Annotated in this window: 46 protein-coding genes, 1 tRNA gene, 5 pseudogenes and 1 riboswitch (1 of these 53 running past the window's edge); of the genes and pseudogenes, 24 read left to right on the forward strand and 28 right to left on the reverse strand. The window is 70.6% G+C overall.

What is annotated here, in order from left to right:
* Positions 1-170 precede the first annotated feature (170 nt).
* From ABD198_RS15535 to ABD198_RS15555, 5 genes are all read right to left on the reverse strand, one after another.
* On the reverse strand, positions 171-806 hold the full coding sequence (locus ABD198_RS15535) for a sortase domain-containing protein (protein WP_344001504.1): 636 nt from the start codon (positions 804-806) through the stop codon (positions 171-173).
* Between the two features lie 2 nt (positions 807-808).
* On the reverse strand, positions 809-1,003 hold the full coding sequence (locus tag ABD198_RS15540) for a hypothetical protein (protein ID WP_344001506.1): 195 nt from the start codon (positions 1,001-1,003) through the stop codon (positions 809-811).
* A 244-nt stretch (positions 1,004-1,247) separates the two neighbouring features.
* Positions 1,248-2,027 carry an HAD-IIA family hydrolase gene (locus ABD198_RS15545; RefSeq protein ID WP_344001507.1) on the reverse strand — a complete coding sequence of 260 codons (780 nt, stop codon included), beginning with the start codon at positions 2,025-2,027 and terminating at the stop codon, positions 1,248-1,250.
* A 235-nt stretch (positions 2,028-2,262) separates the two neighbouring features.
* Complete coding sequence (locus tag ABD198_RS15550; RefSeq protein WP_344001509.1) at positions 2,263-3,249, reverse strand: hypothetical protein; 987 nt, start codon at positions 3,247-3,249, stop codon at positions 2,263-2,265.
* 299 nt (positions 3,250-3,548) lie between these two features.
* Positions 3,549-4,886 (reverse strand): ROK family transcriptional regulator, encoded by a 1,338-nt coding sequence (locus ABD198_RS15555; protein ID WP_344001510.1) that lies wholly within the window; start codon positions 4,884-4,886, stop codon positions 3,549-3,551.
* Here ABD198_RS15555 and ABD198_RS15560 point away from each other — a divergent pair.
* Together ABD198_RS15560 and ABD198_RS15565 are read left to right on the forward strand one after the other, a co-directional pair.
* The gene (locus ABD198_RS15560; protein WP_344001511.1) at positions 4,885-5,976 is read left to right on the forward strand and encodes a Gfo/Idh/MocA family protein; all 1,092 of its coding nucleotides are present in this window, start codon (positions 4,885-4,887) and stop codon (positions 5,974-5,976) included. The two genes, ABD198_RS15555 and ABD198_RS15560, sit on opposite strands and share 2 nt — an antisense overlap.
* Positions 5,973-6,479 (forward strand): heme-degrading domain-containing protein, encoded by a 507-nt coding sequence (locus tag ABD198_RS15565; protein ID WP_344001513.1) that lies wholly within the window; start codon positions 5,973-5,975, stop codon positions 6,477-6,479. The genes ABD198_RS15560 and ABD198_RS15565 overlap by 4 nt, the downstream gene beginning before the upstream one ends.
* 263 nt (positions 6,480-6,742) lie before the next feature.
* On the opposite strand, the gene ABD198_RS15570 is transcribed toward ABD198_RS15565, so the two are convergent.
* Positions 6,743-7,600 carry a fumarylacetoacetate hydrolase family protein gene (locus ABD198_RS15570; RefSeq protein ID WP_344001515.1) on the reverse strand — a complete coding sequence of 286 codons (858 nt, stop codon included), beginning with the start codon at positions 7,598-7,600 and terminating at the stop codon, positions 6,743-6,745.
* Between the two features lie 271 nt (positions 7,601-7,871).
* Between ABD198_RS15570 and ABD198_RS15575 the strand changes: the two genes are divergently transcribed.
* The 7 genes from ABD198_RS15575 (at position 7,872) to ABD198_RS15605 (ending at position 16,768) form a co-directional block, all read left to right on the forward strand.
* On the forward strand, positions 7,872-8,891 hold the full coding sequence (locus ABD198_RS15575; protein WP_167993951.1) for an SEC-C domain-containing protein: 1,020 nt from the start codon (positions 7,872-7,874) through the stop codon (positions 8,889-8,891).
* Positions 8,892-8,956: 65 nt separating this feature from the next.
* Positions 8,957-9,157: a DUF5988 family protein gene (locus ABD198_RS15580; RefSeq protein WP_167993949.1), complete on the forward strand. Its 201-nt coding sequence runs from the start codon at positions 8,957-8,959 to the stop codon at positions 9,155-9,157.
* 267 nt (positions 9,158-9,424) lie between these two features.
* A complete protein-coding gene (locus ABD198_RS15585; RefSeq protein WP_344001520.1) occupies positions 9,425-11,005 on the forward strand; it encodes an ATP-binding protein in 1,581 nt (526 codons plus the stop codon).
* 119 nt (positions 11,006-11,124) lie between these two features.
* Complete coding sequence (locus ABD198_RS15590) at positions 11,125-14,010, forward strand: Z1 domain-containing protein (RefSeq protein ID WP_167994133.1); 2,886 nt, start codon at positions 11,125-11,127, stop codon at positions 14,008-14,010.
* A 54-nt stretch (positions 14,011-14,064) separates the two neighbouring features.
* Positions 14,065-14,475, forward strand: coding sequence for a very short patch repair endonuclease (locus ABD198_RS15595; RefSeq protein WP_167994131.1), 411 nt, complete (start codon positions 14,065-14,067; stop codon positions 14,473-14,475).
* Positions 14,463-15,458, forward strand: a complete 996-nt coding sequence (locus ABD198_RS15600) for a DNA cytosine methyltransferase (protein ID WP_344001522.1) — start codon at positions 14,463-14,465, stop codon at positions 15,456-15,458. The genes ABD198_RS15595 and ABD198_RS15600 overlap by 13 nt, the downstream gene beginning before the upstream one ends.
* Positions 15,459-15,469: 11 nt before the next feature.
* Entirely contained in the window at positions 15,470-16,768 is a 1,299-nt protein-coding gene (locus ABD198_RS15605) for a DNA cytosine methyltransferase (RefSeq protein ID WP_344001524.1), read from the forward strand.
* 14 nt (positions 16,769-16,782) lie between these two features.
* On the opposite strand, the gene ABD198_RS15610 is transcribed toward ABD198_RS15605, so the two are convergent.
* Genes ABD198_RS15610 through ABD198_RS15620 form a run of 3 tightly spaced genes read right to left on the reverse strand, consistent with a single transcriptional unit; the run spans position 16,783 to position 20,799 of the window.
* A complete protein-coding gene (locus ABD198_RS15610; protein ID WP_167993941.1) occupies positions 16,783-17,661 on the reverse strand; it encodes a DUF6339 family protein in 879 nt (292 codons plus the stop codon).
* Positions 17,658-18,653: a hypothetical protein gene (locus ABD198_RS15615; protein ID WP_344001622.1), complete on the reverse strand. Its 996-nt coding sequence runs from the start codon at positions 18,651-18,653 to the stop codon at positions 17,658-17,660. The genes ABD198_RS15610 and ABD198_RS15615 overlap by 4 nt, the downstream gene beginning before the upstream one ends.
* Positions 18,654-18,657: 4 nt before the next feature.
* A complete protein-coding gene (locus tag ABD198_RS15620) occupies positions 18,658-20,799 on the reverse strand; it encodes a helix-turn-helix domain-containing protein (protein WP_167993939.1) in 2,142 nt (713 codons plus the stop codon).
* Positions 20,800-21,504: 705 nt separating this feature from the next.
* Here ABD198_RS15620 and ABD198_RS15630 point away from each other — a divergent pair.
* From ABD198_RS15630 to drmB, 4 genes are read left to right on the forward strand one after another with little or no spacing between them, the layout of a single operon-like run.
* Positions 21,505-26,268 (forward strand): DEAD/DEAH box helicase, encoded by a 4,764-nt coding sequence (locus ABD198_RS15630; protein ID WP_425580484.1) that lies wholly within the window; start codon positions 21,505-21,507, stop codon positions 26,266-26,268.
* On the forward strand, positions 26,265-28,169 hold the full coding sequence (locus tag ABD198_RS15635; protein ID WP_344001528.1) for a UvrD-helicase domain-containing protein: 1,905 nt from the start codon (positions 26,265-26,267) through the stop codon (positions 28,167-28,169). The genes ABD198_RS15630 and ABD198_RS15635 overlap by 4 nt, the downstream gene beginning before the upstream one ends.
* Positions 28,166-31,408 carry a helicase-related protein gene (locus ABD198_RS15640; RefSeq protein ID WP_344001530.1) on the forward strand — a complete coding sequence of 1,081 codons (3,243 nt, stop codon included), beginning with the start codon at positions 28,166-28,168 and terminating at the stop codon, positions 31,406-31,408. The genes ABD198_RS15635 and ABD198_RS15640 overlap by 4 nt, the downstream gene beginning before the upstream one ends.
* Positions 31,405-33,273 (forward strand): DrmB family protein, encoded by a 1,869-nt coding sequence (gene drmB, locus ABD198_RS15645; RefSeq protein WP_344001532.1) that lies wholly within the window; start codon positions 31,405-31,407, stop codon positions 33,271-33,273. The genes ABD198_RS15640 and drmB overlap by 4 nt, the downstream gene beginning before the upstream one ends.
* A 71-nt stretch (positions 33,274-33,344) precedes the next feature.
* On the opposite strand, the gene ABD198_RS15650 is transcribed toward drmB, so the two are convergent.
* Positions 33,345-33,971: an ATP-binding protein gene (locus tag ABD198_RS15650; RefSeq protein WP_344001534.1), complete on the reverse strand. Its 627-nt coding sequence runs from the start codon at positions 33,969-33,971 to the stop codon at positions 33,345-33,347.
* Between the two features lie 214 nt (positions 33,972-34,185).
* Between ABD198_RS15650 and ABD198_RS15655 the strand changes: the two genes are divergently transcribed.
* Together ABD198_RS15655 and ABD198_RS15660 are read left to right on the forward strand one after the other, a co-directional pair.
* Complete coding sequence (locus tag ABD198_RS15655) at positions 34,186-35,034, forward strand: helix-turn-helix domain-containing protein (RefSeq protein ID WP_344001536.1); 849 nt, start codon at positions 34,186-34,188, stop codon at positions 35,032-35,034.
* Positions 35,031-35,252: a DUF397 domain-containing protein gene (locus ABD198_RS15660; RefSeq protein ID WP_167993927.1), complete on the forward strand. Its 222-nt coding sequence runs from the start codon at positions 35,031-35,033 to the stop codon at positions 35,250-35,252. The genes ABD198_RS15655 and ABD198_RS15660 overlap by 4 nt, the downstream gene beginning before the upstream one ends.
* A gap of 53 nt (positions 35,253-35,305) precedes the next feature.
* On the opposite strand, the gene ABD198_RS15665 is transcribed toward ABD198_RS15660, so the two are convergent.
* Positions 35,306-36,043 (reverse strand): VOC family protein, encoded by a 738-nt coding sequence (locus ABD198_RS15665; RefSeq protein ID WP_167993925.1) that lies wholly within the window; start codon positions 36,041-36,043, stop codon positions 35,306-35,308.
* A gap of 138 nt (positions 36,044-36,181) precedes the next feature.
* Here ABD198_RS15665 and ABD198_RS15670 point away from each other — a divergent pair.
* Positions 36,182-36,469, forward strand: a pseudogene (locus ABD198_RS15670) (pyridoxamine 5'-phosphate oxidase family protein); the annotation flags it as partial.
* 61 nt (positions 36,470-36,530) lie between these two features.
* Here the strand turns inward: ABD198_RS15670 and ABD198_RS15675 are convergent.
* On the reverse strand, positions 36,531-36,908 hold the full coding sequence (locus ABD198_RS15675) for a VOC family protein (RefSeq protein ID WP_344001540.1): 378 nt from the start codon (positions 36,906-36,908) through the stop codon (positions 36,531-36,533).
* Between the two features lie 247 nt (positions 36,909-37,155).
* Between ABD198_RS15675 and ABD198_RS15680 the strand changes: the two genes are divergently transcribed.
* Complete coding sequence (locus tag ABD198_RS15680) at positions 37,156-37,458, forward strand: hypothetical protein (protein WP_167993919.1); 303 nt, start codon at positions 37,156-37,158, stop codon at positions 37,456-37,458.
* 33 nt (positions 37,459-37,491) lie between these two features.
* Here the strand turns inward: ABD198_RS15680 and ABD198_RS15685 are convergent, their stop codons facing one another.
* From ABD198_RS15685 to ABD198_RS15695, 3 genes and pseudogenes are all read right to left on the reverse strand, one after another.
* Positions 37,492-37,851 (reverse strand): VOC family protein, encoded by a 360-nt coding sequence (locus tag ABD198_RS15685; protein ID WP_344001543.1) that lies wholly within the window; start codon positions 37,849-37,851, stop codon positions 37,492-37,494.
* A 61-nt stretch (positions 37,852-37,912) separates the two neighbouring features.
* A pseudogene (locus tag ABD198_RS15690) lies at positions 37,913-38,314 on the reverse strand (MFS transporter); the annotation flags it as partial.
* A 106-nt stretch (positions 38,315-38,420) separates the two neighbouring features.
* Positions 38,421-39,791: a DUF445 domain-containing protein gene (locus tag ABD198_RS15695; RefSeq protein WP_344001545.1), complete on the reverse strand. Its 1,371-nt coding sequence runs from the start codon at positions 39,789-39,791 to the stop codon at positions 38,421-38,423.
* A gap of 195 nt (positions 39,792-39,986) precedes the next feature.
* Here ABD198_RS15695 and ABD198_RS15700 point away from each other — a divergent pair, with 195 nt between their 5' ends.
* The gene (locus tag ABD198_RS15700) at positions 39,987-41,351 is read left to right on the forward strand and encodes an SGNH/GDSL hydrolase family protein (RefSeq protein ID WP_344001547.1); all 1,365 of its coding nucleotides are present in this window, start codon (positions 39,987-39,989) and stop codon (positions 41,349-41,351) included.
* 24 nt (positions 41,352-41,375) lie between these two features.
* Here the strand turns inward: ABD198_RS15700 and ABD198_RS15705 are convergent.
* The 4 genes and pseudogenes from ABD198_RS15705 to ABD198_RS15720 form a co-directional block, all read right to left on the reverse strand.
* Positions 41,376-42,068, reverse strand: a pseudogene (locus tag ABD198_RS15705) (DUF1707 SHOCT-like domain-containing protein); the annotation flags it as partial.
* Positions 42,069-42,297: 229 nt separating this feature from the next.
* A pseudogene (locus ABD198_RS15710) lies at positions 42,298-43,278 on the reverse strand (ABC transporter ATP-binding protein); the annotation flags it as partial.
* Between the two features lie 3 nt (positions 43,279-43,281).
* Positions 43,282-44,187, reverse strand: a complete 906-nt coding sequence (locus tag ABD198_RS15715) for an ABC transporter permease (protein ID WP_425580485.1) — start codon at positions 44,185-44,187, stop codon at positions 43,282-43,284.
* A complete protein-coding gene (locus ABD198_RS15720) occupies positions 44,180-44,980 on the reverse strand; it encodes an ABC transporter permease (RefSeq protein ID WP_344001551.1) in 801 nt (266 codons plus the stop codon). Before ABD198_RS15720 ends, ABD198_RS15715 begins: the two co-directional genes overlap by 8 nt.
* A gap of 270 nt (positions 44,981-45,250) precedes the next feature.
* On the opposite strand from ABD198_RS15720, the gene ABD198_RS15725 reads away from it, so the two are divergent.
* Positions 45,251-47,599 carry a transglycosylase domain-containing protein gene (locus tag ABD198_RS15725; RefSeq protein WP_344001553.1) on the forward strand — a complete coding sequence of 783 codons (2,349 nt, stop codon included), beginning with the start codon at positions 45,251-45,253 and terminating at the stop codon, positions 47,597-47,599.
* Between the two features lie 120 nt (positions 47,600-47,719).
* Here the strand turns inward: ABD198_RS15725 and ABD198_RS15730 are convergent, their stop codons facing one another.
* The 3 genes from ABD198_RS15730 to ABD198_RS15740 all read right to left on the reverse strand — a co-directional run bounded on the left by ABD198_RS15730 (position 47,720) and on the right by ABD198_RS15740 (position 48,951).
* Positions 47,720-48,040 carry a DMT family transporter gene (locus ABD198_RS15730; protein ID WP_344001555.1) on the reverse strand — a complete coding sequence of 107 codons (321 nt, stop codon included), beginning with the start codon at positions 48,038-48,040 and terminating at the stop codon, positions 47,720-47,722.
* Positions 48,041-48,073: 33 nt separating this feature from the next.
* Positions 48,074-48,144: riboswitch (guanidine-III (ykkC-III) riboswitch) on the reverse strand.
* 76 nt (positions 48,145-48,220) lie between these two features.
* Positions 48,221-48,577: a GroES family chaperonin gene (locus ABD198_RS15735; protein ID WP_344001557.1), complete on the reverse strand. Its 357-nt coding sequence runs from the start codon at positions 48,575-48,577 to the stop codon at positions 48,221-48,223.
* A 44-nt stretch (positions 48,578-48,621) separates the two neighbouring features.
* Positions 48,622-48,951 (reverse strand): DUF3618 domain-containing protein, encoded by a 330-nt coding sequence (locus ABD198_RS15740; RefSeq protein WP_344001559.1) that lies wholly within the window; start codon positions 48,949-48,951, stop codon positions 48,622-48,624.
* A gap of 93 nt (positions 48,952-49,044) precedes the next feature.
* On the opposite strand from ABD198_RS15740, the gene bcp reads away from it, so the two are divergent.
* The 4 genes and pseudogenes from bcp to ABD198_RS15760 all read left to right on the forward strand — a co-directional run bounded on the left by bcp (position 49,045) and on the right by ABD198_RS15760 (position 50,934).
* Positions 49,045-49,512: a thioredoxin-dependent thiol peroxidase gene (gene bcp / locus ABD198_RS15745; protein ID WP_344001561.1), complete on the forward strand. Its 468-nt coding sequence runs from the start codon at positions 49,045-49,047 to the stop codon at positions 49,510-49,512.
* A gap of 146 nt (positions 49,513-49,658) precedes the next feature.
* A pseudogene (locus ABD198_RS15750) lies at positions 49,659-50,172 on the forward strand (HNH endonuclease signature motif containing protein).
* Between the two features lie 8 nt (positions 50,173-50,180).
* Positions 50,181-50,831 (forward strand): HNH endonuclease, encoded by a 651-nt coding sequence (locus ABD198_RS15755; RefSeq protein WP_344001563.1) that lies wholly within the window; start codon positions 50,181-50,183, stop codon positions 50,829-50,831.
* Between the two features lie 20 nt (positions 50,832-50,851).
* Positions 50,852-50,934 (forward strand) — tRNA-Leu (locus ABD198_RS15760).
* Between the two features lie 42 nt (positions 50,935-50,976).
* On the opposite strand, the gene rdgB is transcribed toward ABD198_RS15760, so the two are convergent.
* The 4 genes from rdgB to ABD198_RS15780 all read right to left on the reverse strand — a co-directional run bounded on the left by rdgB (position 50,977) and on the right by ABD198_RS15780 (position 53,422).
* Entirely contained in the window at positions 50,977-51,579 is a 603-nt protein-coding gene (gene rdgB, locus ABD198_RS15765) for an RdgB/HAM1 family non-canonical purine NTP pyrophosphatase (RefSeq protein WP_344001565.1), read from the reverse strand.
* Positions 51,580-51,652: 73 nt separating this feature from the next.
* Positions 51,653-52,051, reverse strand: a complete 399-nt coding sequence (locus ABD198_RS15770) for a prefoldin domain-containing protein (RefSeq protein ID WP_344001567.1) — start codon at positions 52,049-52,051, stop codon at positions 51,653-51,655.
* 192 nt (positions 52,052-52,243) lie between these two features.
* On the reverse strand, positions 52,244-52,981 hold the full coding sequence (gene rph / locus ABD198_RS15775; protein WP_344001569.1) for a ribonuclease PH: 738 nt from the start codon (positions 52,979-52,981) through the stop codon (positions 52,244-52,246).
* Positions 52,982-53,188: 207 nt separating this feature from the next.
* Entirely contained in the window at positions 53,189-53,422 is a 234-nt protein-coding gene (locus ABD198_RS15780) for a PTS sugar transporter subunit IIB (RefSeq protein WP_030868674.1), read from the reverse strand.
* Between the two features lie 517 nt (positions 53,423-53,939).
* Between ABD198_RS15780 and ABD198_RS15790 the strand changes: the two genes are divergently transcribed.
* Positions 53,940-55,190, forward strand: a complete 1,251-nt coding sequence (locus tag ABD198_RS15790) for a PTS transporter subunit EIIC (RefSeq protein WP_344001573.1) — start codon at positions 53,940-53,942, stop codon at positions 55,188-55,190.
* A 110-nt stretch (positions 55,191-55,300) separates the two neighbouring features.
* On the opposite strand, the gene ABD198_RS15795 is transcribed toward ABD198_RS15790, so the two are convergent.
* Positions 55,301-56,053 (reverse strand): MBL fold metallo-hydrolase, encoded by a 753-nt coding sequence (locus ABD198_RS15795; RefSeq protein ID WP_344001575.1) that lies wholly within the window; start codon positions 56,051-56,053, stop codon positions 55,301-55,303.
* A gap of 374 nt (positions 56,054-56,427) precedes the next feature.
* Positions 56,428-57,363, reverse strand: the 3' portion of a protein-coding gene (locus ABD198_RS15800; RefSeq protein ID WP_344001577.1) for a PLP-dependent cysteine synthase family protein. 15 nt of this gene lie beyond the right edge of the window; only the last 936 of its 951 coding nucleotides appear in the window; the start codon falls outside the window, past its right edge; it ends in the stop codon at positions 56,428-56,430.

A 57,363-nucleotide genomic window follows, 5' to 3' on the forward strand; every position in this document is an offset into this window, starting at 1 on the left:
CGCCGTGGGCCGGGCGCCGTTGTCCGGCTGAGCCGATCGCCGTGGGCCGGGCGCCGTTGTCCGGCTGAGCCGATCGCCATGGGCCGGGCGCCGTTGTCCGGCTGAGCCGATCGCCATGGGTCGGGGCGCCGTTGTCCGGCTGGGCCGATCGCCGTGGTTCCGGCGGGCTGTCAGCCGGTGGCGCCGGTCAGGTAGGCCGAGGCGATGGCGCGGGCGATGCAGCGGTCGACGGGCTCGTCGGCGGGGCCCGCACAGGTGACCAGGTGCAGACCGGCTCGCTCGCCTCCGCCCGGCGCGGACACCGGGAGGGCGTCGGCCCGGGCGCGGTCCAGGACCCGCACGGACACCACGGTGAACTCGGCGACCCTGCCGTCCGCGCGGGCCACGCGGAGCTTCTGGCCGCGTTCGAGGGTGCTCACCTCGGTCCGCCCCAGCAGCAGGGCCGTGCCGGAGGCGCCCGGCGTGGCCCCGTCCCGGTACCAGGCGATCATGCCCGGCCGGTCGGCGGCGGGGGACGGGGTGAGCGTGCCCCGGTCGTCCAGCCCGCGGGCCACGACCGGTGCCTCCACACCGAGGACGGGGATGTCCAGACGGCGCGGGGCCGCCTCGCCGAGCGGCCGGTGCGCGGGAGGCAGGTCCGTCTCGGGCGGGCGTCCGGCCGCCGCCATGTCGCCGGTGGCCGCCCCGGACAGGCCGGGCGGCAGGGCACCGGCCTCACGCCCCCACAGCCACAGCCCGAGCAGCAGTACCGTCCAGGCGACACCGGAGAGCAGACGCCCGGTGCCGCCGCGTTCTCGTCCGGACATGGTCAGCTCGTCCCCCGTCGCCGGCGCGGGTGCCGCCCGCGCACCGCCGCCGCTGCCGCGGCGCCGACCCCCATGAGGGCCAGTCCGAGCACGACCTGGGCCGTGCCGGGCCCTTCCTCGCGGGCGTCGGAGGCGGCGAGCGTGAGCGCGGCGAGGAGGAGGGCGCTGGTACAGACAGTGAGACGCTGGGAACGCATCGTGAACCTCCTGTCACGGGGAGCGTCCCCCGCGCACCCCGGCCACGCATCCTCGGTACGGGCCGATTGCTCCGTACGGGTGAGGGATCGGGCCGGGGGCGTTTGGCGGCCGGGAGGTCTCCCGAGGCGTCCGGAAAGCCCCGGAGGAGGTCCGGGAGTCCTGGAGGCTCCGGGGCAGCCGTCAGACAGGTCGACCAGGTCCGCGATGGGCGTCAGACCAGGTCGACCAGGTCCGCGATGGGCGTCAGACCAGGTCGACCAGGTCCGCGATGGAGTCGACGACCTTCGACGGCCGGTAGGGGTAGTTCTCCACCTGGTCGGGGCTGGTCAGGCCGGTGAGCACCAGGAAGGTCTGCATCCCGGCCTCCATGCCGGCCAGGACGTCGGTGTCCATGCGGTCGCCGATCATCGCGCTGCTCTCCGAGTGCGCCCCGATGACGTTGAGCCCGGTGCGCATCATCAGGGGGTTCGGCTTGCCCGCGAAGTACGGCTGCTTGCCGGTGGCCTTGGTGATCAGGGCGGCCACCGCCCCGGTCGCCGGAAGGGGGCCTTCGGCTGACGGGCCCGTCTCGTCGGGGTTGGTGCAGATGAAGCGGGCGCCGCCGTTGATGAGCCGTACGGCCTTGGTCATGGCCTCGAAGGAGTAGGTGCGGGTCTCGCCGAGGACGACGTAGTCCGGCTCGTGGTCGGTGAGGACGTACCCGATGTCGTGCAGCGCGGTGGTCAGACCCGCCTCGCCGATCACATACGCGGAGCCGTTGGGCCGCTGGTCGTCGAGGAACTGGGCGGTGGCGAGGGCGGAGGTCCAGATGTTCTCCAGCGGCACCTCAAGACCCATGCGGCGCAGCCGGGCGTGCAGGTCGCGCGGGGTGTAGATCGAGTTGTTGGTGAGCACCAGGAAGGGCTTGCCGGACTCCCGGAGCTTCTTCAGGAAGGCGTCGGCGCCCGGGATGGGCACGCCCTCGTGGATGAGGACGCCGTCCATGTCGGTGAGCCACGACTCGATGGGCTTGCGATCTGCCATGTGCTTCGTACTCCCTGGCGGCGTTGGGGACATGGGCGGGGCGCCGGAACCACGGCGTACCGACGCACCCCAGGGTAGTCAGGACCGGGTCGGACGGACCCCGTCGATCTCCCCGTACAAGTTGCCGTTTGTCGTATGACGACTCGCTGTACTTCTGCTTGCCGCCAGGTCAACGGCGGCCGCCGGTCATTGCCTCCGGGGCCCCGGGTCGGTGGAGGCCACGCCTCTCTCCTGGTCAGCGGCGGCCGGGGAGCCGGCGGGCGAGCAGCACGGCTCCGGCGCCGGCGAGGACGAGGAGCGCGGCGCCCGCCAGGGCGATGGTGGCCCTGCCGAGTCCGGTGCGGGCGAGTTCGTCGGCGAAGGGGATCCGGTCGTAGGGGGGCGGGGGCGGGGGCGTGGGGGTGGAGGCGGAGGTGGCGGCGGGGGTGGCCGCGCCGGAGGCTTGGGTGTCGGTGGGTCGTCCGGTCTCACCGGGTCCGCCGGTCTCACCGGGTCCGCCGGTCTCACCGGGTCCGCCGGTCTCGCGGGGCGTACCGGATGCGTCGGGCCCCTCGGAGGCGTCCAGCCCCTCCGACTCGCCGGAGTCCCTGCTCTCCCCGGGCGGCGGCTGCGCGGTGGCCGGCTCCCTCCCGGCGATACGGAAGCGGTAGTCGTTCGACTGGCCGACCCACTCCCCGTCCCGTCCCCTGCGCTGCACCACGGCCGCGTTGGCGGTGACCTCGTTGGCCACGGCGTCGGAGGTGATCGCGAGGCGCAGCCGCACGTCGACCGTCCGGTCGGGGCGCACGGTGAACCCGCGGAAGCCGCCGCGGTCGTCGGCGAGGGCACCGATCAGCTCGTCCTCCTCCGTCCGCACGAAGCGCACGGGGTGCGGGCGGCCCTTGTCGTCGTAGAACTCCAGCACGGTCTGCGCGGGTTCCAGGGCACGCGCCTCGTCGACGAGGACGATCACCGGGTGGATGTGCGTGCAGGTGCGGTCGGTGGTGTTGGTGAGCCTCAGCCGCCAGGTCCCGTGGCCGCCTCCGGCGGTGTAGCTGCGGGGCCCGCCGTGCAGGCGCGTGGTCAGCGGGAAGCTGCGCTCGTCGGCGGGGGCGCATGTGGGCAGCGGGGCGAGCGGTGCCGCCTGCGCCGGGGCGGAGACGGCCGGGGCGGCGGTCACGAGGGTGACGAGCAGGGCGGCGGTCGCCGCCGGACGGGAGGGCAGGGTCGTGGGCGGTCGCATGAACACATGACCATGCCGGTCGGACGGCTCCCCGCACACCGCCATCCGGTGCACCCGCCCCGAACGCCCGCACAACTCCGCCCGCTCGGAGCACACACCGGGCCCTCCGGGTGGACAGGCGGGTGGGCCAGCGGGTCAGGGCGGGCCGGCGACCGGTCCGAGGTCCTGTGCTACGACCAGTCCAGGACCCTGCGCTACGACCACTCCAGGACCCTGGGCCACGACCGGTCCAGGCTCCTGGGCCAACGACCGGGCTGCGCCCCCCGGCTACGAGGGGCCCGTGGTGCCCGTCTCCCCAGCTACGCGGGCCCTGTCTCTCCAGCGCCCCGCCCGAAAACCGGCGCGAGGACCAACTGGGCCGCGCCCTCCGCGACCCCGCGCTCCCCGCCGGGCGCGATCCGCACCGGTACGCCACCCGCACGCCCGCCTTCGCGCCGGGCGCGGGCGTCGAGGACGGCGCCGACCCCGCGCACGAACGCCTCGGGCGCCGCGGTGACCGTACGGCCGCCGAGGAGCACCAGGTCGATGTCGAGCAGCCCCACCAGGTTGGCGGCCCCCGCGCCGAGCACCCGGGCCGCCTCGTCGAGATCACCGGCCGCCACGGCGTTCAGGCACAGCGCCTCGATGCACCCGCGGTCGCCGCAGCCGCAGAGCGGTCCGTCCAGCTGGATGACCTGATGCCCGAACTCCCCGGCGCCGGTGCGCGCCCCGCGGTGCACCCGGCCGCCGATCACGAGGCCGGCGCCGAGCCCGGTGCCGAGGTGGAGGTAGGCGAAGGACCGGGGGCCGTCGCCATCGTCCTCCGGGGCGTCCGCAGGCGTGTTGAGGGCGAGGCCGAGGGCCGCCGCGTTGGTGTCCTTGTCGAGGACGACCGGTATGCCGAGGCGGCGCGCCAGCGCGTCCCGGAGCGGGAAGCCGTCCCATTCGGGGAAGCCGGTGACGCGGTGCAGTACGCCCCGGGCGTGGTCGAGGGGGCCGGGGAGCGCGACACCGGCGCCGAGCAGCGAGGGCGCGCCGGCCAGGGTGCCGTCCGCCGGCCGCAGCACGTCCGTGACCAGCGCGGTCGCGGCCCGTGCCATGCCGTTCAGCACGGGCTCCGCGCCCGCTCCCAGGTCCAGCGGGGAGCGGTACTCCCCCACCACCGTGCCCCTGAAGTCGACCAGCACGGCGCGCAGTTCGTCCCGGTCCAGGTGGATGCCGAGCGCGTGTGCCGCCTCCGGCACCAGGCGCAGCACGGTGCGCGGCTTGCCGCCCGTGGAGGCGCGGCGTCCGGCCTCGACGGCGAGGCCCTCCTGCCGCAGCCGGGCGGTGATCTTGCTGACCGCCTGCGGGGTGAGCCCGGTCCGCTCGGCGAGTTCCAGGCGGCTGATGCCCGGGGCACCGGCGGTGCGCAGCAGATCGAGCACGAGGGCGCTGTTGTGGCTGCGCAGGCCGAGCAGATTGACTCCGCCCCCGCCCGGACCACCCGAGCCCGCAGACCCTGCCGAGCCAGCCGGACCAACGCCCGTACCGCTTCTCGGAGTCCCGTCCGCTGCAACTCGGCCCACGCCCGCGTCGTCCCCGTCGATCGCCCTGTTCACGCCTCCATTCTCTCCCGCGCTTGCACTTTGGCAACAGCGTTGCGAAAGTGGTGCCATGACTGGCCCCACCACTGGCACTGGCACTCCCCTCCGCGTCGGCCTCATCGGCTACGGCCTCGCGGGCTCCGTGTTCCACGCCCCGCTGATCGCCGCCACCGAAGGCCTCGCGCTCGACGCGGTGGTCACCTCGAACCCGGAGCGGCAGCAGCAGGCCCGCGCCGAGTACCCGGACGTCCGCATCGCCGCCACCCCGGACGAGCTGTTCGCACGCGCCGACGAGCTGGACCTGCTGGTCGTCGCCTCCCCGAACAAGACCCACGTCCCGCTGGCCACCGCCGCCCTGAAGGCCGGCCTGCCGGTCGTCGTCGACAAGCCGCTGGCCGCCACGGCAGCCGAGGCCCGGGAACTGGCGAGGCTCGCCGAGGAGGGCGGCCTGCTCCTGTCGGTCTTCCAGAACCGCCGCTGGGACAACGACTTCCTCACCCTGCGCAAGCTGATCGGCGAGGGCGAGCTGGGCGACATCTACCGCTTCGAGTCCCGCTTCGAGCGGTGGCGCCCGCGGCTCAAGGGCGGCTGGCGGGAGTCCGGCGACCCGGCGGAGATCGGCGGCCTCCTCTACGACCTCGGCAGCCATGTCGTCGACCAGGCGCTGGTCCTCTTCGGCCCGGTGACCACCGTGTACGCCGAGACCGACGTCCGCCGCGAGGGCGCGGCCACCGACGACGACACCTTCATCGCGCTGACCCACGAGAACGGCGTCCGCTCGCACCTGTACGTCTCCGCGACCACGGCTCAACTCGGCCCGCGCTTCCGCGTCCTGGGCTCGAAGGCCGGCTACGTCAAGTACGGCCTGGACCCGCAGGAGGCCGCCCTGCGCGACGGGCTGCGTCCGGGCACGGACGCCCCGTGGGGCGTGGAGCCGGAGGAGCTGTGGGGCAGGGTCGGCGCCGGCGAGTCCCCGGTGACCGGCGGCGGCCGCCCCGAACCGAGCCTGCCCGGCGACTACCCCGCCTACTATGCGGCCGTGGCGAAGGCCCTCACGGCCGGCGGCCCCAACCCGGTGACCGCGCTGGAGGCGGCGGCGGCTCTCGACGTACTGGAGGCGGCCCGCCGTTCGGCACTCGAGAAGGTGACGGTGACGCTGTGACGCACAACCCGGAGCTCACCCCGAAGTTCCACCCGGAGCTGACCCCGGGCGTGGAGGAGCTGGAGGCACAGGAACGGCGCCTGGTGTTCAAGCAGTTCACCCACGACGACGCCTGGGAGCTGGGCTCCCTGCTGGTGGAGATGGCCCGCGAGCGGCAGGCCCCGGTCGCCATCGACATCCACCGCGCGGGCCAGCAGCTCTTCCACGCCGCGCTGCCGGGCTCCACGCCCGACAACGACGCCTGGATCGCGCGCAAGCGCCGGGTGGTCGAGCGCTACGGCTCCTCGTCCTACCTGGTCGGCGCCCGTCACCGGGCCAAGGGCACCACGTTCGAGGAGTCCTCCCGGCTCGACCCCGACACCTACGCGGCGCACGGCGGCTCCTTCCCGATCAACGTCGAGGGCGTGGGCGTCATCGGCGCGGTCACCGTCTCGGGCCTGCCCCAGCTCCAGGACCACCGCTTCGTGGTGGAGGCGCTGGAGCACTTCCTGACCAAGCGCTGAACTGTCGTACGTCCGGGCACATGGAGGGGCCCCTCGCCGTGGAGCGTCACACACGGCGAGGGGCCCTTCGCCGACCCGGTCCGGGTGTCCGGGGATCCGGGTGTCCGGGTGTCCGGGTGTCCGGGATTCCGGGGATCCGGGATTCCGGGGATCCGGGATTCCGGGGATCCGGGGATCCGGGGATCCGGGTGTCCTGATCAGACCCCCGCGATCGACTGGATCCAGGAGCGGTACGCGGTCACGTTGGTGTAGGCGCCGGTGCGTCAGGCGGCCTTCAGCTCCTGCCGCTGCCGCCCCAGCCCCTCGACCTCCAGCTCGACCACATCGCCGGCCCGGAGGTACGGCTTCGGCTCCGGGCGGCCCATCGCCACCCCCGCCGGCGTCCCCGTGTTGATGACGTCCCCGGGGTACAGAGTCATGAACTGGCTGACGTACCGCACGACTTCACCCACCGGGAAGATCTGCTCGGCCGTCGAGCCGTCCTGCTTCAGCTCCCCGTTGACCCACAGCCGCAGCCTCAGGTTCTGCGGGTCGGGCACCTCGTCCGCCGTCACCAGCCAGGGCCCCAGGGGGTTGAACGTCTCGCAGTTCTTCCCCTTGTCCCAGGTCCCGCCCCGCTCGATCTGGAACTCCCGCTCGGACACGTCGTGCGAGACGGCGTACCCGGCGACATGCGCGAGCCCCTGCTCCGCCGACTCCAGATAGCGCGCCGTGCGCCCGATCACGACCGCCAACTCGACCTCCCAGTCGGTCTTGACCGACCCGCGCGGCACCAGCACCGTGTCCTGCGGTCCGACGACCGTGTCCGGCGCCTTGAGGAAGATCACCGGCTCGGCGGGCGGCTCGGCCCCCGTCTCCTTGGCGTGGTCGAAGTAGTTCAGCCCGATGCACACGATCTTGCCGATCCGCGCCACCGGCGGGCCGATCCTGAGCCCCGTCCCGTCCAGCGCGGGCAGCTCACCACGGTCGGCGGCGGCCCGGATCCGGCCGAGCGCCGCCTCGTCGGCGAGCAGCGCCCCATCGATGTCCGCGACGAGACCCGACAGGTCCCGCAGGGCTCCCTCGGCGTCGAGCAGGGCGGGGCGTTCCTGTCCCGCCGTACCGACTCGCAGCAGCTTCATCCAGACGTCTCCCTCGATCGCGGGCGCCCGCCCGATGCTTGCGATCGGTGCGGCGAGGCGCAGCCATCGGAGGACTGGTGGGATCCTCCAAGAGCCCTGTCCACTCCGCAAGACCCCGTTCACGTACTGGACCGCGCCCGCGGAGACCCGCTCAGCGGTTCAGCGGTACAGCACGGCCCGCTCCGCCAGGCTCCAGGTCCGCCGGCCACCGTTCGCCCCCTGGCCAGCCGCCCTCTCACGTCACCACCCCGTCGGCAGTACGGTGTCCCCCATGCGCCCCGACATGCCTGCCGAGAACGTCGACCACACCGCCGAGGCGGCACGCCTGGAGCGGACCGCCGATCTCTACCCCGAGGACGCCGAGTCCCTGCTGCTGCGGGCCGCCGCCCACCGCGAGCTCTCCGGCGACCGCCCCGCCGCCACGGCCCTCTACGACCGCCTGCTGGCCTCCGGCACCCCGCTGGACAACCCGCACCTGGTCCGCGCCCTGAAGGCCTCCAACCTGTGGGAGTACGGGCACGAGGCGGAGGCGCGCGCCATCATCGAGGGCATCCGCACGGCCGCCCCGCGCGACCCGGCCCCCTGGGTGATCGTCGCGGAGGCCCTGGAGGCCCACGACGAGCTGGAGCAGGCCCACGAGACGTTCACCGAGGCGGTACGCCTCCTGCTGGCCGACGCCCCGGCGACTCCGCCGAGGCCCACGCACCCTCTTCTCTTCGGCAGGCACCGGGTCCGCCGGATGCTGGGCGCCGACCACGACGAGTGGGACGCCCTCGCGGACTCCGTCCACACCCTGCCGATCAGCCTGGACGAGCTCCACGACCCCAAGCGCGTATGGTCCCTCGGCTCGGAGAACCCGGCGGAGCTGGAGGCGGAGCTCATCCGCCTGCGCGCGGAACTCGGCGCCTACCGCGAGGCCCTGTCCCGCCCCTTCCCCGTGGCCGTCCTGCACTGGCCGGCACCGGAACTGGCGGAACTCCTCGAGGCGTATCCCTCCCTGGCCGAGGAGTACCCCTCCCACGAGGCGCACCTGGCGACCATAGAGTCCGCCCTGCGGGAACTGGCCTCCTCGGGCACCGGCAACCTGGGCATCGTCACCGGCACGGTCCCCTCCTACGAGGCGTTCGCCGCCGCGGAGGGCGCGTCCCCGGCGGACGCGACGCTCCTCCCCCAGTACGCGACGACCCTGGCGGCCCGGGGCCGCGCGGTCGCCTGGCCCCCGGACCCGGGCGCCCCCTGCTGGTGCGGCTCCTCAGCCCCGTACGAGACCTGCCACGGCACCCCGGCCTGACCGGGGCCTGCTCGGCTCGGGCGCTCCCGAGATGCACAGCCGCCCGGAACGGCAAAACTGAACATATGACCACCAAAGCACTCCTGGAGGGTGGCCCGGACGACCTAGCAGGCAAGGTCGTCCCGATCACTCCCCCCGGCCAGGAACTCAAGATCCCCCACCTGGGCGGCTACGAGCACTACAAGGTCACGACCCGCCACGCCCAGACCGAGGAGGGAGACGCAACGGTCTACGAGTGGTGGGAACGGACGGAGGTGGCCGAGTAGGCACCCTCGGAACCGAGACACGACGACGCCCGTTCACCGGTACGACGTGGACGGGCGTCACTCATGACCAGGTGACGGCCGCCGTCAGCCCCTGGAAAGGCCGGCGCGAGCCTCCGTGCCGGGGATCCGCGGATCCGGAACGACGGATTTCACTTCGTGCAATCCCCCTGACTCGCCACACCTACCGCACGATATCGTCACATCCGATCAGTTGGACTGGCATGCCGTGCGTCTCGTGGCATGTCCCGGCGAGCGAGGAACATCTGGATGCCGCTGCACCAGCCGTCTTCGGAATGGCAGTTCGAAGTACCCACGACCGGCAGCAAGCGGCTCCCTCCGGCGGCAAGGTCCTTCGAGTCCCTCACGCACCAGGGGTACGGCTTCGAGGCGGCCATCGCCGACCTGATCGACAACTCGATCGACGCCGGAGCCCACAACGTCGTGGTGAGCTTCCTCCGGGACACCGGTGAGCACGGCGGACGCGACCGCCTCGTCAGCCTGCTGGTCATCGACGACGGTCAGGGCATGGACGAGGCGGGCCTCGACACCGCGATGACGGTCGGGGGTCAGGAGACGTACTCGGCCGGGGCGCTGGGGCGTTTCGGCGCCGGTCTCAAAGCCGCCTCGCTCTCCCACGCGGACTCGCTCACCCTAATCAGCCGGACCAAGCGCAGCCCCTCGGCGGGCCGGCGCTGGCTCACGGCCCGCGCGCAGGCCGACTTCACCTGCGACATCGTCGATTCGGGGTACTGCCAGAATCTGGTCGACCGCTACGACGGGATCATCGGCTGGCACGGCACGATCGTGCGCTGGGACCAGGTCCGCGCGTTCGAGACCATCACCGCCGGACAGACCGACCGCTACCTCAACGACGCGATCGAACGGCTCGAGACCCACCTCGGGCTCTACCTCCACCGTTTCCTCGCCCGCGACGACTTCCACGTGGACATCGTGGTGGAGGACGTCCACACCCGTGAGGAGCTGGACCACCGGGGCGTGGAGCCCATCGACCCCTTCGGCTACCGGGTCACGGGCCGCCCCGGCTACCCGCGAGAGTACGTCGCACCGGTCGAGGGCGTCGGCGACATCACGCTCACCGCACACATATGGCCGCCCAAGTCGCCGCTGGTCGCCTTCCGGGGCATCGGCCCGCTCGCCGAACGCCAGGGCTTCTACCTCTACCGCAACGACCGGCTCGTCCAGGCCGGCGGCTGGAACGACACCCGCAGCGCGGAGGGCCACCTCGCTCTGGCCCGGATCGCCGTCGACCTGCCGCCCGAGCCCAACGACGTGTTCGCCCTGACGGTGAAGAAGGACGGCGTCCAGGTCACGCCGGCGTTCGCCCGCGGGCTGGAGAAGGCCACCGTCCCCGGCACCGGGCACACCTTCGCCGAGTACCTGCACGAGGCCGAGGCCACCTACCGCGAGGCGGCCAAGCGGCGCACCGAGGTCAGGCGTCCCTCGGCCGTCCCACCCGGCAAGGGCATCGACCCGAAGCTGAAGCGGACCCTGCGGGACGAACTGCCGCAGCTGGAGGGCGCCGACCCCATCACCTTCACCTGGGCCAGGCTCGACGTGCCGCCCGGTGTCGACTCCGCCGACCTGCTGTTCACCATCGACCACAAGGAACGCACGGTCATCCTGAACAAGGACTACCGGCACGCCTTCAACGGCGGGCGCCGCGGCGGTTCCAACGACGCCCCGGTCCTCAAGAGCATGCTCTATCTGATGCTCAACGAGATCTTCCAGAAGGAGCGGGTCTCGGCCAACCAGACCGACAAGATCGCGCTGTGGAACAGCGTGCTCGTCTCCGCGGTACGAGCCGAACTGGCCCGTACAGAGGGCTGACAGCCCCTCTCCCCCAGGCAACGTCCCGTACTTCCAGAGAGGCGCACACCGCTGTGACCGCCGAGACCCGCCCCGCGGCCGACCACCTCGCCGACCTCCACGGTGAGATTCTCGACTCGATGAGCCGGAGAGGCCCGCGGCACTTCGCCAAGCTCGCCTTCGCCCTCTCCGACTCCGACGAGCCGGCGGACACGGACCTGTCCGTCTTCCGCGACCGTCTCCTTGCCGCGGACCCCGGCGACGAGCTGCTCGTCCTGTGGCGCCGCCGGCTCACGGCCTGGGACTTCGAGGAGTCCCCTGCATGGTCGTCGACCGCCCCTCGCACCCGCGAGCGCCGCTCGGAGGTCTACGACAAGCTCGCGTTCGGCCCCGACCTGCGCAAGGCGCTGGACGCAGCTGTCCCGATCCACACCGAACCCGGCCCCGTCACCATCAGCCGCGAGTTCGAGCCCTGGTACAGCCGGGAACTGGCGGCGAACCGCTCCTTCTACTGGACCTCGTACGAGCGCCTGCTGCGCCGCAAGGGCTGGAGCGACGCGGCGGTCACCGGCCTGGACGAGGCCGCGCACGCGGTGGTGGAGCGGCTCGCCGACCCCACCCGCGAGGAGCCGTACGGCGCACGCGGTCTGGTGGTCGGCTACGTCCAGTCCGGCAAGACGGCCAACTTCACCGGCGTCATCGCGAAGGCCATCGACGCGGGCTACCGCCTGGTGATCGTCCTCGGCGGCACCCTGAACCTGCTCCGCGGCCAGACCCAGCGGCGTCTCGACATGGAACTGATCGGCCAGGAGAACATCCTGGGCGCCGCCGACCCGAACGACCCCGACGCCCTGGTCGGCATCGACTACCAGGACGACGAGGACTGGCCCGAGAAGTTCGTCTCGTTCGGTGCCCGTCCCTCCCTGCTGGGCGCCTTCGACATCGAGCGTCTGACCTCGCGCGACCGTGACTACATGGCCCTCGAACGCGGCATCAGCGCCCTGGAGTTCGAGAAGCCGGACCGCACCCGCCCGCTCCACGACCCGGCGAATCTGCACGCGGCCCGGGCCCGCATCATGGTCGTGAAGAAGAACAAGAGCGTGCTGGAGAAGCTGGTCAAGGACCTCAAGAAGATCGGTCCGATCCTCGCTGAGATCCCGACTCTGATCATCGACGACGAGTCCGACCAGGCCTCGGTGAACACCACCGACCCGAAGAAGTGGGAGGCCGGCACGGTCACCCGCACCGCCATCAACGGCCAGATAAGCAAGCTGCTGAAGCTCCTGCCCCGTGCCCAGTACGTGGGCTACACGGCAACCCCCTTCGCCAACGTCTTCATCGACCCGGGCGACGAGGAAGACCTCTTCCCGCGCGACTTCCTCATCTCCCTCCCCCGTCCCGACGGCTACATGGGCGTCCAGGACTTCCACGACCTGGACAGCGCCGACGGCGAGGGCGAGGCCGAGAAGCGGCACGTCCGGGGCATCTACGAATCGACCGGTGACCGCCTCCAGGAGGCCCTGGACGCCTTCGTCCTCACGGGCGCGCTGAAGCTGTACCGCGCCACCCACGGTGTCCCCGAGGGGCCGTTCCGCCACCACACTATGCTCGTGCACGAATCGGTGCGCATGGCCGAGCACGCCGCGCTCGCTCTGCGCATCAGCAACATGTGGCACAACGCCGCCTACACCGGCCCGGACGGCCACGCGCGCCTGTCGGCCCTCTTCGACAAGGACTTCCGGTCGTTCGCGGACAGCTCCCTGCCCACACCGACCACGTACGCCGAACTCAAGCCGCATGTCGCGCGAGCTCACCAGCTCATCAGCCGGGGCGGCAGCCCGGTCATCGTCGTCAACGGCGACAGCGAACGCGACTACGCCCAGCCCGACCTGGACTTCGACCGCACCCCGAACGTCTGGAAGATCCTGGTCGGCGGCACGAAGCTGTCGCGCGGCTTCACGGTCGAGGGCCTGACGGTCTCCTACTACCGCCGGACGACACAGCAGGCCGACACCCTGATGCAGATGGGCCGCTGGTTCGGCTTCCGCCCCGGCTACCGCGATCTGGTACGCCTCTACATCGGCCGCGAGGAACAACTCGGCCGGGGCCGCAACGCCAAGACGGTCGATCTCTACGAGGCCTTCGAGGCCATCTGCCGCGACGAGGAGCTCTTCCGCGCCGAACTCGCCCGCTACGCCCCCATGGTGGACGGCCGCCCGCAGGTCACCCCGGCCCAGATTCCGCCGCTGGTGGCCCAGCACCTGCCGTGGGTGAGACCGTCGGCCCGGAACAAGATGTTCAACGCGGAGCTGGTGGAGGTGCGGTCGCCCGGGACCTGGGTCGAGCCGACCGCCCACCCGGAGACGTCCGAGGAGTTGGCCCACAACACGGCGTCCTGGGAGCCGGTGCTCGCCGCACTGGGACGTGATCCGGTGACCCTCGCGGTCGGAGACGGCCCGGCGTACGAGGCTCGGGTGGGAACGATCTCGCACGAGACGCTGACCACGGTGCTCTGCGCACTGCGCTGGTCGGCGCCGAGCCAGTTCTCGCCCCACCTGGAATTCCTGCTGGGCGCCGCGCAAGGAGCCACGAAGATCGACGACTGGCTCGTGATCACCCCGCTGCAGACGTCCGCCCGGCGCGTGGAGGCGCGCATCCTGGGGCACGGTCCCTTCACCCCGGCGAGGCGGAACCGGCGACGGGGTCCGCTGTTCGGCGCGCTCAGCGAGCCCAAGCACCGTGACGTCGCGCTGCGCGTGGCGGGGGCTCTGGAGACGGCCGGGAACGCGGCCGTCGAGGGGTACGTCCGCTCGGGCCGTGGCGCGCTCCTGCTGTACCCGGTGGTCGAGTCCGAGCCGCGTCTCGGTCCCGACGGGACGATCGCTCCCGGTGACGTCGTGATGGCCTTCTCGTACGTGGCCCCGCGGTCATCGGTGGGTACCGGGCGCCCGCTGGTCCGGTTCCGGACGATCGACAAGAGCCGGCAGGATGCGGTGGTCATCGACCGAGCCGACGTACGCCCCTGAGGCTTGACACCATTGAACACCGTGAGGCCCTCGTCCCCCGACGTCTCCGCGCGCATGTCCCGCCAGGCCAGCAAGGACACCAGTGCCGAACTGGCCGTACGACGCCTGCTGCATGCGGCGGGCCTGCGCTATCGCGTGGAGTACCCGGTGCCGGGCATGGCGCGGCGTCGTATCGACATCGCCTTCACGCGGGCGAAGGTGGCGGTGCTGATCGACGGGTGTTTCTGGCACGGGTGTCCCCTGCACGCTACGTGGCCGAAACAGAACGCCGAGTGGTGGCGAGCCAAGTTGGATCGGAACATGGCGCGCGATCGTGAGACCACCGAGCATCTGACCGCGCAGGGGTGGACGGTGTTGCGGTTCTGGGAGCACGAGGCTCCTGAGGAGGTGGCCGTACAGGTGCGGACCGCCGTGGCACGGCGTCTGGCGGAGAAGGGGCGGGGGCACCGGAAGTGGGCGGACTGACCTTCGTGGACGTGTGCTCCGGTGCGGGTGGCCTCGCCCTGGGGCTGGAGCGGGCCGGCTTCGAGCCACGTCTGTTGTTGGACGACGACGAACTCACGGTGGAGACGCTGCGCCTCAATCGGCCGCGCTGGAACGTGCTCCACGCCGATCTCGTGGACTTCGACCCGGTCGAGCACCCCGAGAGCTATGACGTGGACCTTCTCTCGGCGGGTCTGCCACGGGTGCGGTCCAGCGCCACCGTGGGACGGGCGGACTCGCAGACCGAACTGCGCCTGTTGAGAGCCACGATCCTCCTGGTGCACGCGATCAAACCGCGGGCGGTGCTCATCGAGAACGTCCCCGAGCTCGCTCACGCCGAGGAGTACCGGCCGTTCCGGGATTACGCCCGAGCGGAGCTCGTCCATCTGGGATACGCGTTCAGCTGGTTCGTGGTGAACGCCGTCGACTTCGGCGTGCCGCAGAACCGCAAGCAGGGCGTCCTGGTGGCCGTCGAGCGGAGCCGAGCCCACGCCTTCCGGCCACCCGCTCCCACGGTGCGAGAGCCGAGGACGGTCGGTGCCGTCCTCGGGCCGTCCATGGCCGCACGCGGATGGCGGGACGCCGCCCGCTGGGCCGCTCAGGCCGACGAACCGGCTCCGACTCTGGTCGGAGGCTCGAAGAACCGCGGCGGCGCCGACCTGGGGCCGACCGGCGCCAAGCGCAAGTGGGCGACCCTCGGCGTGGACGCGCACACGGTGGCCGACACGGTCCCCGGCCCGGACTTCGTCTGGGCCCCGGAACTCGGCAGGGACAACATGGTGAAGCTCACGACCGACCAGGCGGCACTGCTGCAGGGATTCCCGGAGTCGTGGCGGATCGCCGGGCGCAAGACCGCCCGCTACCGCCAGATCGGGCACGCGACACCGCCGCCCGTCGGAGAGGCGCTGGGCCGGGCGATCGCGGAAGCCCTGGACAGCGACTCGGCACACTTCCCGGCCGGCTAGACTTCCGCCACATGACCAGCACGGCACCACACCAGTCCATCCTCGACAAGCCCTATGTCCTGGATCTCTTCGCCGGGCCCGGTGGGCTGGACGTGGCCGGACACGTGCTGGGCGTCCGCAGCCTCGGGATCGAATGGGACCGGAGCGCCTGTCTGACGCGCTACGCGGCGGGTCTCGAGACCTTGCACGCCGATGTGAGCGCGGTGCGCAGAGACTCCTTCGAATCGCTGCCGCCGGATATCAATGTGCTGGCCGGCGGTCCGCCATGTCAGACGTACTCGGTGGCCGGAAAGGGTGCGGGCCGCAGAGCTCTGGACGAGGTCAAGCGATACATCGATCGTCTGATGGCGGGCGAGGACGACGCGGAGATCGACAAGGATCTGAAGAACCTCAGCGATCCCCGCACCGCGATGGTCCTCGAACCCCTCCGGTACGCGATCCGCGCGACCAGGAGCCCGAGCCGGGATCACCGCCCGTACGACGTCATCGTTCTGGAGCAGGTCCCGGCGGTCGAGGCGCTCTGGGAGCAGTACGCGAAGGCGCTGGAGGGGAACGGCCTGCCCGACGGGACTCGGTACAAGGTCGTCGTCGACGTGCTGGACACGGAGACTTACGGGGTGCCGCAGACGCGCTCGCGAGCAGTGCTGATCGCGCGGCGCGCCGAGCTGGGCGCGCCCTCCCTGCCCGCGCCGACCCACCGCGCCTACGAGGCGAAGGCGTGGAACAGGATGAGCGCCAGGTCCTCGACCCACGCCCATCAGCCCACGCTCGACGAGAGGGACACCCCGGACCCCGACGACGATCTGCTGCCCTGGACCTCGATGGGGCAGGCTCTCGCGGAGCCGGTGGGCGGGCACCCGGGCCGCAGGGTGCCGTTCCTGGTTCGCTCGAACTACGGCAGCTCGGGCAACCCCGGTCGGCGCGGAGTACGGACCGACCGACAGCCCGCCGCCACCGTCACCGGCCGCATCTCCCGCTTCGTGGTGTTCGAGCACCTGAACGAGAAGATCGTCCGGGAGGGCGCGAGGTTCAGCATGAACGAGGCGGGGATGCTGCAGAGCTTCCCGCCCGACTATCCGTGGTCCGGTACAGCACAGGCCCAGCAGGTGGGCAATGCCGTCCCCCCGCTGTTCGGTGCGCATCTGCTGAGTGCCGCTCTGGGGCTTCCCGCACCCGATCCGCAGACCCTGAGGAAGCCGTGGCAGCGGGCCACGGAGGAGCAGCGCGCCAAGCTGCGCAGCGAGGGTTGCGGGGCCGCCGACCACTGCACCCCCCGCTGCCCGCGCCCCGACGAACAGGCGACGCGGTAACCGCCCGGTGGGGTTCAGTCGCCGTTCTTCCTGCCCCTGATCGGTGCGGTCTCGAACAGCTCCGTGAAGTAGGCGGTGAGCGCGTCGACGGATTCCTCGGGCACGGGGTCCTCGTCCGGCCCTTCGGGGAGTTCGTGCCGCCCGACCGGCGGTGCCGAGGCAGCCTCGTCGATCCACTCCCGTAGCCGGGCGGGGTTCCTGGGCTCGTCCGGTGCGAGCACGTCGTAGATCAGGGTCGCTCCGGCCGCGTTGATCGCGGCGCTCAGGCCGTTGATCTCTCGACCGGTGGTGACCGTGCCCCGCTCGAGCAGGCGGACCAGTGCCTGAGCCGTGGGTCGGTGGTCGATCAGGTCGAGGCGGAGAACCGTGTGGATGAGGTCCTGGTTCCCGCAGGCGATCTCGACCGGCCCGTAGTCGGGTCCGTTGCGGAAGAGTTCGGCCGCCCACCACAGTCTGGAGAAGCACTGCCGGTCCGCCGGGCCGCGAAAGCGCTCGGCGGCGATCCGCCGCTCCGGGTGCCTGGCCGTCGGCTCTCTCAGGTGCCGCCAGGCCACGTAGTCGGGGGCCACTGCGAGGGCCAGGTGGTTCCACAGTCGCTTGTCCGCCGCCTCTCGCCGGGTCAGACGCAGCGTCGCGTGGAGGCGTGGGGCCAGCCAGGCGTCGGCGCGAGTCCGGTCCTCCCGGAACTCGAACATGGCGTCCTCCACCAGGCTGCGGATCGGTTCGACCCACCACCTCGCGTCGTCCTCGGGCAGCTCCTCGACGACCTTGGCGAGGTCGATGCCACCGTGGACCTGCTCACCTCTCAGGAGTTCCTCGGTGAGGAACGTGTCGACGGCCGATGCGGGCAGCAGCGCCAGACGCTCCGGTACGTGGTCGGGCTGGGTGATCACGTCTCGCTCTCCCGGTTCATCTGTTGCAGGGCGCGGATGACATAGCCGAGCGCCCTGGATGCCTCGGCGCGGCGGACCGCCGCGTAGTGGATGCGGGTCTGGAGTTCCGCCCAACCCGACTCTCCCGTGCGTCGGCGGTGGACCTGCCGCAGGGCCTCCTCGACGTGCACGCCGGGAACGACGTCGGGCAGCATCTCCCGCAGCACCTCGCCCTGCCAGTCGGTCGGGAAGACCGGGCCGCTACCCGGTTCCACCTCCAGGTCGCCGATGGCGCTGTGGAACACCGCGGTCCAGACGTCCGTGGCCATCTGGGCGACCAGGAGGTCTCTCACCTTGCTGTCGACGCCGGAGCCCTTGCTGTCCAACAGCCCCATGACACCCTCGACATCGGTGTTCACGAAGACGGTGGGCACCCTGGCCGAGGTGTCGACGACCCACGGGGCGTCGGCATAGACCCGCAGCCAGTCGCGGGAGCTCCTGCTGAACGAGGCCTTCTGCACCTCGAGTCGCAGCCCCCGGACCGGTTCGTCGGAGACCGTGTCGACGACCCAGCTCCGATCGGTCTCGGCGATCGACCGGCCACGCACTCCGTCCACCGTTCCGACGGCGTACACGGCCAAGGAGGCCCGCCCCAGGTGATCGTCGCGGAGCACCTCCACGGAGCCCGACCAGTCCCGACCGTTCTCCGTGTCTCGCGTAAGTTCCGTCGAGGTACGGACGTTGGTCTCCCCGTCCGTGAGGACGGCGAGCACACGCAGATCGGACCAGGCGGCGTCGGGCGCGTCCGCCCCGGGCGGCAGCGTGGCCGAGAGACCGATCGTGGCGCTCGACCAGTCGTCGTGCCCGGCGATGCCGAGTGCCACGGCCTGCTGCTGGGTGGAGTACGCGGTGGTCTCCAGTCGGTCGCGGGTGCCGTCGGGGAGCCTGAGGGAGACCGAGGTCACCCGGAGCGTGATCGGACGGTTGAGCCGCTTGTACGGGTAGATCTTCACCGCGTCACTCACCCTTCCCGGCACGCAGTTCGAGGACGAGGCGGGTGAGCGAGGTCCTGACCGGGTGGCTGGTGATGTCGGTTGCCCCTCGGAACGTCGCGCTGCGGATTCCGGGTGCGAAGCGCAGGGTTCCGTCCTGCACCTCGCAGCCCTCGACAGCCACGAGTTCGGCCCACTCCAGTCTTGGGCGGCCTCCGGAGCGCACGTCCAGCTGGGCGATCGGCACCATCGGGACGACCTGGTCGCCCTTCGGGATGCTCACCTCCGCGGTGATCTGCCACTCTCCCCCGTCGCCGATCGTCGCCTCGAGCCCTTCGAGGACCGGTATCACCGGTCCGGAGGGTGCCTTCGCCTTCGGACGCTTCCTCACGGTCAGCGCCTTGCGCAGCGCCTCACCGCCTCCTTGGTTGCCGCGCCTGGGCCGTGCGACGAGGTCCCTGACGGCGTTGTTGACCTCGCTGGTGAGCATGCTGATCCGCCGGTAGGCGGAGGGCGACCAGCGAAGGGTCAGCTCCTCCGTCTGCCCCCAACGATCGTGCTCGGGCGGTTCCGCCGCCCGCAGGAACTCCTCGGCCTCCTGGGCGAAGGGGGCGGACTCGCCCGCCGCCTCACCCACCAGGAGCACGGCCTGGAAGGGGTTGGTCCCGACCGGCAGCCTGGGGACGCCGGCCTTCCTGACGGTCATGCGGTTGCCGCGCAGGGAGTGCACCTGGTTCTTCGTGCCGTCCCTGTCCTCGGCCTCGGTGACCAACAGGACCGCTTGGTGCGTCCCGAGGGTCCCGCGCGCTCCTCCCTGGAGCGGCAGCTTCAGCGGAACGGTCCTCGCCGCCACCTGCCCGGCCTCGGTGAGTCGGTCCACGGTGGCGCCCTCGTAGTACGCCCGCAGGGCCCGGGTGCGGGAGGGCTGCTCCACGGAAGGGTCCACCTGTTGTTCGGGCACGACCTCTTCGCCGTTGCGCAGGGCACGGACGGAGACCTCCAGGAGCGGCAGTCTGCCGCCCCCACCGGTCATCGCGGCCCAGAAGTCACGCCCCAGTGCCTCGACGAGACGCCGATGCATCCGGCGGATGTCCCGCGTGTCCTCGCTGCCCTCCTCCTCGGTGATCTCGTCATCGCCCTCGGACACGCTGCCCTCGAGGCTGGCCACGTCGTGCGCGCCCACGATGAGGAAGGAGGTACCGGGTTCGTCGCTGTCCCGGGTCAGGTGCAACCGCGCCACGGTCTCCTCGTCCGCCCACCAGGAACGAACCACCCTGGCACCCGGCGAGTCGGGATCGGGACGACCGAACCAGGCTGGGCCCGCGTACGGTTCGCCGTTCACCTCACGCCAGGGCAGTTCGAGGCGGCCGATGACCCGCCGCTCCGTCCGCCCCTCGTGGGGCACGGAGAGGGTCGAGTTGATGAGCACGAGCCCCAGGGCGCTGGTGGCCCACAACGTGGCCTTGCCCAGGCCGTAGGAGCCACCGGCGGCGGTACCGGACTTGAGGCTCTCCAGTTGCCGCCGGACCACGGCCGCGAACTTGCCGTCGGCGTAGTCGTCCCCGGTGAGGCCCGAGGCGTTGTAGTCGTCGACCCGCAGCAGGACCAGACGACCCTTCTCGTACATGTCGCGCACGCCGGCGTCGACGACCCGACCGACCTTCTGATGTCCGGCGATCTCGGAGACGGCCGAGTAGTGCGGGAAGAGCTCGTTCCAGAGAATCGCGTCGCGGAAGGCGTCCAGGGCCTCGCCGGTCAGCTCGTGCAGGGTGTAACGGACGCGGACCGGGCGTCCGTTGTCGGTGAGGCGCTCGTCGAGGCTGTTCTGGCAGGTCTCACGGGCGAGGACCTGCACGTCGGCGTCGAAGGCGAAGGCAGCGGCATTGCCCAGATCGCGACCACCGTCGGGGTATCCGGGCCGGTGGTACCAGGTGAGCGGGAGGCCGGACCGGGTGTCGGTGGTGCGGGTGTGCACCGTGCTCACATCTGTGCCGAGTGCCTTCGCGATGTCCGCCATGACAGTGGGGCGTGGCGTCGATCTCCCGGTGATCCACGCGGAGACGGCGGCCCGAGTCAGTCCCAGTTCCTCCGCCAGTTCGGCCTGCGTCTTCCCCGCGAGCTTGAGCTGACGGGCCAGCCAGGGCCCGAACTCCTCACCAGTCTCCACGCGTCACCTGTCTTCCCTCGAGGCGTACCGGGAGGCTAATTTGACAAGAGAGACCATGTCAACTGACAGTTGACCGGAGCTCGGTCGTCCGAGTCGATCACAACGACGACCAATATGCCCGATTCGACCCCACTGTCCCCACCAGGAAACAGGAAAGCGGAGTCAGTTCCGAGAACGAACGGAAGTTCGGGGGTTGCGCCGTTGAGTAGCGATCGATAACTTCCATCACGATGGAAAAGCCGTCCCGCCCACGAGACCCCAATTAGGGGGATCGAGCGGCCGGGAACACGTGTGCTCGAACAGTGTCGGCGACAGGCAGAAGAACTTTCACAGAAAGCCTGCGACGCGACGACTTCACCGCTATCGTGATCGGCCACGAAGAAGCATCTGTTCCACGGGGGGCGTGGGGGCACGAAATTAACCCCTGTGCGACAGACGCCATGCATCAGGGGGGATTCACTCCATGGAGGAGCAGAACTCAGGCGACTTCCCGAAATCGTTCCGGAAGTGGGTCGCTTTCGAGCTGAGCAGTAGTCCAGCACCCGGCATGGTCGGGGCGGCAACCGTACACTCCGCCTCGCCCTGACGTACGGCACGTCCGGCTCCGAGACGCCGTTCGACTCCCACGGGCCACCTTGTTCCTATCCGGCCGGCCCGTTCTCAGACATTCGCCCGTGCCTCGACCTGCCCAGGGGTGCATCAACCGTGCCGTCCTCTTACTCTCCGGTCATCGAAACCGTCCTGCAGCAATCGTCTCGCGTCCTGCAGACCTACGCCGTCGACCCCGGTCTCGTGGCCGAGCACGCGAACGGTGAACGTCGTATCACGCAAGGCGGATACGGTGACCGCCAGCTTTTCGAACTCGTCCAGAACGCGGCCGACGAAATGGCCGACGATCCCGGTGGACGCATCCACGTCGTTCTCACCTCGACGCATCTGTACTGTGCCAACGAGGGGAATCCGGTGACCCCGGAGGGCGCCGAGACGATTCTCCGGATGAGCATGTCGAGGAAGCGCGGAGGTCAGATCGGACGCTTCGGCGTCGGTGTCAAATCCGTCCTCGTGGTGACCGACGCTCCTCAATTCTTCAGCCGCACCGGGAGTTTCGGGTTCGACCGCGACTGGTCGTACGAACGGATCAAGTCCGTCCCCGGTGTCACGGATCGCTACGGATCGGAGTTCGACGCACCGGTCCTGCGGATGGCCCGCCCGCTCGACGCGCAGGCCGAACGCGCCACCGACCCCGTCCTGGACGAGCTCCTGACCTGGGCGATCACCGTCGTGCGCCTGCCCCTTCTCGAGAAGGCTGACGAGCGCCTGGGGCAGGACATGCATGGGGGCCGAGCCGAGCATCAAGGCGAGCAGCGCGAGGAGTTCCCCGTCGGTTTCCAGTTCTTCTCGCCTCACGTCGGCAAGGTGGTGCTGGAGGACCGGCGGCCCCAGCCCCCGGCGATCCGCATTCTGACGGCACGTCAGTCGGGCGCGCTGCGCACCGTCGTCGAGGAGCGGACCGGGAAGACGCCGGCCACCGAGCACTGGCGCGTCTTCACCACCACCCATGAGCCCGGCCCGGCCGCCCGCGCCGACGCCGGAGAGCTGCATGACCGGATCGCGCTCGACCTCGCCTGGGGCGTACCGGCCCTGGAGAAGGACCCGGACAGCGGCCTGTACGTCAGCCCCCGTTCGCGCGGCCGCGGGAGGTTCTGGTCCTTCTTCCCGACCAAGTACGAGATGTCTCTGAGCGGCATTCTCAACGGGGCGTGGAAGACCAACGAGGACCGGCAGAACCTGCTCGACTCGTCCCCCTTCAACCAGGAGATGATCCGCGTCTCCGCGAGGCTGGTCGTCGACTCCCTGCCCGACCTGGCACCCGCCGAGGACCCGGCCGCCTATCTCCCGCTGCTGCCCGGCCGTGTCAAAGAGGCGATCAGCTGGGCCGACGAGTTCCTGACCCGGGAGATCTGGGCACGCACCGCGGACCGTCCGTCGCTGCCCGACCAGGACGGAGTTCTGCGCCTTCCCAAAGAACTGCGGATCCACCCGCGGCTCGACAAGGACCCGAAGCGACTGTCCCGTTGGCTGCGCATGTGGCACGAGTGCCCCGGACGCCCGTCGAACTGGCTGCACCCGAACGTCGAGGCGGACTCACTGCGGTCCGGCAAGGTGGAGCACATCCTCGGGGCCGCCGGCCACGAACGCAGCGACGTCCGCACCTGGCTGGAGGCATTGGTCGAGAGCGGCACCGCCGAGGCCTCCGCGGTGGCTGTGCGGATCCTCGCGGACATGATCGAGGCCGGCAACCCGCACGCCGCGGAGGCGCGCCAGGCTCGCATCGTGCTCACCGAGGAGCACGGTCTGGTCGCTCCCGTGCCCGGCAAGGTGTTCCGCCGCGCCGACCAGGGCGGGTTGCGCGAGTCCCTCGTGTATGTGGTCGACGAGATCGCCCAGGACCCGTCGTCGGCACACGCCCTCGACGTGCTGGGCATCCGTGAGGCCGATGCCGAGGGCCGATTCGTGAGCGTCTTGGACCAGGGCTTCGACCACTACCGCGAGTCGGACTGGGAGCGGTTCTGGGAGCTGTTCCGTCAGGCAGGGGTACGACGTCTGGCCCACAAGGTCATGGAGCGCGTCCCCTCGCCCCGGTCGACGCTCCGCGTGCGCACCGCCGACCGACGGTTCCGGCCGATCGAGGACTGCATGCTGCCCGGCGTCGTGGTCGACCCGGAGCGCGATCCGAGCGTCGCCGTCGACATGAAGTTCCACTCCGACGACACGCCGTTCTTCACCCAGGTCGGGCTGCGGGACCGACCGACAAGCGGGGTGCAGCCCGGGGCCGATGAGGCCTGGTTCCAGGAGTACCGCGAAACCGTCCACGCCGCCTGTCTGCGCGGCCTGGACGCTCGTGCCCCACGCCCCTCGCTGACCAGGTTGAAGGTGGAGGGCGCCCCGATCGGTGGTCCTCTGCACCTCTTCCGCGCCCTGTCCGACGAGTCGCGTGCGCGGTTCCTGAAGGCGCTGCCCGACGACGCCGTGGTGGACAACTGGACGCGTCAGATCGGCGCGCAGAGCAGCACCAGGCAAGCGGTGACCTCGCCGATCCGGTGGATGCTGCGGAAGTACGGCACGGTCGCCACCTCCCAAGGCGTCAAGCCGCTGCGCGAGGCGGTCGGTCCGCAGCTCGCCGCCTACCGCGACGTGCTGCCGGTCGCCGACATCTCGCACGAGAAGGCCCGCAGGCTCCGGCTGCCCAGCACGGTCGACGAAGTGCCTGCCGACCGTTGGGACGCGCTCCTCGACGAGGTGTCCCGCAGTGAGGACGACACGTTCGTCGGCAAAACCTACGTCATGCTGACGCGCATCGGCGCAGACTTCCCCGAGGACTCCTTGACCCGTTGCCGGATCGGTGACACCTGGGGCACCCGACCCGACGACGAGATCACCGTCGCCGTCGGCCCCGCCGAGTACCGGGCGCTCCGCGCGGAGCAGCTGCCGGCACTGCTCGTACCGACCGCCGAGGACGCCGAGCTGATGATCGAGAAGTGGGGCATGCTCCGCTACGCCGACGTGATCAGCCGGGAGACCCGCGAGGTCCCCGAGGGCGGACCCGTTGCGTTGATCGAGCTGTTCCCGGCTCTGCGGCAGCGGCTGAGCAGCGGGAACCGGAACACCATGGTGCAGCGCTGCACCGAGCTGGAGGAGATCACCCGCACGCCCGACGGCATGCGCGCCGAGCCGCTGGAGGCAGTCAGTCAGAACGGCGTGGTCAAGGTGCGCGTTCCGCTGGCTCCTGAGCAGATGCTGATGCTCGTCGACCGGGAACTGGGGCTGGGACTGGGTCCGGCCGGGTGCCGGGCCGTCCTGGAGCACCAGGAGCGCATGGCCCGGGACAGAGAGCTGAAGGCGGCACGGGAGGCGGTGCGCGCGGCCGAGGACGTCGTGGACAAGATCGAGCTGCTGATCGGCGCCGACGCCCTCCGTGCCGGCCTTCCCGAGGGACTGCTGGAGGCCGAGCGGCAGGTCACAGGCGGCGCGGAGCCGTCGGGGCGCCGGATCGCGCAGATGGCGTTCCACGCTCACGGCGACGGTGTGCTCCAACAGCACGCCAGGGACATCCAGGCCCGCTTCCCCGACGCGCCCGTGGGATACACGGGTTCGTCGGCCGCCATCGCCTTCGTCTCGGGGCTGGGCCTGCCCGTCGCGTTCGCCGGCTCGAGGACCCCGCCCCCACCGCCGTTCGAGACCGTGGAGGGCCCGCGGAACTTCCCCGGCCTGCACGACTACCAGGAGGACCTGGTCCGGAACGTCTCGGACATGGTCGACCGACTGGTTCCCCAGCGCGGCATGCTGTCCCTGCCCACGGGGGCCGGCAAGACCCGGGTGACGGCGGAGGCCGTGATCCGCTGGGTCAAGCGGGTCGGTGACCTCAAGGGGCCGCTGCTGTGGGTCGCCCAGACCGAGGAGCTGTGCGAACAGGCGGTGCAGAGCTGGAAGTTCGTGTGGAGCAAGGTCGGCGCGGAGCGACCGCTCACCATCAGTCGCCTGTGGGGCAGCAACGAGGTCGGGAACGTCGTCGGGCACCCGCACCTGGTGGTCGCCACCGACGCCAAGCTGGAGCGGTGCCTGGACACCGACCGCTACGCCTGGCTTCGCGAGCCCGTTCTGGTGATCGTGGACGAGGCGCACACCGCCATCTCCAAGCGGTACACTCACGTACTCGGTCTGCTGGGGCTCACCCAGTACGAGACCTCCCGCCATCTTCTCGGACTGACCGCCACCCCTTTCCGCAATCGCAACGAGGAGCAGACGCGCCTGCTCATCCGGCGTTTCGGCAACCGGCGTCTCGACGAGGGGGTCTTCCCCTCCGGTGATCCGTACCGCGACCTGCAGGAGTGGGGCATGCTCGCGCAGGTCGAGCACCGCACCCTGGAGGGTGGCCGGATCGTGCTGGACCGGGACGAGAGGGCTCACGCGGAGCGCATGGCCGTGCTCTCCCGGTCAGCCGAACAGCGACTCGCCGACGACCATGCGCGCAGCCGGCGCATCGTCGACTCGGTGGCCGAACTACCTGATGACTGGCCCACGTTGCTGTTCGCCACGTCCGTCGATCACGCCAAGTATCTGGCGGCCATGCTCAACGACCTGGGTGTCCCGTCCGCGGCGGTGGACTCGACGACCAGCCCGCAGGATCGCCGTGCTCGCATCGAGCGCTTCCGCGAAGGAGGCATCCGGGTGCTCACCAACTACGGCGTGCTCACTCAGGGGTTCGATGCACCCGCCACTCGGGTGGTGGTGGTGGCCCGTCCGGTCTACAGCACCAACGTCTACCAGCAGATGATCGGCCGGGGCCTGCGTGGACCCAGGAACGGCGGCAAGGACACCTGCCTGATCCTCAACGTCAGCGACAACATCGCCAACTTCGACACCCAGCTCGCCTTCACCCAGTTCGAGCACCTCTGGAGCCGGAAGTGACCGACGCCTACCTCGACAGTCCCGCGCTCACCGCCGAGCAGCGGGCCGTGGTCGAGCAACCCTGGGACGCCCGGGTCCTCGTCACCGCGCAGGCCGGGGCCGGCAAGACGCACACACTGGTGCGCCGGCTCGACGCGCTGTGCGGGCACGAGGACCCCGAGGAGGCGCTGCAGGCGGCCGAGATCCTGGTGCTCACCTTCTCCCGAGCGGCCGCCCGGGAGCTGCGGGAGCGCATCGCCCGACACGGTGATCGGGCCCGTCGGGTGCGCGCTCAGACCTTCGACGCCTGGGCCTACGGGGTGCTCGCCCAGGCCTGCCCGGACGGTGAGTGGGGCTCGGTGGGTTTCGACGAGCGGATCATCGCGGCGACCGACGCCATAGAGAAGGGCGCGTTGGAGATCGGGGACGCGGTGCCTCCCGCCCACGTCATGATCGACGAGGTACAGGACCTCCTGGGGGTCCGCCGGGAACTGGTGGAGGCGGTGCTCGACCGGTACCAGGACAGCTGCGGCTTCACGATGGTCGGCGACGCCGCCCAGTCGGTCTACGGATTCCAGATCAAGGACCCGTCCGAGCGCGCCGACGAGACGGGCCGGTTCTTCGACTGGCTGCGCTGCTCGTTCCCCGACGACCTGGTGGAGCTGCAGCTCACCCGGAACTTCCGTGCGGTGACCCGCGAGGCCAGGGTCGCGTTGGCCCACGGCCCCCGACTGCAGCAGGTCACCGACGCGGAGGAGGCGGGGCGGCTCTACGAGGAACTGCGTGACCTGCTCCTGGATCCGGCCAATGCTCTGGCGGACCTCACCGATCCCCTCACCCTGAACAATCTGCGAAACCTCTCCGACACCTGTGCGCTCCTCACCCGCGACAACCGGCAGGCCCTGGTGGTCTCCGATCTGCTCCACAAGCACGGCGTCGAGCACCGGCTGCGTCGCCCCCTGGAGGAGCGACCGGTGCCGTACTGGGTGGCCGAGCTGCTGCGCCGCACCGAGGCGACCGGTCTCACCGAGGACCGGTTCCGCGCCCTCCTCGGTGAGATACCTCTGCCGTACGAGCCGAACACGGACGCTCTCTGGACGGTGTTGCGCCGGGTCGCACGAGGCGCCGGGCGCAATGTGCTCGACCTGGAACGGCTGCGCCGGGCGGCGGCCGACGGTCGGTTCCCGGACGAGGCCGCCGATCCGGAGACCACCCGGCTCGTCGTCTCCACCGTGCACCGGGCCAAGGGCCTGGAGTTCGACCAGGTGATCGCCCTGACGCCACCGACCGTCGCCGAGCTCCGCAAGCAGCACAAGGAGGAACTGGACCTCCCCGCCGAGGCCCGCGCCCTGTACGTGGCGATGACCCGGGCCCGTCACGACCTCTACCACGTGGGCTCTCCCGAGCTGCCGAAGTTCCGAAGAGCGGGGGGCAGAAGCAACGGCCGCCGGTACGTCGGCGGCTGGAAGTCCTGGGAGCGATTCGGGATCGTCGCCGAGGCGGGCGACGTGTGCCGGGACAACCCGCCCGCCCATGACACCGGAGGCGCAGAGACCCAGACCTACCTCCTGGAACAAGTGCACCCAGGGGACGAGGTGGTGCTGCGCAGGCGCCACGACATGCCGACGGGTGAGTACCAGAGCCCGCCCTACGCCCTGCTGCACCGGGGACGGGAGATCGGGGAGATGTCCGAACGGTTCCGTGAAGGGCTGTACCAGGTGCAGAAGGTCAGCCGGACGTGGGAGCCCCGGTGGCCCGACGAGATTCACGGCCTGCGGATCGACACCTTGGAGACCGTGACCGGCAGCATCGCCGCCGGCGCCAACGCCGGCCTCGGCGATCGTGGTGTGTGGATCGCCCCGCGCATCACCGGAATCGGGTGGTACCGCAGCGCCGACAGAGACAAGGAGCAGCGCGCATGACGCAGACGACAGACCCGCACGCCGAGCACTACCGGGTGCGCGACGAGGAACTGCTCGCGGGGCTCCGCCGTGAACTCTTCGGCCCCGACGAGGAGGCCGACCCCGAGGAGAGGGCGGAGGTCCTCGACCAGGACGCGCCGATCGATCGGTATCTGACCGGGGTGCTGTATCCGCGCGCCTCCAGGGAGCGGAGGATCGAGAACGCCGCCGAGCAGGACGGCCTGGACACCGCGCCCGTCTCCACGCGTGGGAACGCAGAGGAGGCCGCCGATACCGACGACATCGGTGTCTCCGGGGACAAGAGGCCCTCGTCCATGGGGCTGACCTTCGCGGTCGATCCGGCCGAGTGCGACAGGATCACGATCTCGACGTACGCGGCCGTCTACGAACCCACCGACGCCGAGGGAAAACCGATCCCGGCGCGACGGGCCGAGGCGCGCACCACGGCCGAACAGCGGGAACGGTGGCACCGCAGGGAACTCGCTCTGCCTCCCGAGACGGTCGACGTCACCACCCCGGTCGGCGACAAGCGCGTGGACCTGGACGACAGAGCCCAGCTGCGCATCATCGTCCGTCGTGCCGACCCGACCACGAACACGGTCACTGTGACGGTGACGCTGGTCAACAAGCAGCAGGTCGGTGAACGAGACCTCCAGGACGCCTTCGCCCTCTTCCAGTGCCGCCTCACGGTCCGAGCCGCCAACGGCTCCAGCGCGTTCGTCGAGCGTCCGGCTCCGGACTCCGCCCACGATCCGGAGATCGCCACCAGCCGACTGCTGCACCGTCACGCCCCGACCTTCGCGGTCGGGCACGGTTGCGCCGCGGCCTGGGACTGGGACCCTTCGCCGATAGGCGTGGACGACGCCCGCCCCGCCGCCGTCCCGGAGGTGCGCACCGAGTTCGTGCCCAGCGTGGAGGTGCTGCTCACCGACTCCAACCCGGAGATCGACAGCTCCTCGCTGTCCATGCTCGGCCTCGCCGAGAACCCCGACGCCGAGGTTCTGGCCGCCCTGGAAGCTCTGGCCAGGGGGTACGAAGACTGGATCGACCGCAAGGCGGTGGAGGCGGACGCGCTGGCAGGCGGCCCGCACGAGAAGCCCGCGCAGGAGCAGGTGAGGGCATGCCGTGAGGCGCTCGGTCGCATCCGTGCGGGTATCGACCTGCTGCGCACCAAACCGGATCTCATGAGGGCGTTCCGGCTCGCCAACCAGGCCATGGCGGACCAGCGGGCGCGGAGCGCCTGGGTCAAGGGCGGACGCACCGGTGCACCCGACCTGGCTGCCTGCCGGTGGCGTCCCTTCCAGATCGCCTTCATGATGCTCTGTCTGGCGGGCATCGACGACCCGAAGCACGACGATCGAAAAATATCCGACCTGCTCTGGTTCCCCACCGGTGGCGGCAAGACGGAGGCCTATCTCGGGCTGATCGCCCTCACGTCCTTCCTGCGCCGCATCCGCAAGGGCCCCGACGGCGGCGGTGTCACCGTGATCATGCGCTACACCCTGCGGCTGCTCACGCTGCAGCAGTTCGAACGCGCGGCGATCCTGCTCTGCGCCATGGAGAACCTGCGGCGCCGGACGCCCGAGTTGGGTCATGAGGAGTTCTCGGTCGGCATGTGGGTCGGGCGCTCGGCCACGCCGAATGAACTGTCCGTGGCCGCCGCACGGCTCGACGAGCTGCGGGCGAACCTCGACAAACGGCTCGCCACCGAGAACCCCGTCCAGCTGCATGCCTGCCCTTGGTGCGGCACGGGTCTGGACGCCAGGAACTACGAGGTCGACGAGGACGCCAGGCGGATGTACGTCCGCTGCCCCGACGCCGACTGCGACTTCAGGGACGGCCTGCCCGTTCATCTGGTCGACGAGGCGGTCTACGACGCACGCCCCACCTTGGTGATCGCCACCGTCGACAAGTTCGCCTCGATGCCGTGGCGTCCGAAGACCTCCGCCCTGTTCAACCTCGACGACCCGAACGACCCCACGCCTCCCCCGGAGTTGATCGTCCAGGACGAACTGCACCTGATCTCGGGACCGTTGGGCACGTTGACCGGCCTGTACGAGACCGCCGTGGACGCGTTGGCCGACCGCCCCAAGGTGATCGCCTCCACGGCGACCATCCGTCGCGCGGCCGACCAGGGACGCCACCTCTTCGCTCGTGAGGTACGGCAGTTCCCGCCCGCCGGCCTGGACGCCCGCGACTCGTGGTTCGCCGTGGAGTCACCGCGCGAGGCGAAGGCGAGCCGCCGCTACGTCGGGCTGCTGGCCCCGGGCACCAGTCAGTCCACACTGCTCATCCGGACCTACGCCACGCTCCTGCACAGGGCACGGCACGCGAACACCACGGACGAGGTGCGTGACGCCTACTGGAGCCTCGTCGGCTACTTCAACAGCCTGCGCCTGCTCTCGGCGGCCGAACTCCAGGTCCACGACGACGTGCCGGCCTACCTGGAGCTGCTCGCGGAGCGCGAAGGCGTGGCCGTACGCTCGATCCCCAACTACTCGGAGCTGACCAGCCGTATCGACGCCAGTGAGATCCCCACGCGTCTGAAGGGCATCGAGAAGAGGCTGCCCGACCCCGACACCGTGGACGTCCTGCTCGCCACGAACATGATCGCGGTGGGGGTGGACGTGGATCGACTCGGGCTGATGGCGGTGATGGGACAGCCGCAGACGACCGCCGAGTACATCCAGGCGACCAGCCGGGTCGGCCGGGCCCGCCCCGGCCTGGTCGCGGTCATGCTCAACGCGGCGCGCGCCCGTGACCGCTCCCACTACGAGAACTTCCAGCACTTCCACTCCGCCCTCTACCGCGAGGTCGAGTCCACCTCCGTGACCCCCTTCTCCGCCCGCGCACGCGAACGGGGTCTGCACGCGGTGATCGTCGCTCTCGCCCGCATCCTGATCCCAGAGGCCCGCCCCGACGAAGGCGCGGGCAAGGTTGAGTCCTACGAGGACGTCCTCCGCGGCCGAATCAAGACACTGCTGATGGACCGTGTGAGCGCGGTGGCCCCCGAGGAGGCCGAGGGCGTCTCCCAAGGGTTCGACGAGTTCGTCGAGTGGTGGCTCAAGCAGGCCGACACCCACGGTGGGCTGCTCTTCGAACCGAAGCCGGGCAAGAGGACCCCTTCGCTCCTGAAGGCCTACGACGACGAGTCGGAGGACAGGCACGCGTGGTCCACGCTCTGGAGCCTGCGCGACGTCGACGCCGAGACCGCCCTGTTCATGGAGGGAACCCGATGACCCCACCGCCCGCCCGTCGCCGCCGGACCGGCACGAACGCGAACGTCCCCGCCCACACGTTTCTGCGTCGCGGTACGGTCCGCCGATCCCAGGCCATCACCACGTACGGCGTGGGGTCGCTCATCGCCGTCGACCACGAGTCCTTCATCGTCTCGGGCCTGGACGAGGCCGACCGGAGCTGGAGTGCCGACGAGGCCCCGCGGATCCACGAGCGGCGGCTGGAACGACTGCTCGGTGTCGACCACTTCCGACTGCCGCCCGCATCCGGCGACACCAGTAAGGACGGCCTGCGGGTCCGCCGCTTCCCGCAGATGCACTCGTGCCCCGAGTGCAACGAACTGCAGCCGCACCGCGACTTCAACCCGCCCGCCGGCCGCAGCGTATGCGGAACCTGCGAGACGGAGCTCGTGCCCTCTCGTTTCGTGGTCGCCTGCGAGGCCGGACACCTGGGCGAGTTCCCGTACTGGCACTGGGTCCATCGCTCCGAGGACCGATCTTCCACGGCGGCCGGCAAGTGCGGCGGCAGACTCAGGCTCCGCACGTCCGGGCGGACCTCCTCGCTCCGCTCCATCCTCGTCTCCTGCACCTGCGGACGGGCTCCGGAGGTCTCGATGGAGGGTTCCTTCCGCAAGAGCGCCCTCAAGGACTTGGGACTCACCTGCAGAGGCACTCGCCCTTGGCTGGGCTCCACGGCCCCGAATCAGGAGTGCGGGCTCCCCCTGCGCACCTTGCAGCGCGGTTCCTCCTCGGTTTGGCAGCCGGTGCTCAAGTCGGCTCTTTCCATCCCGCCGTGGAGCAGCGGCCGAGCGGATCCGCTCGCAGGTCACTGGGAGAAGCTCAGGAAGTACGACGACAGGGCGGCCGTCCAGATCTATCTGGACGCCGTGTTCGACGAGGGTGTGTGGCCCGTCACGCTGGACGAGGTGATGGAGCTGCTCGCAGCGGAACGCGAGGAGGATCCTGACGGCGAGACGGACGCCTCCTTCGACCACCGCTATCGCGCCCTGCGCAACAAGGAGTACGAACGGCTCCGCGCCGGAAACGAGGAGAGCGACCACTCTCGCGACGAGCAGTTCGTCTGCGAGCCCCCGCTGGGCGATCAGAGCGTGCTCGAGCCCCTCGGGGTCACCGGACCGATGCTGGTGAAGAAGCTCCGAGAGGTGCGCGCCCTGAAGGCGTTCACCCGCCTCGTCGACGCCGAGTCGACCACGGACATCAAGGAGATGCCGCTCTCCCAGAAGCCGCTGCGCTGGCTGCCGGCCATGGAGGTCCGCGGCGAGGGCGTCTTCCTCCGCCTGGACGAGGGCCGGCTGGGCGCCTGGGAGAAGGCGACGGCGGTGGCGGCCCGGGTCGAGCGCATGCGCGCCGCCCACCAACGCCTCCTGGAGCAGCGCGCCCCCGACCCGAGCCGGGCCGTGCCGTCCCCGGCCACACCTCGCATGGTTCTGCTGCACACGCTGGCGCACGTGTTGATCAACGAGTGGAGCCTGGAGGCGGGCTATCCCTCCGCGTCCCTGCGCGAACGTCTGTACGCGGCCGACGACATGGCCGGACTGCTCGTCTACACCGCGACGAGCGACTCGGCCGGCAGTCTGGGCGGTCTCGTCGCACAGGGCGAACCCGAGCTGCTCGACCGCACGGTGCGTTCGGCCCTCCGCCGCGCCGCATGGTGCTCCTCCGACCCGCTGTGCATGGAGGCGGAGGCATCGGGCACCGCCGGGACGAACCTCGCCGCCTGTCACGCTTGCGTGATGCTCCCGGAGACGAGCTGCGAGCACAACAACATCTTGCTCGACCGCGCACTGCTCGTAGGCACTCCGGAAGAACCCGACGTGGGCTTCTTCGCGAGAGCACGGCACGACTGACGTAGATCCAGCATCCGTCTCATGCCCGACCACGGGGAGGTGGCCGACGACCACCGACTGCTTTGTGCGCGTCACCTCCCCAGCTCCGCCTCGTACCGCGTCTGCACACGGTCCAGTGCTGACTCCACATCACAACCGTGTGCACGCAGCCAGTGCAGGTAGTCCGTGATGACGGTGATCACCGACTCCTCAGCCATCACTCGCCCAGCCCTGCCCACGCCCGACAGACAGTGCTGGGTCGTATCTGTGTACGTCCCCCGCGCCTCGGTCCGCCTGCCTCCGGAGGTCTCCACAGGGGTGCTCGGGGAGGTGAGTCCGGTCGCCAGCTCGCACCAGGTGACCTTGCGGTCGGGGCCGAGCTCAACGCCCCACCGTTCGGCGAGTGCGTCGATCAGAGCCATGCCTCGGCCGCCCTCCGACTCCATGTTCGCGTCGAGCAGGGTGGGCAGGGCGCGAGTGTCCGGGTCACGGACCTCGATGCGCAGCCGCATTCCGTTCATCGAGACGCCGAGCGTGGCCGGCGTCCCGGGGCCGACGTGCGTGATGACGTTGGCCACCAACTCGCTGACACAGAGCTGAGCTTGGTCGATGACCTCGTGCAGTTCCCAGAGGGCTAAGTGCGACCGCATGACTCGGCGCAGCCCCGCCACCTCCTTGGGTTCGGCCGTGAAGGCCAGATCCCATGACGTTTGTCTCATGCATGCTTCCTGGCCCACGAGAACCCCTCTCCGCGCGACGTGACCCCATGGACGACTGACAGTCATGGGGCATCACGGTGCGTTGCTTCGCCACCAGAGTGGAGCTCGCGTATCCCGTCGTGCAATGTGCACGGCGGGATTCCCACGACCGAGTGATTGGCAGGCACAAGCCTTGGCGCAAGACTGAACGTCCGCTATCCGAAACGGGGTTGATATGGCCGGATCACCCACCGCCCGCCGGCGTCGCCTGTCGATCGAGCTGAAGAAGCTCCGCGAGCAGAGTGCGCTCACCTGCGCTCAGGTCGGCGAGGCGTTGGACTGGAGCGGTTCCAAGGTCAATCGCATGGAGACCGGCAGCGGGCGGGTCCAGCCGTCCGACGTGGACGCGTTGTGCCGCTTCTACGGCACCACGGACGAGCTCCGCGAGTTCCTGAAGTCACTGGCCCGTCAGGCCAAGACGCGTAGCTGGTGGCAAGTACACGGCTCGGGCGTGCCCCAATGGTTTTCCATCTACATCGGCCTTGAACAGGACGCTTCCACCTTGCGCCAGTATCAGTGCGAGGTACTGCCCGGTCTCCTCCAGACAGAGCCGTATGCCCGCGAACTGCACACCTGCGGCTCGTACCTGCCTCCTGAGGACATCGAGCGCGCCGTCCGCGTGCGCCTCGAACGTCAGTCGATGCTCAACGCTCCCGACGCCCCCGACTGCTGGTTCGTGGTGAGCGAGGGGGCGGTACGCAGGGTTATCGGCGACCACGAGTTGATGCAGGCGCAACTGGAGCACCTGTTGGGGGCAGTAGATCGGCCGAGTGTGACCTTGCAGGTGTTGCCGTTCGACGCGGGCACTTGTCCCACCACCGGGTCGTTCACCTTGCTGGGGTTCCCTGATCCTGAAGACCCGGACATCGTGTACCGGGATGGCATTACGGACGCGATGTACTTGGAGGGCGAGCCCCATGTCCGCGAGTACAACCGCGCCTTCGACGAGCTGAGGGCCGCCGCCCTGAGCCCGCGGCGGTCCATCCAACTGATCAAGGACATGGTGAAGGAAGGCACACAGTGAAACCCTCGCCCGGTAACAACACTCAGCCCCCGCCCGCATGGGTCACGTCGTCCTACAGCAACGGGGCGGGAGGCGAATGCCTCGAGTGCGGAGCCGGGGGCGACCGAATATGGCTACGCGACTCGAAAGTCGGCGCTGACGTAGTCGCTTCCGTCAGCCCCGAGGCATGGCACACCTTCACGCGTGCGGTGCGGCAAGGCTGGTCGGAGAACCGCTGAGCGGCCGAGTACCCCCCGAGTCTCCAGCCGCCCCGGGCCCCTGCAAAGACCCGTCATCGAGGCGTGAGCAAACAGAACTCGTTGCCCTCCGGGTCGGTCAGGATCGTCCAGTGGATGTCGGACTGATCGATGCCGGGGTCTCCGGCGCCCAGGGCGCGCAGGCGGGCCTCCTCCGTCGCCATGTCGTCGCCGGGGTAGGGCCTGATGTCGAGGTGGACGCGGTTCCATACGCGCTTGGGGTCGGGCGTGCGGACGAACTCCAGGTAGGGGCCGACGCCGGCGCTGGAGCGCATGCTCGCGTGATCGTCGGCGACCTCGTGCACCGTCCAGTCCGTCGCCTCGCCCCAGAAGCGGGCCATCTGACGCGGGTCGGCGCAGTCGACGACCACCGCGGCGATCGGCCCCGTGTCCTGGTAGACCGGACGGGGTTCCAGAACGCAGAACTCGTTGCCCTCCGGGTCGGCCATGACCGTCCAGGGGACGTCGCCCTGGCCCACGTCGGCGAGCGTCGCGCCGAGTTTCTGCAGGCGCTCGACCGTCTCCGCCTGGTGGGCGGCCGAGGTGGTGGCCAGGTCGATGTGCACCCGGTTCTTGACCGTCTTGGGCTCCGGGTCGGCGATGAGGTCGATGCAGACCGCTGAAGGGTCGGGGTAGGAGAAGCCCACGGGTTCGAGATTGGTGACGCCGGGCGCCTCGCTGTCGATCCCCCACCCGAGCACCTCGGCCCAGAACCGGCCGAGCGCCGCGTCGTCCTGCGCCTTCATGTTGATCTGCACGAGTCGCGTAGCCATTCGGCCGATCCTAGGGCTACCGCCGCCGCCCCACCCGTTTTCGAACCAGGCCTACGCGGTCGTGACGATGGGTGTTCCCCGCCGAGCCAAGGGGTCCGGTTCCGGGAGTAGGCCAAGGGCTCAGCACGCGGACTCGGTGACCGGCTCGAGGTGCGGCATCTGAAGCGCAATCCGCGGGCGGCACTGCATGTGCCGGACGGCAGTGTGTGGTCCTTCGCCGTCGCCGAGGGGCTGGCCGAGGTCTCGGAGATCACGTCCGTTCCGGGCGACGCGGTCGGGCGGGAGCTGCTCGGGATGATCCCGGAGGGGGAGCGGCCGGAGGACGAGGCGGCGTTGTTGGAGGAGCTGGTCGCCGAGCGGCGGGTGGTCATCCGGCTGAAGGTGGACCGACTGTATGGAACGGCACTCGACGTCGACGCCGGGTAGGCCGGGAGGGGAGGGCGGGAGAGGAGGGGGCGCCACCGGGCCGGGCCGGCGGCCCAGAGCGTCAGTCCAGGTCGCCCCGTTCGATGCAGAACTCGTTGCCCTGGGGGTCGGCCAGGGTTACCCAGCCCTTGCCGTCGGGGCGGGTGTGGTCGGCCAGTTGGCGGGCGCCGAGGGAGAGGGCGCGGGCCACTTCCTCCGAGCGGGTGCGGCCGGTGGGTTTGAGGTCGAAGTGGAGGCGGTTCTTGGTCGCCTTGGCCTCGGGTACGCGGACGAAGAGCAGGCCGGGGCCGAGGCCGGCCGGGTCCTCGATCAGGGCCTCCGGGTCGCCTGGCTTGTCGTCGTCGGAGAGGGGGCGGCCCAGCACCTCGCTCCAGAAGGTGGCGAGTTCGTAGGGGTCGCCGGTGCAGTCGAAGGTGATGTGGCGGATCGTGGGGTTCACGGGGGGGCTCCAGGGGCGCGGCGGGTCGGTCTCGCAGGATGGCGTGGCGGGAGGGGCGGCGTCGACGGGTTTCCGGGAGCAGCCACGAGTTCGGAGAGGGCTGCCCGACCGGCACCTCGGCCCCTGAGCCGTCGGTCTGCCCGACCGGCACCTCGCCCCCTGAGCCGCCGGCAGCGCCCGCGGGAGTTAGCCTCTGGGCAGGTGAGACACGCGCCCCGGTAAGGGGCACGGCAGCAGGAGGCAAGGCATGGCGAAGGTTCCCAGCTCGGTGGTGGCCGCGAGTGGACTGGTCGGCGGCTACGGCGTCGCCCGCTGGACGCGGAAGCGGCAGCTGGGCGGGGTGGTCCTCGCCGCCGCCGGTGCGACGGCCGCGCGGCAGTGGCGGCAGCAGGCCGGCGGGGTGGCCGCGAGTGCGCTGACGGCCGCGTATGTCGCCGCGTTCGCCGGGTCGCATCCGCTCGCCAAGAAGGTGGGCGCCTGGCCGGCGGTCTTCGGTGTCGCCGGTGCCGTGGCGCTGGCCTCCTGGGCGGTCGCCGACCGCCGCGGCTGAGCTGAGCAGAGCAGAGCAGAGAAGCGGGGCGTCTTACGCCTTGTGGGTGAGGACGTTCACCACGCGGCCGGTGGGGTCCCTGACGAAGAAGCGGCGCACGCCCCACTCCTCGTCCCGCAGCTCTCGTACGATCTCCGCGCCCGAGGCCCTGACCTGGGCGTAGACGGCGTCGACGTCCTCCACCTCCACGCTCAGGTCGGGGACCACGGGGGCGGTGCGTTCCTCGGTGAAGAAGCTGATCTGGGCGGTGGGGTTGGACGGGGAGGCCAGGGTGACCACCCAGCCCATGTCCATGACCTCCTCGAAGCCCAGCAGGCTGTAGAAGTCGCGGCCGGCGCTCAGCTCCTGGGCGGAGCCGACCTGGATGTCGGGCATGATCCTGCGGATTGTCATGGGTCAGGCCTACCCGGAGGCGGCGCGCCCCCACCCCGACGGCACTCCGACTTCCGGCCACCTACGCCGTGGCCGGTTCGGAGCCGCCGCTCTTCGCCTTCGTCGCCGCCGCCGACGTCGCCGCCGAGGCCGCTGCCGTGAGCGGTTTGGCGATGTCCTCCAGGGACCGGCGTTCCGCCTTCACGGCGAGCAGTGCGGCGACCAGGCCGGCCGCGCACATCAGGCCCGCGCCGATCTGGAAGGCGAGCACGGTGTCGGCGACCTTGCCGGTGCCGGTGAGTTCGGCGAAGAGCAGGGGGCCGCTGATGCCGCCTACGGCGGTGCCGATGGCGTAGAAGAAGGCGATCGACATGGCCCGGGTCTCCATCGGGAAGATCTCGGAGACGGTGAGGTAGGCGCTGCTGGCGCCCGCCGAGGCGATGAACAGGACCGTGCACCAGCAGACCGTCAGCGTGGCTGCGCTTGTCCCCGCGCCTCCGGTCGCGGGCGGGCCCTGGCGCCCGGCGCCTCCAGCACCACCACGCTCCCGCTCCCCCCTCCCGCTTCCGCTCCGCACCGCTCCCGCAGTCCTACGCCCCCAGCGCCCGCGACACCGTGTAGATCAGCAGGCCGGCCAGCGAGCCCACCACCGTGCCGTTGATGCGGATGAACTGCAGATCGCGGCCGATGTTCGCCTCGATCTTCTTGGTGGTGTGCTCGGCGTCCCAGCTGGCCACGGTGTCGGTGATCAGGGAGGTGATCTCCTTGCGGTAGGTGGTGACCACATAGACCGCCGCGCTCTCCAGCCAGCCGTCGACCTTGCCCTGCACCTTCGGGTCGGCGGCCATCCGGGCGCCCAGGGAGAGCAGTGAGGCCCGCACCCGCAGCCGGAGTTCGCTGCGCTCGTCCTCCGCCGCGGAGACGATCATGGAGCGTACGGCCGTCCAGACGGAGGCGATGAGTTCCTGGACCTCGTCGCGGCCCAGGATGTCGGTCTTCAGGCGCTCCACCCGCTCCCGGGTGTCGGAGTCGGCCTGCAGATCGGAGGCGAAGTCGGTGAGGAAGCGGTCGAGGGCGGCGCGGGCCGGGTGGCTCGGCATGTCGCGCATCTCGGCGCAGAAGCGGAGCAGTTCCTTGTAGACGCGCTCGCCGACCTTGCGGTCCACGAACCTGGGGGTCCAGCCGGGGGCGCCGCCCTGCACGGCATCCATCACGGAGTCGCTGTGCAGGACCAGCCAGTCGTGGGCGCGGGAGACGACGAGGTCGACGGCGCGTTTGTGGCCGCCGTCGGCGACGATCTTCTCCAGGGTCTTGCCGACGCCGGGGGCGATCTCCTGGGCGTGCGCGCGGCGGGTGATGGCCTCGCCGACGACCGCCTGGACGTCGGAGTCCCGCAGCACGGTGAGCGCGCCGCGCAGCGCGGCGGACAGCTCGGCGGTGACGCGGTCGGCGTGGTCGGGGACGGAGAGCCAGGCGCCGAGGCGGCTGCCGATGCCGACGGAGCGCAGCCGCTGGCGCACCACGTCCTCGGAGAGGAAGTTCTCGCCGACGAAGTCGCCGAGGGAGACGCCGAGCTGGTCCTTCTTGGTGGGGATGATCGCGGTGTGCGGGATGGGCAGGCCGAGGGGGCGGCGGAAGAGGGCGGTGACCGCGAACCAGTCGGCGAGCGCGCCGACCATGCCGGCCTCGGCGGCCGCGGCGACATAGCCCGCCCAGGGTCCGGCGCCCTGGTGGGAGGCCAGCTTGGCGAGGACGTAGACCAGGGCGACGAACAGCAGCAGACCGGCGGCGGTGAGTTTCATCCGGCGCACGCCGCGCTGCTTCTCCTCGTCCGCCGCGCTGAACGTCGTCATCGCGCGGTTGGTGGCCGGGGCGGAGCGGGCCTGCTGACCTGTGTCATCCTGCTCCCGGGCAGCCCGCTGGCCGGTTTGCCCGGTTTCTGGCGTTTGTGTGCGTTCCATCCCGCTCCACCTGTTCGGCGATCCCTCACACATTGTCCCTTCCTGACCGACTCCCGGAACGGAACAGGAGTTCCCGGCGTCTGTCTGAGGGGGGGTTGGCAAGGGGGTCCTGTCAGCCGCGCCCCGCCCATGACGCATCATGGGCTCATCGGATCGGAGCCTCGGGCTCCCGCCTCCCGAGGAGAACAGCACAGCATGACCCGGCCTCGTGACGGGGGCGCCATGACGCCTCCCGCCAAGTACCGAGCCCTGCTCGCCGCGGTCGTCGCAGCGATCGTGGCCGTGTCCGCCGCGATCTTCGTCGGCGTGTCCTCGGACGAGGGCACCGAGGGCCGGGGCGGCCTCGCGGGCCGCGGCGGCCAGAACAACCCCGCCGCACCCGCCTCCACCGGCACCTGGGTCGGCTCCTGGGCCACCTCGCCGGTCCGGGGCGAGCCCGGCACGGAGATGCGCGGGCTGGCCGGGCGCTCGGTGCGCAACGTCGTCCACACCAGCGTGGGCGGTTCGAGTGCCCGCGTCACCCTGTCGAACCTCTACGGGCAGTCCCCGCTGACCATCAGCCACGCCTCGATAGCCGTGGCCGCGGGCCCGGGCACGGCGGCGGCGCTCGCCGGAACGATGCGGCAGCTGACCTTCACCGGCCGGCCGTCGGTCGTGATCCCCGCGGGCAGCCAGGTGGTCAGCGACGCGGTGCGGCTGACCGTCCCGCACGACGGGGACGTGCTGATCACCACCTACTCCCCCACCGCCTCCGGCCCGGTCACCCAGCACCCGCACGCCCGGCAGGTCTCCTACACCGCCGTCGGCGAGCACACCCGCGACACCACGGGCACCCCGTACACCGAGCGGTTCACCTCCTGGCGGTACGTGACCGCCCTTGACGTGCTGAGCAAGGAGTCCGACGGCACGGTCGTCGTCCTCGGCGACTCCCTCACCGACGGCATCAGCGCCGCCATGGGCCGCAACACCCGCTGGCCGGACATCCTGTCCGACCGGCTGCACGCGGCCGTCGCCGCCGGCCAGGACGTGCCGCGCTACAGCGTCGTCAACGAGGGGATCAGCGGCAACCGCGTCCTCGGCGACGGCCTCGGCCGCCCGCCGGAGAACCCCAGCGGCCTGAACCGCTTCGGCCGCGACGTGCTGGACCGGCCCGGCGTGAAGGTCGTCGTGGTGGTCCTCGGCATCAACGACATCCTGCGCACCCCGGGCACCGCGGACCCGGCGAGCGTGGTGGCCGGGCTGAGGTCGCTGGTGGACCGCGCCCACGCGCGGGGCCTGAAGGTCGTCGGCGCCACGCTGATGCCGTTCGGCGGCCACCACGGCTACACCGACGCCCGCGAGCAGGTGCGCCGGCAGATCAACGCCGAGATCCGCGCGGGCCGCGTCTTCGACGCCGTCGCCGACTTCGACCGGGCCGTGCGCGACCCCTATGACCCGCGCAAGCTGCGCCGCGAGTACGACTGCGGCGACCATCTGCACCTGAGCGACCGGGGCTACGCGCGGATGGCGGAGTCCTTCGACCTGGGCCTGCTCAAGGGCGGAGGATCGGCGGCGCTGTAGACCGCACGGCCGGGACGGTCAGTCCAGTTCCTTGCGGGAGCGGTCGCGCTCCAGCTTCTGCCGCCGGCGTTCCTCACGCAGCCGCTGCCTCTCGGCGCGCGGGAGCTTGCGCTGCACGCCGACGCCGCCCCAGAAGGCGAAGCCGGTGACGATCACGCGGGGAGCGCCGGGGTCGCCCGGCACGCCCGCCTCACGGTGGTCGAAGCCGCCCATGATGCCCATGCCGCGCACCACGACCTCGACGCCCGGCGGGACGGTGATGTCCACCCCGCCCATGATCGCGACCGCGTTGATCACGACCTCCCGGTCGGCGAAGTCCGCCTCGCGCAGATCGAGCTCGCCGCCGCCCCAGAACGCCACGCAGTTCAGGCGGCGCGGCACCGTCCAGCGGCCCTTGCGCTGGAAGCCCGACATCACCGCCACGGCCCACTGCGCTCCCCCGTCGTCCTCGCGGTGGACGATCCGGTCGGCCCAAGTGCCGCTCGGCGCGGGCTCCTTGTTCAGCGACACCACCGGCGCGGCCGCACCCGCGTTCGGCAGATCCCGGGTGATCGGCTCCAGCTCGCCGTAGGTGCGCGCCTTGTACGTCGCGTCCAGGCGTTCCCCGAACTCCTCCATGTCCAGGCGGCCCTCGGCGAGGGCCTCCCGCAGGATGTCGGCGACCCGTTCGCGGTCGGCGTCGGAGGCGCGGAGGTCCGGGACAGCGTCGTCGGTCATACGCAGCAGCCTACGATCTGCCCCCGACCGACGGCTACGACAACGTCTCCCGGGCGTTCTCCCCGGCACCCTCTCCGGTGCTCTCCTCCGCCTTCTCGCCGGCCCTCTCCTCCGCCTTCGGCCCCGCCCTCTCCTCCGCCCTCTGCCCGGCCCTCTCCTCCGCCCTCTGCTCCGCCTTCGGCCCCGCCCTCTCCTCCGCCCTCTGCTCCGCCTTCTGCCCGGCCCTCTCCTCCGCCTTCTCCGCGTACATCTTGGCGATCACCGCCTCGATGTCCGGCTCCCGCACCGACAGGTCCACCAGCGGGTACTCAGCGGCGATCCGCGCCACCAGCGGCGCCGCCGACTGCGAGGCCGGGAACGCCAGCCACTGCCGGGGCCCGTCCACCCGGACCACCCGGGCCGGGGCGGGCACCTCCAGCGGCGGCAGTTCCCGCTCCAGGTCCACCACCAGGGTCCGTTCGCTCTCCCCCACCTCGTGCAGCCCGGCGAGCGGGCCGTCGTACATCAGCCGCCCGTGGTCGATGACCATCACCCGGTTGCACAGCTGCTCGATGTCCTGCAGGTCGTGCGTGGTGAGCAGCACCGTCGTGTTCCGCTCGGCGTTCACCTGGCGCAGGAACTCCCGCACCCGGGTCTTGCTGATCACGTCCAGGCCGATGGTCGGCTCGTCCAGGTAGAGCACGTCCGGGTCGTGGAGCAGCGCCGCCGCGATGTCGCCGCGCATCCGCTGCCCCAGGGACAGCTGCCGCACCGGGACGTCCAGCAGCGCGCCCAGGTCCAGCAGGTCCGTCATCCGCTCCAGGTTCTCCCGGTAACGCCGGTCCGGGATCCGGTACATGCGGTGCACCAGCCGGTAGGAGTCGATCAGCGGCAGGTCCCACCACAGCGTGGTCCGCTGCCCGAACACCACGCCGATGCGGTGCGCCAGCCGCGTCCGCTCCCGGCTCGGGTCGATGCCCGCGACCCGCAGCCGCCCGGCGCTCGGCGTGAGGATCCCGGTCAGCATCTTGATCGTCGTGGACTTGCCGGCGCCGTTCGGCCCGATGTAGCCGACCATCTCGCCGCGCGCCACGCGGAAGGAGATCGAGTCCACGGCCCGGACCTGCCGCCGCTCCCGCCTCAGGAACCCGGTCTTCCGGCGCACGTCGAAGACCTTCTCCACCCGGTCGAGCGTGATGAAGTCACCCTCGCCGGCCACCGGGACATCCACCCGTCAGCTCCCTGTACTCCGATACGAACGCAGCCCCGCCCGCCACGCCAGCCCCGCCGGCACACAGCAGGCCGCCGCCACCAGCGGCGAGGCGAACGCCGCCCAGCCCGGCAGATCCAGCGGATACGGCCGGCCCAGCACATACGCCGCCGGCACCCAGTTCACGAAGGCCAGCGGCAGCACGAACGTCACCCCGCGCACCATCTCCCGCGCGAACACCGTCGGCGGGTACTGCAGCAGCGTCGTGCCGCCGTAGGTGAACGCGTTCTGCACCTCGGAGGCGTCCTGCGCCACGAACTGGAAGGCCGCCCCCGCCACGAACACGGCGCAGAAGATCACCGACCCGCTGAGCAGCATCACCGGCATCAGCAGCAGCCGGCCGGGCGTCCAGTCGATGTCGAGCCTGCTCAGCGCGTACCCGAGCACCAGGACGCCCTGGGTGATCCGCCCCAGCCGGCGCAGCGCGAACCGGTCCGCCGCCACCTGCGCCAGCACCGGTGCCGGGCGCACCAGCAGCGTGTCGAGCGTGCCGTCCCGCACCCGCCGCCCCAGCTTGTCCACCGAGCCGATCGTCAGGTCGGCCACCCCGAAGGAGACGCTGGTCAGGCCGTAGAGGAAGGCGATCTCGGGCAGGCTGTACCCGCCGAGGGCGTCGACCCGGGAGAACATCAGCAGGATGGCCACGAAGTCCAGCGCGGTCATCGCGAAGTTCCCCAGCGTGGTCAGCACGAAGGAGATGCGGTAGGCCGCGGTGGAGCGGATCCACATGCGCACGATGGCCGCGTACGCGCGCAGTCCGTCGCGCAGCCGGGAGGCCGGCCGCTCACCGGCGGCACCGAAGCCGGCCACCGGGTCCGTCACGGGGTCCCTCACGGTGTCCCTCACGGGGTCGGTCGCGGGGTCAGCCACCCTGCACCACCACCCGCCGCACCGCCACCGACTGCAGCAGCCGCCCGGCCGCCAGCAGCACCACCGCCCAGCCCGCCTGGAACACATACGTGCCGGCCGGGTCCGCCTCGCCGAGCAGCACATCCGCCGGCGCCTGGAGCATCGACGCCCACGGCAACGCGCGCACCACCTCGCCGAGCGCGCCGGGGAAGACGTTCAGCGGCAGCAGCATCCCTGAGCAGAACGAGCCGGTGAGCATCATCATCTGTGACACCCCCGTGCCGTCGAGCAGCCAGAACGCCGACAGCGCCACCAGATAGCGCAGGGCGAAGCTGACGACCATCGCCAGCGCCACCGCGACCAGGAACGCCGCCCAGGTCACCGGGTCGGCGGGCACCGCGAGGTGGAAGACCAGCCCCCCGAACGCGAACGGCACCAGGCCGCGGCCCAGCAGCTGGAACACCGCCCGGCCCAGGTCCGCGGACAGCCACCACAGCTGCAGGTCGGCCGGCCGGTACAGGTCGATCGCCACATCACCCGTACGGATGCGTTCCATCAGCTCGCTCTCGAAGCCGCCGCCCCCGAGCGCCAGCGTCGACAGGAACGCCTGCCCCAGCCACACATACGTCAGCGCCTGCGCCTGGTCGTAGCCGCCGAGACCGGGCCGCTGGTCCCACAGGGCGACATAGGTGTACGCCAGGACCAGCCCGAACACGGTGTTGGTGAACACCCCGGCCAGCGTGGCCGACCGGTACGTCGCATAGCGCCGGAAGCCGCCCGTCAGGACAGCTGCGTACAAGCGTCCCGAGCCCACCGAGACCCCGCCCTCCTCGACGCCGCACACCGGCACCGAAGCGCAGGAGCCTAGTGGGGCGCGCGGGCGCTTGCCACGCCTTTTTCGGGCACGGCAGCCGGGAGAACCGCCGGTCACCCGTTCCGGGGCAGCCATGCGTGTGAGAAGCCGCATGTCTGCACGACGCGCGCCGTGGCGGGGAACTGTTCGCCGGATGCGACAGTCTTCCATGAGTGGGAGCGCACCAGGCGTACTGGAGCGAACGAGGCGAAACAGGAGTCCGTGCACGACATGAGCGACGAGCCGCAGCAGCAGCCCCAGCCGGGCTGGGCACCGAGAGAGCCGCAGGCGGCCAGCGCCCCGCAGGGCAAGCGCAGGCGCACCGGGTGGCGGCGGCTGATCCCCACCTGGCGCATGGTGCTCGGCACCTTCCTCGTCGGCGCCCTGCTCCTCGTCGGCGGCTTCGTCCTCGGCTACACCCTGGTGAAGATCCCGCCCGCCAACGCGCTCGCCACCCAGCAGGCCAACGTCTACCTGTACGCGGACGGCTCGGTCATCGCCCGTGACGGCGAGGTCAACCGGGAGAACGTCCCCCTCGCCCAGGTCTCCAAGGACGCCCAGCACGCCGTCCTGGCCGCCGAGGACCGCGACTTCTATACCGAGTCGGCCGTGGACCCCGGCGCCATGGTCCGCGCCGCCTGGAACACCGCCACCGGCAAGGGCAAGCAGTCCGGCTCCACGATCACCCAGCAGTACGTGAAGAACTACTACCTGCGGCAGGAGCAGACCGTCACCCGCAAGGTGAAGGAGTTCTTCATCGCCATCAAGCTGGACCGCGAGCAGTCCAAGGACAAGATCCTCGAGGGCTACCTCAACACCAGCTACTTCGGCCGCAACGCCTACGGCATCCAGGCCGCCGCCCACGCCTACTACGGCATCGACGCCTCCGAACTCGACCCCGCCCGCGCCGCCTACCTGGCCGCGCTCGTCAACGCGCCCAGCCAGTACGACGTGATCGCCCACCCGGAGAATCGCGACGCGGCCGAGGCCCGCTGGAAGTACGTCCTGGACGGCATGGTCGCCAAGGGCTGGCTCAGCGAGTCCGAACGGGCCGGCATGAAGTTCCCGGTGCCGAAGCCGACCACCGTCTCCACCGGCCTGTCCGGTCAGCGCGGCTACATCGTGAACGTGGTCAAGAACCACCTGATCGAGAACAAGATCGTCACCGAGGAGGAGCTGGACGCGGGCGGCTTCCGGATCACCACCACACTGCACAAGGACAAGCAGGACGCCTTCGTCGCCGCCGTCAACGACAAGCTGATCGACCGGCTCGACAAGAAGAACCGCAAGGCCGACGCCTACGTCCGCGCGGGCGGCGCCGCCGTGGAGCCGGAGACCGGCAAGGTCGTCGCGATGTACAACGGCATCGACTACGTCAAGCAGTACACCCCCAACGCGACCCGCCGGGACTACCAGGTCGGCTCCACCTTCAAGCCGTTCGTGTTCACCTCCGCCGTCGACAACAAGTCCAGCACCCAGGACGGCCGCCTGATCACCCCGAACACGATCTACGACGGCACCAACAAGCGCCCGGTGCAGGGCTGGAGCGGCGGCCGCTACGCCCCCGAGAACGAGGACCAGCGGTCCTACGGCGACATCACCGTCAGCGAGGCCACCGACAAGTCGGTGAACGCGGTCTACGCGCAGATGGCGGTGGACGTCGGCTCGGACAAGGTCATGCAGACCGCCATCGACCTCGGCCTGCCCTCCTCCACGCCGGAACTGACCCCCTCCCCCTCCATCGCCCTCGGGGTCGCCACCGCCAGCCCGCTGGACATGGCCTCCGCCTACGCCACCCTCGCCAACCACGGCGAGCACCACCCGTACACGCTCGTCGAGAAGGTCACCCACAACGGGGAGAACGTCGAGCTGCCGAAGAGCCGGGCCGAGCAGGCGGTCAGCCGTGAGGCCGCCGACACCACCACCTCGGTGCTGCGCAGCGTCGTCCGCCAGGGCACCGCCACCGCCGCCCTGGGCGCGGGCCGCCCGGCGGCGGGCAAGACCGGCACCGCCGAGGAGGACCGGGCCGCCTGGTTCGCCGGTTACACGCCCGGACTGGCCACGGTGGTCGCCGTGATGGCCCAGGACCCGGAGACCGGCGCGCAGAAGAAGCTCTACGGCGCCCTGGGCCTGCCCCGCATCAACGGCGGCGGCGCCCCGGCCGAGATCTGGGCCCAGTTCACCCGCGACGCCCTCGAGGGCGAGCCGGTGCGCGACTTCGACCTGCGGCTCATGCCCGGCGCCGACCGGGTGGACCCGTCCCGCTCCGGCAGCCCCAGCGGTGAGCCCTCCGCCGGGCCCGACGAGAGCGAGGAGGAGACGCCGGAGGGCGAGGAGTCGCCCGCGCAGACGCCGGGCGGGGACGAGGAGGAGGACCAGGGCCAGAACGAGGGCGGCGACCAGCAGGGCGGCACCGGCGAGCCGACCGGCGGCGACACCGGGGGCCAGACCACCGACGGCGGCAGCACCACGGGCGGCACCGACGGCGGCACCACCGGCGGTGACGACGGAGGCACCGGGGACACGGGCGGCGCGGGCCAGGGCGGCCCGGGCGGCATCGTCCCGACCCGCCGGCCCTGAGGCACTCCGCAGCCCGCAGGGTTCGTCAGTGACCCGAGATGGCCTTAGTGACCCGAGATGGCCTTAGTGACCCGAGATGGCCTTAGTGACCCGAGGTGGCCTTAGTGACCCGAGGTGGCCTTAGTGACCCGAGGTGGCCTTCAGGCCCACCACGGCCACCAGCAGCAGACAGATGAAGAAGATCCGGGCGGCGGTCGCCGGCTCCCCCAGCACCAGGATGCCGAGCACCGCCGCCCCGGCCGCGCCGATGCCGACCCACACGCCGTAGGCGGTGCCGATGGGCAGGGTCCGGGCGGCGTACGACAGCAGCAGCATGCTCGCGACGATGCCGGCGCCGGTGAACACGCTCGGCCAGAGCCGGGTGAAGCCGTCGGTGTACTTCATACCGGCCGACCAGCCGACCTCGAGCAGACCGGCGACGACGAGCAGCACCCAGGCCATGACGGACACCTCCGGGACACGAAAGGAAACGGGGGTGCGTCGTCTTTGCCTTCACCCGGTACGGCGCGTCTCGTCGGGTCCCGGCGGTACCTCACCGGGCCTTTCAATCTTAGCCAGGAGGCGACGAGAGGGGCCGGTGACGACGGTCACCGGCCCCTCGTGCCACAGAACCGCAGGTGTTTACAGGTACAAGCCGGTCGAATCCTCGGACCCCTCGAACCGGTCCGCGGCCACGGCGTGCAGATCGCGCTCACGCAACAGCACATACGGGACCCCCCGCACCTCGACCTCGGCGCGGTCCTCCGGGTCGTACAGCACCCGGTCTCCCGGCTCCACGGTCCGTACGTTCTGCCCCACCGCGACGACCTCGGCCCAGGCCAGACGCCGGCCCACCGCCGCCGTGGCGGGGATGAGGATGCCGCCCCCCGAACGCCGCTCGCCCTCGTTGGCGTCCTGCCGCACGAGTACGCGGTCGTGCAGCATCCGGATGGGCAGCTTGTCGTGCTGAGGACTGTGCTCGTTTCTGTTGGCGCTCACGCTGTGAAACCTACCTGCCTTCGCCGGGACCTGACGCGGGCGGGTCAGCCCCGGCGCCTTCGGGTGCCCAGGGCCAGCAGCCCCACGACACCCACGACCAGGACCGCCACCGGCACGACCCGCTCCAGCCGGGGAGAGCCGTCCGCGTCCACGAACTTCGCCTTCACATCACTCACCACGCGGTTGATGCCGACGTAGGCCCGCCCGAGCGTGTGGTCCACGTTGGCGGCGACCTTCGCCTTCGCATCACCCATGATCGTCTTCGGGTGCACGCGCACACCGATCTCGTCCAGGGTCTCGGCCAGGACCGCGCGGCGGCGCTCGATGTCCGCCTCGATCTGCGCCGGGGTTCTGGTGTCCGCCGTGTCCGCCACCGTGTCGCCTCCGAAATCCGCTGATACCTGTGCGGACAGTCTGTCAGCTCCGCACGCCGCCGCCATGTCAGGACCCCCGGTTACGCTAGTCCGATGAGCGAGCGACTCCAGCCCGGGGACGTGGCCCCCGACTTCACCCTCCCCGACGCCGACGGCAATCAGGTGTCCCTGTCCGACCACAAGGGCCGCAAGGTCATCGTCTACTTCTACCCGGCCGCCCTCACTCCCGGCTGCACCAAGCAGGCCTGCGACTTCACCGACAATCTGGAGCTCCTCGCCGGCGCCGGCTACGACGTCATCGGCATCAGCCCCGACAAGCCGGAGAAGCTGGCGAAGTTCCGCGAGGCGGAGTCCCTGAAGGTTACCCTGCTCTCCGACCCGGACAAGCAGGTCCTCGAGGCCTACGGCGCCTGGGGCGAGAAGAAGAACTACGGCCGCACATACATGGGCGTCATCCGCTCCACGATCATCGTGGACGAGGAGGGCAAGGTCGAGCGCGCCCTGTACAACGTCCGCGCCACCGGACATGTGGCCAAGATCATCAAGGATCTCGGTCTCTGACCCACCCAGCCTGCGGCGACCGCGAGCAGCTCGTACCGGTGCACTACCGGTACGAGCCGTTCCGCATTCCGTGCGTGACCGTCCGATAAACGGTTCGTTACTCCGTACGAGATCACGAACACCTGATCGCGAACGGAGGGGGCTCGATGGGGGCGAGTGCGTACACGAGGGAGCGGCTGGGGGAGGCGGCTCGAGGGGCACGTAATCTTTCGGAGGCGCTGGTGAGGCTGGGGGTGGATCCGGGGAGTCCGACGCGGCGGTACGTGGCCGGGCGGATGCGGAAGCTGGGGGTGGACACCTCCCACTTCGAGCGCGAGGTCAAGTGGAGCCGGGACATCCTTCCAGGTGCCCGGCCGGAGGGGACAGCCCCGGCGTCCACGGACACCGGAGGCTCTGCTCGTCGAGCAGCCTCCCGGACAGGGCCGGCGCATCCCGAGCGACCGGCTGAAGTGGGCGATGACGTCCCTGGGGGTGCCGGAGCGGTGCGCCCTGTGCGGGACGGACGGCGTCTGGCAGGGGCGTCCGCTTCCATTGGAGGTCGACCACATCGACGGCAACTGGCGGGACAACCGCATCACCAACCTGCGGTTTCTCTGCCCCAACTGCCATTCGACGACCGACCATTACCGGGGCCGCGGCAAGCGTCGGGGGGGCCGGTGAGCAGCGCCGTGCGATACACCCGCGATCGACTGGCAGAGGCGGCGGCGCAGTGCTCCAGCCTCGACGAGGTGATCGCCTTCTTCGGCACCCGGCCGTACGGTCATCTCCGCCGGTACCTCAGGAGGCGGTTCGCGCACTTCGGCATCGACATCTCGCACTTCACGCCCTCCGGGAGGCTTCCCCGGCCCACAGCCGAGGAGTTGCGCACGGCAGTCGCCGCATCCGTTTCGCTCGCCGCCGTCCTTCGGCGGCTGGGGCGTCCCGACAGCGGTACGCAGCGCGCCCTTCTGCGTCGGTGGATCGCTGAGGAGAAGATCTCCACGGCGCACCTCCTGGGGCAGGCACACCAACGCGGCAAGCCAGGCCCGACCCCTCCCAGGCGGCCCGAGGACATCCTGGTCAAGCACGACGGCAAGCGCCGGACGAGAACTGTGCTCCTGCGTCGGGCTCTCCGTGAAGTGGGCGTACCCGAGGAGTGCGCGGAATGCGGCACGGGACCCGAGTGGCTCGGCAAGCCCATGACACTGGAGATCGATCACATCAACGGGGACTGGAGCGACGACCGGCGCGAGAATCTGCGGCTGCTCTGCCCCAACTGTCATGCGGTCACCAGCACCTGGTGCCGAGGAGGCGGACGGCGCCTCGGGCGGACAGGCTGACCGGTAGCATGGCCGGGCATGCGGCCGTGATGGAACGGTAGACATGCGGCGCTTAGAACGCCGTGGGCGGGAGCCCGTGTGGGTTCGAATCCCACCGGCCGCACATGCAGGGGGGCCACCCGGCAGGTGGCCCCCCTGGCGTCTCTTACCCCAGCAGCTCCCGTACCACCGGCGCCAGCGCGCGGAACGCCTTGCCGCGGTGGCTGATCGCGTTCTTCTCCTCGGGGGTCAGCTCCGCGCACGTGCGGGTCTCGCCCTCGGGCTGGAGGATCGGGTCGTAGCCGAAGCCGTTGGAGCCGGCGGGCTCGCGGCGCAGGGTGCCGCGCAGCTGGCCCTCGACCACCCGCTCCGTGCCGTCGGGCAGGACCAGGGCCGCCGCGCAGGCGAAGTGGGCGCCCCGGTGCTCGTCGGGGACGTCGGCGAGCTGGGCCAGCAGCAGGTCCAGGTTGGCCTTGTCGTCGCCGTGGCGGCCGGCCCAGCGGGCCGAGAAGATGCCGGGGGCGCCGCCCAGTACGTCCACGCACAGGCCGGAGTCGTCGGCGACGGCCGGAAGGCCCGTGGCCCGGGCCAGCGCGCGGGCCTTGAGCAGGGCGTTCTCGGCGAAGGTGACGCCGGTTTCCTTGACGTCGGGGATCTCCGGGTAGGCGTCGGCGCCGACCAGTTCGTGGGTCAGGCCGGCCTCGGCGAGGATCGCCCGGAGTTCGGTGATCTTTCCGGCGTTGCGGGTGGCGAGGATCAGGCGGGTCATGGGGACCAGTATTCCGGTCCCCCGCCCGCTCCCTTTGTGCCGGGTGGCCCGGGGGGCGCCCGCCCCGGCGTCGTTACGGCGTGCAGACCTTGGTCAGCTCGCCGGCCGCGTCCGTGACGGGGCTGATGTCGGGGGTGTTGTCGCCGTTCTCGATGGCCGTGCGCACATTGTCGACGGCCTTGTCGAGGTCCTTGACGGCCTTGTTGACGTCGGCGTCGTCGGTCTTGTCGCCGATCTCGCCGAGGTTCTTGTCGATGGAGTCCAGCGACTCCTCGAGCTGGGTGGGGTCGTCGGAGGCGTTCTCCACCGCCTGCTGGAGCTCGGTGACGCTGTCGGCGATGGCATCGGCGGTCTGGACGCAGTCCAGCGCCTTGTCGACGGCGTCGCAGCCGGTGGTCAGTCCGGCGGTCAGCGCGACCGCCGCCAGGGTGGCGGCGACGGCTGCGGTGCGGCGTCGGCGGCTCGCGGCCATGGAACGGTCCCTCCCTCGCCGGCCGGTTTCCGGGCCGGCCGTAGCGGCTGGCCGGGCGCATCGGTTCGATCCGGTGCGCCCGTACCTGTTCAGACGCGGCGGTGGCCGGCGCGGTTGCCCGCGGCGGCCACCTGTTTTGGTGTGTCTTTTACCTTGCCTACCTTGCCTGCCTTGCCATCTCGCCCTGGGTTCTTACCGCTCCAGGGTGGTCTCGAGCGCGGCCCGCTGTGCGGCGGCGAGTTCGGTGCAGCCGGCCACGGCCAGGTCGAGCAGGGCGTTGAGTTCCTCGCGGGCGAAGGGCTCGGCCTCGGCGGTGCCCTGCACCTCGACGAAGCGGCCGTCGCCGGTGCAGACGACGTTCATGTCGGTGTCGGCCTTGACGTCCTCCTCGTAGCAGAGGTCCAGCATGGGGACGCCGCCGACGATGCCGACGGAGACGGCGCTGACGGTGCCGGTGAGGGGCTGGCGGCCGGGGCGGATCAGCTTCTTGTCCAGGGCCCAGCCGACGGCGTCGGCGAGGGCCACGTAGGAGCCGGTGATCGCGGCGGTGCGGGTGCCGCCGTCGGCCTGGAGGACGTCGCAGTCCAGGACGATGGTGTTCTCGCCGAGGGCCTTGTAGTCGATGACGGCGCGCAGGGACCGGCCGATCAGACGGCTGATCTCGTGGGTGCGGCCACCGATGCGGCCCTTGACGGACTCGCGGTCTCCGCGGGTGTTGGTGGCGCGCGGGAGCATCGCGTACTCGGCGGTGACCCAGCCTTCGCCGCTGCCCTTGCGCCACCGCGGGACGCCCTCGGTGAGGGAGGCGGTGCACAGGACCTTGGTGTCGCCGAAGGCGACGAGGACGGAGCCTTCGGCGTGCTTGCTCCAGCCGCGTTCGATGGTGATCGGGCGGAGCTGTTCGGGGGTGCGGCCGTCGATTCGAGACATGGCCTCGAGCCTAGCCGTAGCGGTGCGAGGGGCCCGTCCCGCGGTGCGGTGGGACGGGCCCCTCGGGAACCCTTGGGTGGCGGTGGATTGCCGTGAATTGCCGCCGTGGAGGGCACTGCCTCGTGAAGGGCGCTGCCTCGTGAAGGGCGCTGCCTCGTGAAGGGCGCTGCCTCGTGAAGGGCGCTGCCTGTGCCGGAGGCGGGCGCCTCACATCATGTCTTCGATCTCCGCCGCGATGGGGTCGGCGTCGGTGCCGATGACGACCTGGATGGCGCTGCCCATCTTCACCACGCCGTGGGCGCCGGCGGCCTTCAGGGCGGCCTCGTCGACCTTGGCGGGGTCCACGACCTCGGTGCGGAGGCGGGTGATGCAGCCCTCGACCTCTTCGATGTTGTCGATGCCGCCCAGCCCGGCAACGATCTTCTCAGCCTTGGTGGCCATGTTCGTTCTCCCTGATCCGAACCGCTTTGTCGCAGTAACCCACAGTTGGCCCATCTTCGCGAGCGGTCATGTCGTGCCTACCGAATGATGTCGTCACGACAGCGGAACCGTCCGTCGACTGGTCTACACCACCGGGCGGACGGTCGCCAAACCCGCAGTGATGGGGGACCGGATGAGCACCGACCGCCCCGCCGGAGCCGAGGAGACCGTCAGCCCTGTCCGAGAGCGCTGGAACCGGCTGTTCCAGGGCCCGCAGAAGATGGGCCGCAGCCTTCAGCTGCCGATCGCGGTGCTGCCGGCGGCGGGCATTTTCAACCGGCTGGGGCAGCCGGACGTCTTCGGGGACGACGGGGACCAAGGCCTGAGCCGGCCTTTCGGGGGCGTCGGGCGGGCCCTTCGGGCGGCCACTGAGCGTGGTGCGGACGTTGCAGGAATCACGGGTTCCTTACGCGCCCTTCATCGTGCTACAACAGGTCTACACCACTGAGTGGTGTAGACCACCACCGATGGAGGAACCATGAGCACCGCCACCGCATCGGCGGCCCCCGCGAAGAAGCGGGGATCCGGCCTGTTCCAGGGTCTGCAGAAGGTCGGCCGCAGCCTTCAGCTTCCCATTGCCGTCCTGCCGGCGGCGGGCATCCTGCTGCGGCTCGGCCAGGACGACGTCTTCGGTCCTGACGGCCTCGGCTGGGACAAGGTCGCGGCCGTGTTCGCCACCGCGGGTGGCGCCATCTTCGACAATCTGCCGATGCTCTTCTGCATCGGCGTCGCCATCGGCTTCGCCAAGAAGGCCGACGGTTCCACCGCGCTGGCCGCCCTGGTCGGCTTCCTGGTCTACAGCAACGTGCTGAAGGCGTTCCCCGTCACCGAGGCCCAGATCAAGGCCGGCGAGGACATAGCCGCGACCTACAACAACCCCGGTGTCCTCGGCGGCATCATCATGGGTCTGCTCTCGGCCGTGCTGTGGCAGCGCTACCACCGCAAGAAGCTGGTGGACTGGCTGGGCTTCTTCAACGGCCGCCGGCTCGTCCCGATCATCATGGCCTTCGTCGGCACCGCGATGGGTGTCTTCTTCGGCCTGGTCTGGGAGCCGATCGGTGAGGGCATCTCCGCCGCCGGCGAGTGGATCACCGGCCTCGGTGCCTTCGGTGCGGGTCTGTTCGGTCTGGTCAACCGTGCGCTGATCCCGGTCGGCATGCACCAGTTCGTCAACACGGTCTCCTGGTTCCAGATCGGCGACTTCAAGGACGCCGCCGGTGAGGTCGTCCACGGTGACCTGAACCGCTTCTTCGCGGGCGACCCGAGCGCCGGGATGTTCATGTCGGGCTTCTTCCCGATCATGATGTTCGGTCTTCCGGCCGCCGCCGTCGCCATCGCGCACGCCGCCCGTCCCGAGCGCCGCAAGGCCGTGATGGGCATGATGATCTCCCTGGCGCTGACGTCGTTCGTCACCGGCGTGACCGAGCCGATCGAGTTCGCGTTCATGTTCATCGCGCCGATGCTGTACGTGATCCACGCCGTGCTCACCGCGCTGTCCATGGCGGTCACCTGGGCGCTCGGGGTGCACGCCGGCTTCACCTTCTCGGCGGGCTTCATCGACTACGCCCTCAACTGGAACCTGGCGACCAAGCCATGGCTGATCATCCCGATCGGCCTGGTCTTCGCGGCGATCTACTACGCGGTCTTCCGCTTCGCCATCGCCAAGTTCAACCTCCCCACCCCGGGCCGCGAGCCCGAGGAGGAGGTCGAGGACCTCACCAAGGCGTGACCTTGCCCGCCTGAGCAGCAACGACGCAGGCCCCGGAACCGACCGATTCGGTTCCGGGGCCTGCGTCGTGCCGGGCGGTGCTGCTCCCGATCGGTGAGGCGGTGCCGCTCTCAGAGCTCGTACGTCGTGCCGGGCGCCGCGAGTTCCACCGGGCCGTCGTAGACCGCGCGGGCGTCGGCGAGGTTGATCTGGGGGTCGGTCCACGGGGGGATGTGGGTGAGGACCAGGCGGCGGGCCTGCGCGCGGGCCGCGATCTCACCGGCCTCGCGGCCGTTGAGGTGCAGGTCCGGGATGCTCTCCTTGCCGTGCGTGAAGGCGGCCTCGCACAGGAAGAGATCGGCGTCCCGGGCCAGCTCGTCCAGCGCCGGGCTCACTCCGGTGTCGCCGGAGTACACCAGCGACCTCCCGTCGTGCTCGACGCGGATGGCGTACGCCTCCACCGGGTGCGCCACGCGCTCGGTGTGCACGGTGAACGGGCCGATCTCGAAGGTGGACGGCTTGACCGTGTGGAAGTCGAAGACCTCGCTCATGGAGGAGGCCGACGGGGTGTCCCCGTAGGCGGTGGTCAGCCGGTGCTCGGTGCCCTCGGGACCGTAGACGGGCAGGGGGGCGCAGCGGCCTCCGTCGTGCCGGTAGTAGCGCGCCACGAAGTAGGCGCACATGTCGATGCAGTGGTCGGCGTGCAGATGGCTGAGGAAGATCGCGTCGAGGTCGTAGAGACCGCAGTGGCGCTGCAGCTCGCCAAGGGCGCCATTGCCCATGTCGAGGAGCAGCCGGAAGCCGTCGGCCTCGACGAGGTAGCTCGAGCAGGCCGATTCCGCGGACGGGAACGACCCCGAGCAGCCGACGACGGTGAGCTTCATGAAGCAGAAACCTCCGCTGGCGGATATGGAGACACGGGGGTCGTGCGGTTTGTCGAGCGTAAGGCGCAAAACCTTCGGTCGCTCCTCCACCAGTGGCCGTTGTGGGCGAACTCACCTGAGCTGTCACCGGTTCGGCTGGAAGCGGGGCGTGCAAGGCGCATGCCGGGGCACCCGGCGGCGGACACACCGACTTCCCTCCAGCCTCCCGCTCCACCTTCCGATCCGCACGTCCAAAGCGCCGGCGCACGCCGGACGCACAGGGAGCGGAGCACCCCCGGAAAGCAGAACAGCAGCCCGCGCAGGTGGTCAGGTGCTGCGCGGGCTGCTGTCGTGGACCGGTGCTGCTGGGCCGGAGCCCGGTGTCGGGGCGGGGGTCAGGCCCAGAGCTGGCCCTGGAGGGTTTCGATGGCTTCCTCGGTGGTGGCGGCGGTGTAGACGCCGGTGGAGAGGTACTTCCAGCCGCCGTCGGCGACGACGAAGACGACGTCGGCGCTCTCGCCGGCCTTCTGTGCCTTCTTGGCCACGCCGATCGCCGCGTGCAGGGCCGCCCCGGTGGAGACGCCCGCGAAGATGCCCTCCTGGCGGAGGAGTTCGCGGGTGCGGGTGACCGCGTCGGCGGAGCCGACCGAGTAGCGGGTGGTCAGCACGGACGCGTCGTACAGCTCGGGGACGAAGCCCTCGTCGAGGTTGCGCAGGCCGTAGACCAGGTCGTCGTAGCGGGGCTCGGCGGCGACGATCTTGACATCGGGCTTGTGCTCGCGCAGATAGCGGCCGACGCCCATCAGGGTGCCCGTGGTGCCGAGGCCGGCGACGAAGTGGGTGATGGACGGGAGGTCGGCGAGGATCTCCGGGCCGGTGGTGGCGTAGTGCGCGCCCGCGTTGTCGGGGTTGCCGTACTGGTAGAGCATCACCCAGTCCGGATGCTCGGCGGCCAGCTCCTTGGCGACGCGCACGGCGGTGTTGGAGCCGCCCGCGGCCGGGGAGGAGATGATCTCCGCGCCCCACATGGCGAGCAGTTCCCGGCGCTCCTGCGAGGTGTTCTCGGGCATCACGCACACCATGCGGTAGCCCTTGAGCTTCGCGGCCATGGCCAGCGAGATGCCGGTGTTGCCGGAGGTCGGCTCGAGGATGGTGCAGCCGGGCGTGAGCCGGCCGTCCTTCTCCGCCTGCTCGATCATGTACAGCGCCGGGCGGTCCTTGATGGAGCCGGTGGGGTTGCGGTCCTCCAGCTTGGCCCAGATCCGGACGTCGGCGGACGGCGAGAGGCGCGGCAGGCGCACCAGCGGGGTGTTGCCCACCGCGGCCAGCGG

The sequence above is a fragment of the Streptomyces thermocarboxydovorans genome (assembly GCF_039524635.1).
In the GTDB taxonomy this organism is placed as follows: Bacteria; Actinomycetota; Actinomycetes; order Streptomycetales; family Streptomycetaceae; genus Streptomyces; species Streptomyces thermocarboxydovorans.

Coding starts and splice junctions, on each gene's coding strand:
- ABD198_RS15655 (WP_344001536.1), top strand. CDS start 34,186: ATGGCCGGATCACCCACCGCCCGCCGGCGTCGCCTGTCGATCGAGCTG.
- ABD198_RS15555 (WP_344001510.1), bottom strand. CDS start 4,886: ATGGCACCACTTTCGCAACGCTGTTGCCAAAGTGCAAGCGCGGGAGAG.
- ABD198_RS15730 (WP_344001555.1), bottom strand. CDS start 48,040: ATGGCCTGGGTGCTGCTCGTCGTCGCCGGTCTGCTCGAGGTCGGCTGG.
- ABD198_RS15640 (WP_344001530.1), top strand. CDS start 28,166: ATGACGCAGACGACAGACCCGCACGCCGAGCACTACCGGGTGCGCGAC.
- ABD198_RS15680 (WP_167993919.1), top strand. CDS start 37,156: ATGGCGAAGGTTCCCAGCTCGGTGGTGGCCGCGAGTGGACTGGTCGGC.
- ABD198_RS15550 (WP_344001509.1), bottom strand. CDS start 3,249: ATGCGACCGCCCACGACCCTGCCCTCCCGTCCGGCGGCGACCGCCGCC.
- ABD198_RS15595 (WP_167994131.1), top strand. CDS start 14,065: ATGTCCCGCCAGGCCAGCAAGGACACCAGTGCCGAACTGGCCGTACGA.
- ABD198_RS15560 (WP_344001511.1), top strand. CDS start 4,885: ATGACTGGCCCCACCACTGGCACTGGCACTCCCCTCCGCGTCGGCCTC.
- ABD198_RS15545 (WP_344001507.1), bottom strand. CDS start 2,027: ATGGCAGATCGCAAGCCCATCGAGTCGTGGCTCACCGACATGGACGGC.
- ABD198_RS15580 (WP_167993949.1), top strand. CDS start 8,957: ATGACCACCAAAGCACTCCTGGAGGGTGGCCCGGACGACCTAGCAGGC.
- ABD198_RS15650 (WP_344001534.1), bottom strand. CDS start 33,971: ATGAGACAAACGTCATGGGATCTGGCCTTCACGGCCGAACCCAAGGAG.
- ABD198_RS15725 (WP_344001553.1), top strand. CDS start 45,251: ATGAGCGACGAGCCGCAGCAGCAGCCCCAGCCGGGCTGGGCACCGAGA.
- ABD198_RS15795 (WP_344001575.1), bottom strand. CDS start 56,053: ATGAAGCTCACCGTCGTCGGCTGCTCGGGGTCGTTCCCGTCCGCGGAA.
- drmB (WP_344001532.1), top strand. CDS start 31,405: ATGACCCCACCGCCCGCCCGTCGCCGCCGGACCGGCACGAACGCGAAC.
- ABD198_RS15575 (WP_167993951.1), top strand. CDS start 7,872: ATGCGCCCCGACATGCCTGCCGAGAACGTCGACCACACCGCCGAGGCG.
- ABD198_RS15790 (WP_344001573.1), top strand. CDS start 53,940: ATGAGCACCGCCACCGCATCGGCGGCCCCCGCGAAGAAGCGGGGATCC.
- ABD198_RS15685 (WP_344001543.1), bottom strand. CDS start 37,851: ATGACAATCCGCAGGATCATGCCCGACATCCAGGTCGGCTCCGCCCAG.
- ABD198_RS15695 (WP_344001545.1), bottom strand. CDS start 39,791: ATGGAACGCACACAAACGCCAGAAACCGGGCAAACCGGCCAGCGGGCT.
- ABD198_RS15605 (WP_344001524.1), top strand. CDS start 15,470: ATGACCAGCACGGCACCACACCAGTCCATCCTCGACAAGCCCTATGTC.
- ABD198_RS15770 (WP_344001567.1), bottom strand. CDS start 52,051: ATGGCCGCGAGCCGCCGACGCCGCACCGCAGCCGTCGCCGCCACCCTG.
- ABD198_RS15570 (WP_344001515.1), bottom strand. CDS start 7,600: ATGAAGCTGCTGCGAGTCGGTACGGCGGGACAGGAACGCCCCGCCCTG.
- ABD198_RS15590 (WP_167994133.1), top strand. CDS start 11,125: ATGAGCCGGAGAGGCCCGCGGCACTTCGCCAAGCTCGCCTTCGCCCTC.
- bcp (WP_344001561.1), top strand. CDS start 49,045: ATGAGCGAGCGACTCCAGCCCGGGGACGTGGCCCCCGACTTCACCCTC.
- ABD198_RS15780 (WP_030868674.1), bottom strand. CDS start 53,422: ATGGCCACCAAGGCTGAGAAGATCGTTGCCGGGCTGGGCGGCATCGAC.
- ABD198_RS15665 (WP_167993925.1), bottom strand. CDS start 36,043: ATGGCTACGCGACTCGTGCAGATCAACATGAAGGCGCAGGACGACGCG.
- ABD198_RS15540 (WP_344001506.1), bottom strand. CDS start 1,003: ATGCGTTCCCAGCGTCTCACTGTCTGTACCAGCGCCCTCCTCCTCGCC.
- ABD198_RS15535 (WP_344001504.1), bottom strand. CDS start 806: ATGTCCGGACGAGAACGCGGCGGCACCGGGCGTCTGCTCTCCGGTGTC.
- ABD198_RS15585 (WP_344001520.1), top strand. CDS start 9,425: ATGCCGCTGCACCAGCCGTCTTCGGAATGGCAGTTCGAAGTACCCACG.
- rdgB (WP_344001565.1), bottom strand. CDS start 51,579: ATGACCCGCCTGATCCTCGCCACCCGCAACGCCGGAAAGATCACCGAA.
- rph (WP_344001569.1), bottom strand. CDS start 52,981: ATGTCTCGAATCGACGGCCGCACCCCCGAACAGCTCCGCCCGATCACC.
- ABD198_RS15700 (WP_344001547.1), top strand. CDS start 39,987: ATGACCCGGCCTCGTGACGGGGGCGCCATGACGCCTCCCGCCAAGTAC.